Source organism: Bosea sp. F3-2, from assembly GCF_008253865.1.
GTDB lineage: Bacteria > Pseudomonadota > Alphaproteobacteria > Rhizobiales > Beijerinckiaceae > Allobosea.
Genome location: NZ_CP042331.1, coordinates 278,681 through 333,784 on the forward strand (window position 1 = coordinate 278,681; position 55,104 = coordinate 333,784).

53 protein-coding genes, 1 tRNA gene and 2 pseudogenes (2 of these 56 only partly in view) are annotated in these 55,104 nt (G+C 66.6%); 34 read left to right on the forward strand and 22 right to left on the reverse strand.

Going from position 1 to position 55,104, the window contains the following annotated elements; genetic code table 11:
- The 7 genes from FQV39_RS01390 to FQV39_RS01420 all read left to right on the forward strand — a co-directional run.
- Positions 1-411, forward strand: partial view of a hypothetical protein gene (locus tag FQV39_RS01390; RefSeq protein ID WP_149128675.1) — the 3' portion only. It extends 93 nt beyond the left edge of the window; the window shows 411 of its 504 coding nt (coding positions 94-504); the start codon falls outside the window, past its left edge; the stop codon is at positions 409-411.
- A 78-nt stretch (positions 412-489) separates the two neighbouring features.
- Entirely contained in the window at positions 490-1,167 is a 678-nt protein-coding gene (locus FQV39_RS01395) for an HAD-IA family hydrolase (RefSeq protein ID WP_149128676.1), read from the forward strand.
- Between the two features lie 435 nt (positions 1,168-1,602).
- Positions 1,603-2,052, forward strand: a complete 450-nt coding sequence (locus FQV39_RS01400; protein ID WP_149128677.1) for a hypothetical protein — start codon at positions 1,603-1,605, stop codon at positions 2,050-2,052.
- A 119-nt stretch (positions 2,053-2,171) separates the two neighbouring features.
- Entirely contained in the window at positions 2,172-4,172 is a 2,001-nt protein-coding gene (locus FQV39_RS01405) for an acetyl-CoA carboxylase biotin carboxylase subunit (RefSeq protein ID WP_149128678.1), read from the forward strand.
- A 12-nt stretch (positions 4,173-4,184) separates the two neighbouring features.
- Positions 4,185-4,805, forward strand: coding sequence for a glutathione S-transferase family protein (locus FQV39_RS01410; RefSeq protein WP_149128679.1), 621 nt, complete (start codon positions 4,185-4,187; stop codon positions 4,803-4,805).
- A gap of 47 nt (positions 4,806-4,852) precedes the next feature.
- A complete protein-coding gene (locus tag FQV39_RS01415; protein ID WP_149128680.1) occupies positions 4,853-5,356 on the forward strand; it encodes a lysozyme inhibitor LprI family protein in 504 nt (167 codons plus the stop codon).
- A gap of 125 nt (positions 5,357-5,481) precedes the next feature.
- Complete coding sequence (locus tag FQV39_RS01420) at positions 5,482-6,270, forward strand: YdcF family protein (protein ID WP_149128681.1); 789 nt, start codon at positions 5,482-5,484, stop codon at positions 6,268-6,270.
- A 192-nt stretch (positions 6,271-6,462) separates the two neighbouring features.
- Here the strand turns inward: FQV39_RS01420 and FQV39_RS01425 are convergent, their stop codons facing one another.
- Together FQV39_RS01425 and FQV39_RS01430 are read right to left on the reverse strand one after the other, a co-directional pair.
- The gene (locus tag FQV39_RS01425) at positions 6,463-6,750 is read right to left on the reverse strand and encodes a DUF3253 domain-containing protein (protein WP_149128682.1); all 288 of its coding nucleotides are present in this window, start codon (positions 6,748-6,750) and stop codon (positions 6,463-6,465) included.
- Positions 6,747-7,439, reverse strand: a complete 693-nt coding sequence (locus FQV39_RS01430; protein WP_149128683.1) for a DUF599 domain-containing protein — start codon at positions 7,437-7,439, stop codon at positions 6,747-6,749. Before FQV39_RS01430 ends, FQV39_RS01425 begins: the two co-directional genes overlap by 4 nt.
- 134 nt (positions 7,440-7,573) lie before the next feature.
- On the opposite strand from FQV39_RS01430, the gene FQV39_RS01435 reads away from it, so the two are divergent.
- Positions 7,574-7,987: a rhodanese-like domain-containing protein gene (locus FQV39_RS01435; protein ID WP_149128684.1), complete on the forward strand. Its 414-nt coding sequence runs from the start codon at positions 7,574-7,576 to the stop codon at positions 7,985-7,987.
- 10 nt (positions 7,988-7,997) lie between these two features.
- On the forward strand, positions 7,998-8,171 hold the full coding sequence (locus FQV39_RS32995) for a hypothetical protein (RefSeq protein ID WP_187640136.1): 174 nt from the start codon (positions 7,998-8,000) through the stop codon (positions 8,169-8,171).
- Between the two features lie 78 nt (positions 8,172-8,249).
- On the opposite strand, the gene FQV39_RS01440 is transcribed toward FQV39_RS32995, so the two are convergent.
- Positions 8,250-8,876 carry a LysE family translocator gene (locus tag FQV39_RS01440; protein WP_149133592.1) on the reverse strand — a complete coding sequence of 209 codons (627 nt, stop codon included), beginning with the start codon at positions 8,874-8,876 and terminating at the stop codon, positions 8,250-8,252.
- A 393-nt stretch (positions 8,877-9,269) separates the two neighbouring features.
- Here FQV39_RS01440 and FQV39_RS01445 point away from each other — a divergent pair, with 393 nt between their 5' ends.
- Complete coding sequence (locus FQV39_RS01445; protein WP_149128685.1) at positions 9,270-11,063, forward strand: ABC transporter ATP-binding protein; 1,794 nt, start codon at positions 9,270-9,272, stop codon at positions 11,061-11,063.
- A gap of 113 nt (positions 11,064-11,176) precedes the next feature.
- On the opposite strand, the gene FQV39_RS01450 is transcribed toward FQV39_RS01445, so the two are convergent.
- Together FQV39_RS01450 and FQV39_RS01455 are read right to left on the reverse strand one after the other, a co-directional pair.
- On the reverse strand, positions 11,177-11,695 hold the full coding sequence (locus FQV39_RS01450) for a gamma-glutamylcyclotransferase family protein (RefSeq protein ID WP_149128686.1): 519 nt from the start codon (positions 11,693-11,695) through the stop codon (positions 11,177-11,179).
- Between the two features lie 143 nt (positions 11,696-11,838).
- Positions 11,839-13,011 (reverse strand): isovaleryl-CoA dehydrogenase, encoded by a 1,173-nt coding sequence (locus FQV39_RS01455; RefSeq protein ID WP_149128687.1) that lies wholly within the window; start codon positions 13,009-13,011, stop codon positions 11,839-11,841.
- Between the two features lie 207 nt (positions 13,012-13,218).
- Between FQV39_RS01455 and FQV39_RS01460 the strand changes: the two genes are divergently transcribed.
- From FQV39_RS01460 to FQV39_RS01470, 3 genes are all read left to right on the forward strand, one after another.
- Entirely contained in the window at positions 13,219-13,485 is a 267-nt protein-coding gene (locus FQV39_RS01460; protein WP_149128688.1) for a metal-sensing transcriptional repressor, read from the forward strand.
- 27 nt (positions 13,486-13,512) lie between these two features.
- Positions 13,513-14,505: a CDF family Co(II)/Ni(II) efflux transporter DmeF gene (gene dmeF, locus FQV39_RS01465; RefSeq protein WP_149128689.1), complete on the forward strand. Its 993-nt coding sequence runs from the start codon at positions 13,513-13,515 to the stop codon at positions 14,503-14,505.
- Between the two features lie 103 nt (positions 14,506-14,608).
- Positions 14,609-16,222, forward strand: coding sequence for a M14 family metallopeptidase (locus tag FQV39_RS01470; protein WP_187640137.1), 1,614 nt, complete (start codon positions 14,609-14,611; stop codon positions 16,220-16,222).
- Between the two features lie 123 nt (positions 16,223-16,345).
- On the opposite strand, the gene FQV39_RS01475 is transcribed toward FQV39_RS01470, so the two are convergent.
- The 5 genes and pseudogenes from FQV39_RS01475 to FQV39_RS01495 form a co-directional block, all read right to left on the reverse strand.
- A complete protein-coding gene (locus tag FQV39_RS01475; protein WP_149128691.1) occupies positions 16,346-17,338 on the reverse strand; it encodes a CorA family divalent cation transporter in 993 nt (330 codons plus the stop codon).
- A 93-nt stretch (positions 17,339-17,431) separates the two neighbouring features.
- On the reverse strand, positions 17,432-18,373 hold the full coding sequence (locus FQV39_RS01480) for a glycoside hydrolase family 25 protein (RefSeq protein WP_248313200.1): 942 nt from the start codon (positions 18,371-18,373) through the stop codon (positions 17,432-17,434).
- Between the two features lie 342 nt (positions 18,374-18,715).
- A pseudogene (locus tag FQV39_RS01485) lies at positions 18,716-19,489 on the reverse strand (glycoside hydrolase family 25 protein); the annotation flags it as partial.
- A gap of 218 nt (positions 19,490-19,707) precedes the next feature.
- Positions 19,708-19,792 (reverse strand) — tRNA-Leu (locus tag FQV39_RS01490).
- Positions 19,793-19,918: 126 nt separating this feature from the next.
- The gene (locus FQV39_RS01495; RefSeq protein WP_149128694.1) at positions 19,919-20,188 is read right to left on the reverse strand and encodes a FliM/FliN family flagellar motor switch protein; all 270 of its coding nucleotides are present in this window, start codon (positions 20,186-20,188) and stop codon (positions 19,919-19,921) included.
- Positions 20,189-20,324: 136 nt separating this feature from the next.
- Here FQV39_RS01495 and lipB point away from each other — a divergent pair, with 136 nt between their 5' ends.
- The 3 genes from lipB to FQV39_RS01510 all read left to right on the forward strand — a co-directional run bounded on the left by lipB (position 20,325) and on the right by FQV39_RS01510 (position 23,336).
- Positions 20,325-21,029 (forward strand): lipoyl(octanoyl) transferase LipB, encoded by a 705-nt coding sequence (gene lipB / locus FQV39_RS01500; RefSeq protein WP_149128695.1) that lies wholly within the window; start codon positions 20,325-20,327, stop codon positions 21,027-21,029.
- A 250-nt stretch (positions 21,030-21,279) separates the two neighbouring features.
- Positions 21,280-22,887 carry a carboxyl transferase domain-containing protein gene (locus FQV39_RS01505; RefSeq protein WP_149128696.1) on the forward strand — a complete coding sequence of 536 codons (1,608 nt, stop codon included), beginning with the start codon at positions 21,280-21,282 and terminating at the stop codon, positions 22,885-22,887.
- Between the two features lie 56 nt (positions 22,888-22,943).
- Positions 22,944-23,336: a GFA family protein gene (locus FQV39_RS01510; protein WP_149128697.1), complete on the forward strand. Its 393-nt coding sequence runs from the start codon at positions 22,944-22,946 to the stop codon at positions 23,334-23,336.
- 42 nt (positions 23,337-23,378) lie between these two features.
- Here the strand turns inward: FQV39_RS01510 and FQV39_RS01515 are convergent, their stop codons facing one another.
- A complete protein-coding gene (locus FQV39_RS01515; protein ID WP_149128698.1) occupies positions 23,379-24,464 on the reverse strand; it encodes a Kelch repeat-containing protein in 1,086 nt (361 codons plus the stop codon).
- Positions 24,465-24,617: 153 nt separating this feature from the next.
- On the opposite strand from FQV39_RS01515, the gene FQV39_RS01520 reads away from it, so the two are divergent.
- From FQV39_RS01520 to FQV39_RS01530, 3 genes are all read left to right on the forward strand, one after another.
- Positions 24,618-25,379: an SDR family oxidoreductase gene (locus FQV39_RS01520; protein WP_149128699.1), complete on the forward strand. Its 762-nt coding sequence runs from the start codon at positions 24,618-24,620 to the stop codon at positions 25,377-25,379.
- Positions 25,380-25,571: 192 nt separating this feature from the next.
- Positions 25,572-26,219 carry a cation efflux transmembrane domain-containing protein gene (locus FQV39_RS01525; RefSeq protein ID WP_248313201.1) on the forward strand — a complete coding sequence of 216 codons (648 nt, stop codon included), beginning with the start codon at positions 25,572-25,574 and terminating at the stop codon, positions 26,217-26,219.
- A gap of 133 nt (positions 26,220-26,352) precedes the next feature.
- The gene (locus tag FQV39_RS01530) at positions 26,353-28,338 is read left to right on the forward strand and encodes an acetyl-CoA carboxylase biotin carboxylase subunit (protein WP_149128701.1); all 1,986 of its coding nucleotides are present in this window, start codon (positions 26,353-26,355) and stop codon (positions 28,336-28,338) included.
- A 191-nt stretch (positions 28,339-28,529) separates the two neighbouring features.
- On the opposite strand, the gene FQV39_RS01535 is transcribed toward FQV39_RS01530, so the two are convergent.
- On the reverse strand, positions 28,530-28,775 hold the full coding sequence (locus tag FQV39_RS01535) for an aminoglycoside phosphotransferase family protein (protein WP_149128702.1): 246 nt from the start codon (positions 28,773-28,775) through the stop codon (positions 28,530-28,532).
- Positions 28,772-29,539: an SDR family NAD(P)-dependent oxidoreductase gene (locus FQV39_RS01540; RefSeq protein ID WP_149128703.1), complete on the reverse strand. Its 768-nt coding sequence runs from the start codon at positions 29,537-29,539 to the stop codon at positions 28,772-28,774. Before FQV39_RS01540 ends, FQV39_RS01535 begins: the two co-directional genes overlap by 4 nt.
- A gap of 644 nt (positions 29,540-30,183) precedes the next feature.
- On the opposite strand from FQV39_RS01540, the gene FQV39_RS01545 reads away from it, so the two are divergent.
- Entirely contained in the window at positions 30,184-30,621 is a 438-nt protein-coding gene (locus tag FQV39_RS01545; protein ID WP_149128704.1) for a DUF1489 family protein, read from the forward strand.
- Between the two features lie 143 nt (positions 30,622-30,764).
- Here the strand turns inward: FQV39_RS01545 and FQV39_RS01550 are convergent, their stop codons facing one another.
- Positions 30,765-31,445 carry a DUF2270 domain-containing protein gene (locus tag FQV39_RS01550; RefSeq protein ID WP_149128705.1) on the reverse strand — a complete coding sequence of 227 codons (681 nt, stop codon included), beginning with the start codon at positions 31,443-31,445 and terminating at the stop codon, positions 30,765-30,767.
- A 269-nt stretch (positions 31,446-31,714) separates the two neighbouring features.
- Here FQV39_RS01550 and FQV39_RS01555 point away from each other — a divergent pair, with 269 nt between their 5' ends.
- Complete coding sequence (locus FQV39_RS01555) at positions 31,715-31,957, forward strand: type II toxin-antitoxin system ParD family antitoxin (protein WP_149128706.1); 243 nt, start codon at positions 31,715-31,717, stop codon at positions 31,955-31,957.
- Entirely contained in the window at positions 31,950-32,243 is a 294-nt protein-coding gene (locus tag FQV39_RS01560; RefSeq protein WP_149128707.1) for a type II toxin-antitoxin system RelE/ParE family toxin, read from the forward strand. Before FQV39_RS01555 ends, FQV39_RS01560 begins: the two co-directional genes overlap by 8 nt.
- A 26-nt stretch (positions 32,244-32,269) precedes the next feature.
- Here FQV39_RS01560 and panC read toward each other — a convergent pair whose 3' ends face one another.
- Complete coding sequence (panC, locus tag FQV39_RS01565) at positions 32,270-33,118, reverse strand: pantoate--beta-alanine ligase (protein ID WP_282570147.1); 849 nt, start codon at positions 33,116-33,118, stop codon at positions 32,270-32,272.
- A gap of 94 nt (positions 33,119-33,212) precedes the next feature.
- Here panC and FQV39_RS01570 point away from each other — a divergent pair, with 94 nt between their 5' ends.
- The gene (locus tag FQV39_RS01570) at positions 33,213-33,953 is read left to right on the forward strand and encodes a VWA domain-containing protein (RefSeq protein ID WP_248313202.1); all 741 of its coding nucleotides are present in this window, start codon (positions 33,213-33,215) and stop codon (positions 33,951-33,953) included.
- Positions 33,950-34,669: a DnaJ domain-containing protein gene (locus FQV39_RS01575; protein WP_149128708.1), complete on the forward strand. Its 720-nt coding sequence runs from the start codon at positions 33,950-33,952 to the stop codon at positions 34,667-34,669. Before FQV39_RS01570 ends, FQV39_RS01575 begins: the two co-directional genes overlap by 4 nt.
- Positions 34,670-34,725: 56 nt before the next feature.
- Here FQV39_RS01575 and FQV39_RS01580 read toward each other — a convergent pair whose 3' ends face one another.
- Positions 34,726-36,393, reverse strand: coding sequence for an SPOR domain-containing protein (locus FQV39_RS01580; RefSeq protein WP_149128709.1), 1,668 nt, complete (start codon positions 36,391-36,393; stop codon positions 34,726-34,728).
- A gap of 293 nt (positions 36,394-36,686) precedes the next feature.
- Here FQV39_RS01580 and FQV39_RS01585 point away from each other — a divergent pair, with 293 nt between their 5' ends.
- Positions 36,687-37,034 carry a phasin family protein gene (locus tag FQV39_RS01585; RefSeq protein WP_149128710.1) on the forward strand — a complete coding sequence of 116 codons (348 nt, stop codon included), beginning with the start codon at positions 36,687-36,689 and terminating at the stop codon, positions 37,032-37,034.
- A 392-nt stretch (positions 37,035-37,426) separates the two neighbouring features.
- Here the strand turns inward: FQV39_RS01585 and FQV39_RS01590 are convergent, their stop codons facing one another.
- Positions 37,427-38,443 carry an IS110 family RNA-guided transposase gene (locus FQV39_RS01590; RefSeq protein ID WP_149128711.1) on the reverse strand — a complete coding sequence of 339 codons (1,017 nt, stop codon included), beginning with the start codon at positions 38,441-38,443 and terminating at the stop codon, positions 37,427-37,429.
- Between the two features lie 185 nt (positions 38,444-38,628).
- A pseudogene (locus FQV39_RS01595) lies at positions 38,629-39,908 on the reverse strand (IS1182 family transposase); the annotation flags it as partial.
- 116 nt (positions 39,909-40,024) lie between these two features.
- On the opposite strand from FQV39_RS01595, the gene FQV39_RS01600 reads away from it, so the two are divergent.
- Both FQV39_RS01600 and FQV39_RS01605 read left to right on the forward strand, forming a co-directional pair.
- Positions 40,025-41,884: an adenylate/guanylate cyclase domain-containing protein gene (locus tag FQV39_RS01600; RefSeq protein ID WP_248313203.1), complete on the forward strand. Its 1,860-nt coding sequence runs from the start codon at positions 40,025-40,027 to the stop codon at positions 41,882-41,884.
- 181 nt (positions 41,885-42,065) lie between these two features.
- Complete coding sequence (locus FQV39_RS01605) at positions 42,066-43,595, forward strand: UxaA family hydrolase (protein ID WP_149128712.1); 1,530 nt, start codon at positions 42,066-42,068, stop codon at positions 43,593-43,595.
- A gap of 17 nt (positions 43,596-43,612) precedes the next feature.
- Here the strand turns inward: FQV39_RS01605 and FQV39_RS01610 are convergent, their stop codons facing one another.
- Complete coding sequence (locus FQV39_RS01610; protein WP_149128713.1) at positions 43,613-44,587, reverse strand: VOC family protein; 975 nt, start codon at positions 44,585-44,587, stop codon at positions 43,613-43,615.
- 245 nt (positions 44,588-44,832) lie between these two features.
- On the opposite strand from FQV39_RS01610, the gene FQV39_RS01615 reads away from it, so the two are divergent.
- Positions 44,833-45,225 (forward strand): hypothetical protein, encoded by a 393-nt coding sequence (locus FQV39_RS01615; protein WP_149128714.1) that lies wholly within the window; start codon positions 44,833-44,835, stop codon positions 45,223-45,225.
- A gap of 144 nt (positions 45,226-45,369) precedes the next feature.
- On the opposite strand, the gene FQV39_RS01620 is transcribed toward FQV39_RS01615, so the two are convergent.
- Complete coding sequence (locus tag FQV39_RS01620) at positions 45,370-46,554, reverse strand: aminotransferase (protein WP_149128715.1); 1,185 nt, start codon at positions 46,552-46,554, stop codon at positions 45,370-45,372.
- 106 nt (positions 46,555-46,660) lie between these two features.
- Here FQV39_RS01620 and FQV39_RS01625 point away from each other — a divergent pair, with 106 nt between their 5' ends.
- Complete coding sequence (locus FQV39_RS01625; RefSeq protein ID WP_149133596.1) at positions 46,661-47,416, forward strand: SIR2 family NAD-dependent protein deacylase; 756 nt, start codon at positions 46,661-46,663, stop codon at positions 47,414-47,416.
- A gap of 108 nt (positions 47,417-47,524) precedes the next feature.
- Here the strand turns inward: FQV39_RS01625 and FQV39_RS01630 are convergent, their stop codons facing one another.
- Positions 47,525-48,154 (reverse strand): LysE family translocator, encoded by a 630-nt coding sequence (locus FQV39_RS01630; protein WP_149128716.1) that lies wholly within the window; start codon positions 48,152-48,154, stop codon positions 47,525-47,527.
- A 181-nt stretch (positions 48,155-48,335) separates the two neighbouring features.
- On the opposite strand from FQV39_RS01630, the gene FQV39_RS01635 reads away from it, so the two are divergent.
- Positions 48,336-48,950, forward strand: coding sequence for a cold-shock protein (locus FQV39_RS01635; RefSeq protein WP_149128717.1), 615 nt, complete (start codon positions 48,336-48,338; stop codon positions 48,948-48,950).
- Between the two features lie 379 nt (positions 48,951-49,329).
- Complete coding sequence (locus tag FQV39_RS01640) at positions 49,330-50,217, forward strand: HD-GYP domain-containing protein (RefSeq protein WP_149128718.1); 888 nt, start codon at positions 49,330-49,332, stop codon at positions 50,215-50,217.
- Here the strand turns inward: FQV39_RS01640 and FQV39_RS01645 are convergent.
- Positions 50,214-50,564 carry a HesB/IscA family protein gene (locus FQV39_RS01645; RefSeq protein WP_149128719.1) on the reverse strand — a complete coding sequence of 117 codons (351 nt, stop codon included), beginning with the start codon at positions 50,562-50,564 and terminating at the stop codon, positions 50,214-50,216. The genes FQV39_RS01640 and FQV39_RS01645 overlap by 4 nt on opposite strands.
- Before the next feature lie 86 nt (positions 50,565-50,650).
- Here FQV39_RS01645 and FQV39_RS01650 point away from each other — a divergent pair, with 86 nt between their 5' ends.
- The 3 genes from FQV39_RS01650 to FQV39_RS01660 all read left to right on the forward strand — a co-directional run.
- The gene (locus tag FQV39_RS01650) at positions 50,651-51,904 is read left to right on the forward strand and encodes a deoxyguanosinetriphosphate triphosphohydrolase (protein ID WP_149128720.1); all 1,254 of its coding nucleotides are present in this window, start codon (positions 50,651-50,653) and stop codon (positions 51,902-51,904) included.
- Positions 51,905-52,193: 289 nt separating this feature from the next.
- Complete coding sequence (gene argS, locus FQV39_RS01655) at positions 52,194-53,960, forward strand: arginine--tRNA ligase (protein ID WP_149133597.1); 1,767 nt, start codon at positions 52,194-52,196, stop codon at positions 53,958-53,960.
- A gap of 97 nt (positions 53,961-54,057) precedes the next feature.
- Positions 54,058-55,104, forward strand: the 5' portion of a protein-coding gene (locus tag FQV39_RS01660) for an SPOR domain-containing protein (protein WP_187640138.1). The gene runs 555 nt beyond the window's last position; the window shows 1,047 of its 1,602 coding nt (coding positions 1-1,047); it begins with the start codon at positions 54,058-54,060; the stop codon falls past the right edge of the window.

Below are 55,104 nucleotides of genomic sequence, written 5' to 3' on the forward strand. Positions count from 1 at the left end.
GCCGTCACTGCTGTCGCGGCTGCAGATCAGCCGATACCGCAAGCCGAACGCGCCAAGGCGCGGCAGGATTGCCTGTCCGAGAATGTCGCGCTCTCGGGTGACGATCTGCGCGCCGCCATGCGCCTGTGCATGCAGGCCAAGTTTCCCGGCGTGCGGCTCTATGCGCAGGACGGTGTGACACGCGATGGCAAACCCACGGCAGTCGCGGCGCGGGCCGCCTGCAAGGAGGAGGTCGACGGCCGCAATCTGCAGGGATCAGAGCGGGTCGCGGCGCTGACGGCCTGCTTCAACGCCAAGCGGCCCGATCTCGCCCAGCGTTCCGAATGCCGTAAGGAGGCGCGGGCCAAGGGGTTGGACGGAACCGAACTGCGCAAGGCGGTGGATGCCTGCGCGCGGGAGGCGAAGGGCTGAGCCGGGAGTGGCTTGGTGGGACAATGCCATGACGGTGCTGCAATGGCTTGCGATGCAAGGTTGCGCTAAAGCGCCGTCATGGACCTCATCATCTTCGATCTCGACGGCACGCTGATCAATTCCGAGGCGATCATCCTCGGTGCGCAGTACGAGGCGTTCAGGCGCTGCGGCCGGGTGCATCCGGGGCGCGAGGCCGGGCTCGGCATCGTCGGACTGACGCTGGACATCGCGATGGCGCGGCTCGCCGGGCTGGCCGAGCCGGACGATGTGCTCACCGAGACCTATCGCCAGGTCTTCGGCGCGATGCGCCTGCAGGCCGAGACGGATCCCTCGCTGGATGAGCCGCTGTTCCCGGGCGTGGCCGAGACGCTAGCGGAATTGAAGCGCCACACCGGGCTGAAACTGGGCATCGCTACGGGCAAGTCGCGCAAGGGGGCCGAGTTCATCGTCGCCCGGCATGGCTGGGACGGTCTGTTCGACACGGTGCAGTCGGCTGACGACGCGCCTTCGAAGCCGCATCCCGGGATGATCCAGCGTGCGATGGCGGAAACTGGCGCGGCGCCCGAGCGCACGGCGATGGTTGGAGACAGCTCCTTCGACATCGAGATGGCGGTGGCGGCTGGTGTCGTGCCCGTCGCCGTATCCTGGGGCTTCCAGCCGGTCGACAATCTCGTCGCGCTCGGCGCCCGACATGTGCTGCGCGAATTCCCGGAGCTGCCGGGAGCTCTGGGATTGCCGAGAGCCGTGCCGGCTTAGGCAGGCTGATCTTTCACGGAAACGCGCTGTCATTCCGGACAAGCCGCGATAGCGGCGCCGATCCGGAACCCATCATAGGGTCCTGCGCTCTACGATGGATTCCGGGTCAAGCCCGGAATGACGATGCGGCTCCGCATAAAATCGCTATGCGCTAGAGCCGAGGGGGCTTTTCCGGGCTGTTTGGAATCGCGTGCCTGACATCTGACCGCCGCGATCGGGCAGCGCCATTGCAGGCAAAGCTGCAGGCTGGAGGTCGGTCTTCCGAGCGGCGGCGGCGCCCGCAGTAACATCCTCGCAACCAAGCTGACTCAGTTCCGTTTAACCTGAATAACCGTTCAGATTTGCGCGTTAACCACCTGATGCAAGGGGCGGGTGCATGGTGTTCCCACAACAGGGACGTACCGGCACACAACAACGCCGGACAGGGGTTTAAACATGATGGATCATGAGCTTCGTGAATTCGTCGATCGCGTGATGGATCGTCGCGCGATCGACGATGAAGACGTCAAGATGCTTCAGCGTGACATCTTGAACGACATCGTCATCACGCGCGACATCATCGATGTGCTGGTGGCGCTCGACCGGGCCGTGGCGCAAAGCTGCAAGGCCTATGCGGATTACCTTGTGGCCCTGGTCGTCGACTTCGCCGTCTGGGAGAACCGCCCGACCGGCGTGATCGACCGCGACAAGGCGTACTGGCTGGTGACGACGCTCTCGGCCGGCGAGGGCCCGACCGCGACGGCTCAGCGTATCGCCAGCGAGATCGTCCGCGAGGCCGAGCATTGCGACGAGGCGCTGCTCGCCTTCGCCTTCGCCAAGGGCGCGGCGAAAGAGGTTGCCCGGGCTGCCGCCGGCAGCATGCCGCGAGCCCTGCTCGCGAACTGATCTGCGCATCCGCGCACACCGATCTGCGGGCTGCCGACTTTCGCATTGGTGGACGGCGGTTGCGGCGTCCCATACACCCCAGCTATGCAGTTTCGTCTGAAGTCGGGGGTGGCCCACGCATGTTCTCGAAGATCCTGATCGCGAACCGCGGCGAGATCGCCTGCCGTGTCATCAAGACGGCGCGGCGCATGGGCATCAAGACGGTCGCCGTCTATTCGGATGCCGACCGTGACGCGCTGCATGTCGAGATGGCCGACGAAGCCGTGCATATCGGCGCGGCGCCCGCCGCCCAGTCCTATCTGCTGATCGACAGGATCATCGACGCCTGTAAGCAGACCGGCGCCGAAGCCGTGCATCCCGGCTACGGCTTCCTCTCCGAGCGCGAGGCCTTCGCTCAGGCGCTCAAGGATAACGGCATCGTCTTCATCGGCCCTAATCCCGGCGCCATCGCCGCGATGGGCGACAAGATCGAATCGAAGAAAGCGGCGGCTGCCGCCAAGGTCTCGACCGTTCCCGGCTTCCTCGGCATCATCGAGAACCCGGAGCATGCGGTTAAGATCGCCGACGAGATCGGCTATCCCGTGATGATCAAGGCCTCGGCCGGCGGCGGCGGCAAGGGCATGCGCATCGCCCATTCGGCCGCCGAGGTGGCGGAGGGTTTTGCCCGCGCCAAGTCGGAGGCTGCGTCTTCCTTCGGAGACGACCGCGTTTTCGTCGAGAAGTTCATCGTCGATCCCCGCCATATCGAGATCCAGGTGCTGGGCGACAAGCACGGCAACGTCATCTATCTCGGCGAGCGCGAATGCTCGATCCAGCGCCGCAACCAGAAGGTGCTCGAGGAGGCGCCGTCGCCGCTGCTCGATGAAGCGACCCGCCGCAAGATGGGCGAGCAGGCGGTCGCGCTGGCCAAGGCCGTGCATTACGACTCGGCGGGAACGGTCGAGTTCGTCGCCGGCCAGGACAAGTCGTTTTACTTCCTCGAGATGAATACCCGCCTCCAGGTCGAGCATCCGGTGACGGAGATGGTTACCGGCATCGACCTCGTCGAGCAGATGATCCGTGTCGCCTATGGCGAGAAGCTCGCGATCTCGCAGGCCGATGTGAAGCTCGACGGCTGGGCGGTCGAGAGCCGCGTCTATGCCGAGGATCCGACCCGCAACTTCCTGCCCTCGACCGGCCGGCTCGTCACCTATCGCCCGCCGGCGGAGGGCCCGGACGGCGAGGCGACGGTGCGCAACGACACGGGCGTCTTCGAAGGCGGCGAGATCTCGATCTATTACGACCCGATGATCGCCAAGCTCGTGACGCATGCGCCGACGCGCGAGGCGGCGATCAAGGCGCAGGCGCGCGCGCTCGACGCCTTCGCCATCGACGGCATCCGCCACAATATCCCCTTCGTCGCGGCGGTGATGCAGCATCCGCGCTGGATTTCCGGCAACCTCTCGACCGGCTTCATCGCTGAGGAGTTTCCCGAGGGTTTCTCGCTGCCGGTGCCGCAGGGCGAAACGGCGCAGCGCATGGCCGCGATCGCCATCGCCTGCGACCACAAGCTCAATCAGCGCAAGCGCAACGTCTCGGCCCAGATGGAAGGCTGGCGCCGGGTTTCCTTCGACCGGCAGCGCATCGTCCGGCTCGGGGCAGAACACTTCGAGGGCGAGGTGACGGAGCAGGGTGGGGCCGTCGTCATCGCCTTTCCGGGCCGCAGCGTCAGCGTCGTCAGCGACTGGGTCCCGGGCGAGCCGGTCTGGCACGGCACGCTCGACGGCGTGAAGGTCGCGGCGCAGGTGCGACCGATCCTCAACGGCGTCGCGCTCGGCCATGCCGGCGCCTATGCCAATGCCCATGTCTATACGCAGCGCGAAGCCGAACTCGCGGCGCTGATGCCGGAGAAGCTCGCGGCCGATACCGGCAAGTTCCTGCTTTGCCCGATGCCGGGCCTGGTCAAGGCGATCTCGGTTGCCGTCGGGCAGGAGGTCAAGGCGGGCGAACCGCTCGCCATGGTCGAGGCGATGAAGATGGAAAACGTGCTGCGCGCCGAGAAGGACGTCACCATCGCCAAGATCCTGGCGAAGGAAGGCGACTCGCTCGCCGTCGATGCCGTCATCATGGAATTCGCCTGAGAGAGACGGGACATGCTGAAGATCTGGGGGCGGTTGAGCTCGATCAATGTCCAGAAGGCCGTGTGGGCGGCCGGCGAGGTCGGGCAGGCCTTCGAGCGCATCGATGTGGGCGGGCCCTTCGGCGGGCTCGACACGCCGGAATATCGCGCGATGAACCCCAACGGGCAGATCCCGGTCCTGGAGGACGGCGATTTCCGCCTGTGGGAGTCGAACAGCATCGTGCGCTATCTGGCGGCGCGCTACGGCGCTGCGGATCTTTGGGAATCGGACGTTGCGCGGCGTGCGGAGGCCGAGCGCTGGATGGACTGGATGCTGTCCGAGCTTCAGCCCGCGCTGGCGCCCGTGCTCTGGGGCGTGGTGCGCAAGGTGCCGGGCTATACCGATCCCAAGGTCATTGCTGACGGCATGAAGCGGGCCGAGGCGCTGATGACGATCCTTGAGGCGCAGCTGGCGGACAAGCCGTTCCTCTCGGGCGAGCGCTTCGGCGTTGCCGATATCACCGTCGGTTGTGGCGCACATCGCTGGTTCAACATGCCTGTCGACCGGGTCGAGCGGCAGGGAGTGCAGCGCTGGTACGAGGCGCTCTTTGCGCGGCCGGCAGCTCAGGCGGCGCTGCCGTTGCCGATCACGTGAGGCGCCGCGGTGCTTGATACGGGCCGCATCCCTGTCATGATGCCCGCATGAACGCTTTGCGCGCGGCTCTGCTCCTGTGTTCGCTTGGCGCGGCCACCTCGGCCGTGGCGCAGGGCTCGCCGAGCCTGCGTGGCGACCTGTTGTCCCTGGCTGGCTGCCTGCGCGACAGCGGCGCGTCGCCTTCGGCCTGCATCGGCACTGTGGCCATCGCCTGTGTCGGTGCCGCCAGCAACAATCCGCGCGGCGCCGAAGCAGCCTGCGCACGGCGCGAAGAGGCGGCATGGCGCGAGCGCCTGACCCTCGCTTTGCAGGTGACCGGCCGCTCGCTCGATGCCGGCCAGCGCAGCCGTCTCGCTGCCGTGCAGCTCGCCTGGGAAAGCTATGTCTCGCAGAAATGCGCGCTCTATGGCGCGAGCCAACGCGAGGAACTGCAAGCTGGGCGGCAGGCGGGCTGCGAGCTGCGCGAGGTCGCCGAGCGCGCTATCGAGCTTGCCAAAGGGCTCTCGCAGGCGGGGCGCCAGCCGCAATCCCCGCCACAGATCATCCGCTAGGCCGGTCGCCTGTCGCGTTTGTGACAATCTGGTGGATGGTCGCAATCCGAAAGCGCTGGAGTGCCGCGTCCGCCTGCGACTATACGGGCAAGGACGATGGTTGTCCGTGAAGCCGTGAGCCAGCAATGTTCTTCATCCTGTCCAAGCTGGTCTGGTTCGTCTTCTCGCCGGTCAATTTCGTCATCCTGCTCGCGGGCCTCTCAGCTCTGCTCGCCTTCACGCGCTTTGCCCGGCCGGCGCGCTGGCTTGGGCTGCTGTCGGTGGTCGTGCTTGGGCTGATGGCTTTCAGCCCGCTATCGCGCGCAGTCATACGGCCGCTCGAGGACCGCTTTCCGCAGCAGGATGCGGCCAAGGGGCCGGTGACCGGCATCGTCGTACTCGGCGGTGCGATCGGCGTGGCGCGCGGCGATCTGGTGTTGAATTCTGCCGCGGGGCGCATGACCAGGGCGGTGGAACTCGCGCGGCTTCATCCCGAGGCGAAGGTGGTTTTCGCCGGCGGCGCGGCCAATGTGATCTCGGAGGTGACGGACACCGAAGCCGACGGCGCCCGGCTGTTGTTCGAGGGGCTCGGGCTCGATCCGAAGCGGCTCATCCTTGAGGACAAGTCGCGCAACACGCGCGAGAATGCTCTCTTCACCCGCCGTCTTGTCGATCCGAAACCAGGCGAACGCTGGCTTCTGGTGACCTCAGCCTGGCATATGCCGCGTTCGATGGGGGTTTTCCGGAAGGCAGGCTTTCCGGTCGAGGCCTTTCCAGTCGATTTCTGGACCAGGGGCAGGCCGGACGACTTCATCCGGCCCTTTGGCCGGGCGCCCTATGCGCTGGAGGTTGCCGATAACGGCTTCAAGGAATGGGTCGGGCTCATCGCTTATCGGCTGACTGGCTATACCGACACGCTCTTCCCGGCGCCGTGAGCTCAGCTGCTGCCGCTGGCAAGAGAGCCACGCCGTCATTCCGGGGCAGGCCGCAGGCCTGAGCCCGGAACCCATGAACACGATGGGAAGCCGTATAAAGCGCTTCTGTCGGAGCGACTCGACAAGCCAGGCCGGTGTTCATGGGTTTTGGGCTCATGGCTTCGCCATGCCCCGGAATGACGGTGTGTTGCTTCAGCTCGTCTCTCTTCGTGATGCGCCGTCGCCGGGCAGAGACAGCCTGTAGACGCCGCGGAAATCGTCGGGATCGACCGGCCGGCCCTTGCGGGTGATGACGAGCTGGCCTTCCTTCATCAGCTTCACCGCCGCGCGGCGCACCGGCTGCATCAGCGGGCCCCAATCGTCCGGGTGATCGCTGCCGAGCGCGCGGGCGACGTCCATCGGCGAGACCGTCCGGCCGGGCTCCTGCCGCGCCAGCAGCGTGAGGATCGCGTTCTCGATCGCCTCTGGCTCGATGGTCATTGCTGGCTCGGATAGTTGAAGACGCGTGCGGCGTCGGAGGCGAACTGGCGGCGGTACATTGCGACCAGCACGGCGCCGGTGAAGGCGAGGAAGGTGACCGGCCCGAGGAACCAGCCGAGATAGGCGAGGGCGAAGAAGAAGGCGCGCTGGCCGCGATTGAAGTGGCGGCCGGCGGCGATGTTCATCTCGATCGCCTCATGCACCGCATGAGCCTTCGCGATCTCGTTGCGCGCGTCCTTTGGCGGCAAGGCGCCGAGCAGGATGACGCAGTAGTTGAACAGCCGGTAGCTCCAGGCGAACTTGAAGAAGGCGTAGCCGAAGATGCCGGCGAGCCCGATCACCTTCATTTCCCAGACCGCGCGCTGGGTGACCGGCACGAAGGGCAGGTCGGAAAAGATCGCGACGACACGCTCGGTCGATTGCAGCAGGGCCAGCGTGCCGCCGATCGCGATCAGCGAGGTCGAGGCGAAGAAGGCCGTGCCGTTCTGCAGACCGTTCATCACCTGGGTGTCTACGATGCGATTCTCGCGCGCCATCGATTCGTTGATCCAGCGGGCGCGGCGCAGGTTCATCCGCATGTTCAGCGTCTTGGCCGCGTGCGGGCCGAGTTCGACGGCGTAATGGTAGCCCACCCAGGAGGCGGCGAAGAACGCCAGGGCGATCACGTCCAGATTGCTGAAACCGAGCATGCCGTCGCTCTGCCACCTCATCCACCGAATAGGCAAGCAGCTTGTGCCGGGGCCGCGTCGCCGACAAGCGGCACGGCATTGACGCTGCCGCAGCGAGCCGCCACGGTGCGCGCGGAATTCGGAGGGGTGCAGCGATGCCGCAGGCCATCACCAAGGGCTACAAGGCCCTGGTTTCAGAAGCCGAGAGCCAGATCGAGACGCTGTCGGTCGAGGCGGCGCAGGCGCTCCACGGCCGCGACGACGTGGTTTTCGTCGATCTGCGCGATCCGCGCGAACTGGAGCGGGAAGGGCGCATGCCCGGCGCCTTCCATTGCCCGCGCGGCATGCTCGAATTCTGGATCGACCCGGAAAGCCCCTATGCCAAGCCGGTCTTTCAGGAGGATAAGCGCTTCGTCTTCTTCTGCGGTGGCGGCTGGCGTTCGGCGCTGGCGGCGAAGACGGCGCAGGAAATGGGGCTGAAGCCGGTTGCCCATGTCGCCGGCGGCTTCACTGCCTGGAAGAAGACGGGTGCGCCGGTCGAGACCTCCGCCATCGATCGGAAGGCCTGAGTCCCAAGCCTTGTCCCATATCGTCATCGTCCTGCTGGTCGCGGCTTTCATCTTCCGCAAGCCGCTCGGCAAGCTGCTCGCGCGACAATTCCCGAATCGCGCCAAGCGCCAGCAGGTGCTGGGCACGATCATCGCCGCTTTCGTGCTGGTGATCGGCCTGAGGCTGCTGGCGCTGTTCTGGTGAGGGCGTGACGGAAGCGTCGCGGGGAACCCTTCTTCCGCAAGGGGAGAAGGGTTCCCCGCGCCCTTCCTTGCCCGCCGGTCAGCGGTCCTGGAGCGCCAGGCGGACGCCTAAGGCGCAGTAGATGCTGCCGACCACCTTGCCCTGCCATTTCAGCACCGTCGGGTTGCGGCGCAGGAAGCTGCCGAGCCCGCCTGCGCCCACGGCAAAGACGACGGTGCTGAACAGGCCGAGCAATACGAAAATCACCCCCAGGGTCGCCAGCTGCAGCATGGCGGATCCGTTCCCGGGCCGGACGAACTGGGGCAGGAAGGCGAGGAAGAACAGGGCCGTCTTGGGGTTGAGCAACTCGGTCAGCACCGCCTGTCGAAAGGCCTTTCCGGCGCTGATCGGCAGGGCGCTTGCTGCCAGCTCGGTTGGGGCCTTCTCGAGCAGCGCGCGGACGCCGAGATAAACCAGATAGGCTGCGCCGACGTATTTGATCAGGCTGAACAGCATGGCCGAGGTGGCGATGATCGCCGAAATGCCGATGATCGCCATGAGGGTGTGAATCAGATCGCCGGTGGCGATGCCTGCACCCGTCGCGATGCCGGCCTTCGTGCCTGAACTCGTTGCCCGCGCGACCGTCAGCAAGGTGGCCGGACCGGGAATGAAAACGAAACCCAGCACGATGGCGGTGTATGCGATAAGAGTGGTGAGATCGACCATGGCGTGCTCCTTCGCCTCCTCACGGCAGGAAAGCATGCGATCGGGGCGATGAGCAAACGCGCCGTCTGTTTGGTCTAAGCCGCTTTGCCAACTGGTCTGTGTCCCGACGGCATCACATCCCATGATTGCACCGGGACGGCTTGCGCATCGGAAAAGGATGCGGCATCTTCCCGGTCTGGCTCCAACTCAAGAAAGGGAGGGCTGAATGGTAATCGTCACCACCGCTGTCACTCCCATGCGACCGCCTCGACACTAGGTCGGTTTCGCACGAGGCCCGCCAACTGGCGGTCTCCTGAGCCTTTTCCAAACGATTTTCTTTCATTGCCGGAGCCGGCGCGCGTCGTCGTCTCTGCCTGATCCGGAGTCGGTGCCGCCTCGGTGCCGAATGACGCTATGTCTCTTGATACTCAAACCGGGCGGCGGGAGCCGTTCCGGGCCGTTCTCGGCTTCACTTTCCGTCATTGGGCGCGTCAGCCCGGGCAGGTCGCCTGGGTCGCCGGCGTCACCATCGCCGCGACGCTCGCCGAGCTGTTCACGCCGGTCTATGCCGGCCGCCTCGTCGATGCGGTGGCGAGCAGCGTCGGCGGCGCGGAAGCGGCGCTGTGGGCGCTCGGGGCCATGATGGTGCTCGCCGCCATCATGGTGCTCGGGCGGCATTTCGCCTTCGTCGGCCTGACCACCATGACGCTGCGCACGATGAGCGACGTGGCGCTGGAGGCGTTCGCACGCTTGCAGCGTTTCTCGACCGACTGGCACGCCAACAACTTCGCTGGCTCGACGGTGCGCAAGATCACGCGCGGCATGTGGGCGCTCGACCTGCTGACCGACACGATCCTGATCGCGCTACTGCCCTCGCTCGTCATCCTGCTCGGCATGACGGTGGTGCTGGCCTGGCATTGGCCGGCGATGGGGCTCGTCGTGGCATTGGGGGCGCTGGCCTATATCGGGCTGACGCTCGCGCTGTCGCTGCGCTTCGTCGCACCGGCCGCACGGCTGGGCAATGCCTGGGACACCCGCCTCGGCGGCGCGCTGGCCGACGCCATCACCTGCAACCCGGTGGTGAAGGCCTATGGCGCCGAGGCGCGCGAGGATCTGCGCCTTGCGACCGTGGTGTCGAAGTGGAGCCTCAGGACGAGCCGCGCCTGGCTGCGCGGCACCTGGTCGGGCACCGGCCAGAACGTGGTTCTGCTGGTGCTGCGCGCGGCGGTGATCGGACTCGTGATCTGGCTGTGGGCGAACGGGCAGGCGAGCCCGGGCGACGTCGCCTTCGTGCTGACCGCCTATGCGGTGGTGCATGGCTATCTGCGCGATGTCGGCCAGCACGTCCATAACCTGCAGCGCTCGGTCAACGACATGGAGGAGCTCGTCTGGATGCACGATCTTCCCTATGGCGTGCCGGACCGGAAGGGCGCGGTGGCGATGGGCGTGACCGCAGGCGAGATCGCCTTCGAGAACGTGACCTTCCATTATGGCGGCCATCACGATCCGCTCTATCGCGACTTCTCGCTGACCATCCGCGGCGGCGAGAAGGTGGGCCTCGTCGGTCGCTCGGGCTCTGGCAAGACGACCTTCGTCAAGTTGGTGCAGCGGCTCTACGACGTCACCTCCGGCCGCATCGCGATCGACGGGCAGGACATCGCCGGCGTCACCCAGGCGTCGCTGCGCCAGCAGATCGCGATCGTGCAGCAGGAGCCGGTGCTGTTCCACCGTTCGCTGGCGGAGAACATCGCCTATGGCCGGCCGGGCGCCAGCCAGGCGCAGATCGAGCAGGCGGCGAAGCTCGCCAACGCGCATGAGTTCATCATGCGCCTGCCCAAGGGCTACGCCACGCTCGTCGGCGAACGCGGCATCAAGCTCTCGGGCGGCGAGCGTCAGCGCGTCGCGCTGGCCCGCGCCTTCCTGGCCGATGCGCCGATCCTGATCCTGGACGAGGCGACCTCGAGCCTCGACTCGGAATCGGAGGCGCTGATCCAGCAGGCGATCGAGCGCCTGATGGAAGGCCGCACCACGATCGTGGTCGCGCACCGTCTCTCGACGGTGCGGGCCATGGACCGCATCCTGGTCTTTGATCGCGGCCGCGTGGTCGAGGAAGGCCCGCACGAGGCCCTGCTGACCCGCGAGGGCGGCGCCTATCGCGCGCTCTTCGAGAAGCAGGTCAGCGAGCTGGCGAAGGGGCTGGCGGCGTAATGAAGGGCGTCATTCTCGGGCTGCGCTCAGCGCGGACCCGAGAATCTCGTGCCGCGGAGGGCGCCTCTGCGTCATGAGATGCTCGGGTCAAGCCCGAGCATGACGTCGCGGTTCTATTTCGGCGCGAGTGCGCGCGGCCTGACTCCCTTCACCGGGCCGGGTGGCAGCGGTTCGCCCGCATCCTGATTCAACGGCTTCAGATCCAGATTCGGTTTGGTCAGAAAGCGATTCAGGCTCGTGACGTAAGTCTCTGGCAGGCCGAAATGTTTTGCGCCGGCGATGACCGTCTCCATATAGCCGGGCTTGGGTTTCCCCGGATCGGCGGAGCGGCCGATATAGATCAGCGCGCGCTTGGCGCCGCCCGGCACGATCACCGGCTGGCTGATCTTGACATAGAGGCCGCTGGCGATGTCCTCGAATTTGTCGAGCCCCCGCATGTCGCCGAGCGAGCAGTCCCAGAGCACGCCATGGACCTCGTCGCGCGGATCGCGGATCGCCGAGGCGTAGCCGTCGCGGGTGACGATGAAGCGGTGACGCGGCAAGCGGGCGGGGCCGAGCGCGCGCGAGTTCGGGCAGCGTGCGGCCATTCCGGCCGGGTCCATGTTGAGGCCGTAGGCGAAATAGAGGGGCATCGGGGCCTCACGTCATTCTCGGGCGGAGCGCAGCGCAGACCCGAGAATCTCTCGCCGCATGAGGCGCGTTCCTCATGCCAAAGCCATCTCGTCCCGAGATGCCCGGGTCAAGCCCGGGCATGACGAGCAGCGATCGCCGCTCGTCACTTCGTCTTGTTGAACAGTTCCCGGCCGATCAGCATTCGCCTGATCTCGCTGGTGCCGGCGCCGATCTCGTAGAGCTTGGCGTCGCGCAGCAGGCGGCCGGTCGGGTAGTCGTTGATGTAGCCGTTGCCGCCGAGGAGCTGGATGGCGTCGAGCGCGACCTGCGTCGCCTTCTCGGCTGCGATCAGGATCGCGCCAGCGGCATCCTCGCGGGTGGTCTCGCCACGGTCGCAGGCCTTGGCGACGGAGTAGACATAGGCGCGGCAGGAATTCATCGCGACATACATGTCGGCGACCTTGCCCTGGACGAGCTGGAACTCGCCGATCGACTGCCCGAACTGCTTGCGCTCATGGACATAGGGCATGACCACGTCGAGCGCCGCCTGCATGATGCCGATCGGGCCCGCCGAGAGCACGACGCGCTCGTAGTCGAGGCCGCTCATCAGCACGTTGACGCCGCGGCCGACCTGGCCGAGCACGTTCTCCTCCGGCACCTCGCAATCCTGAAAGACGAGCTCGCAGGTGTCCGAGCCGCGCATGCCGAGCTTGTCGAGCTTCTGATGGGTCGAGAAGCCCTTCATGCCCTTCTCGATCAGGAAGGCGGTGATGCCGCGCGACCCGGCTTCCGGATCGGTCTTGGCGTAGACCACCAGCGTCTCGGCGATCGGACCGTTGGTGATCCACATCTTGTTGCCGTTGAGGATGTAGCGGTCACCCTTCTTCTCGGCACGGGTGCGCATCGAAACCACGTCCGAGCCCGAGCCGGGCTCGGACATGGCGAGCGCGCCGACATGCTCGCCGGAGATCAGCCCGGGCAGGTATTTGCGCTTCTGCGCCTCGTTGCCGTTGCGGCGGATCTGGTTGACGCAGAGGTTGGAATGGGCGCCGTAGGAAAGGCCGACCGAGGCCGAGGCGCGTGAAACCTCCTCGACCGCGACGCAATGCTCAAGATAGCCGAGCCCGGCGCCGCCATACTCCTCCTCGACTGTGATGCCGTGCAGGCCGAGCGCACCCATCTCCGGCCAGAGATCGCGCGGGAACTGGTTGGTGCGGTCGATCTCCTCGGCGCGCGGGGCGATCTTCTCCTGCGCGAAGGCATGAACGGTGTCGCGGATGGCGTCGGCGGTCTCGCCGAGGTCGAAGTTGAAGGGGCGCGGCGCGTTGGCAAGCATGGCGGAACCTCCCGGAAGATCGTTGGGAGCGGGGCTCCCTTTGCCCCTGTTATAGCCGTCCGGGGCCGGGGCGTCAGTGTGCAGCCGCGCCCGGCGCGGTTTGGCGTCGATGCCTTAGCCCGGGCTGCCGTTGACATCGCCGGCATACCATTTCGGCTGCGGAGGCGGGATGTTGCATATCCTATCCAGGGGGATAGGATATGGTGCATGAGTCATGCAATGGATCCCGACATCATCAACCGCCTGCGCCGCGCGCAGGGCCATCTCGGCACCGTTGTCGGAATGGTCGAGGCGGGCAGGGTGGTTCCCGAGGTGGTGCAGCAGCTCCAGGCCGTCGAGAAGGCTCTGGAGAAGGTCAAGTCGCTGCTGATCTTCGACCATATCGAGCATCACCTCTTCGACCACGCCCAGGCCGCGACGCCCGAGGCGCGCAAGTCGATCGAGGAGCTCAAGGCCCTCACCAAATATCTCTGAACGCCGCGGAGCGCAGCGATGCCGCACATGAACAGCTTTCCTGCCCAGCACGAACACGTCTTTCTCGGCAGTGCGCATGATCGCCACGAGCGGCGCACCTGGCTCGTCGTCGGCCTGACGGCCGTCACCATGGTCGCCGAGATCGTGGCCGGCACGGTCTTCGGCTCGATGGCCCTCGTCGCTGATGGCTGGCACATGTCGACCCATGCCGCGGCGCTCGGCATCGCAGCCTTCGCCTATCGCTTCGCGCGGCAGCATGCACGCGACCGCCGCTTCAGCTTTGGAACGGGCAAGCTCGGCGATCTCGCCGCCTTTGCCAGCGCGCTATTGCTGATGTTCATCGCGCTCGCGGTCGCCTGGGAGTCGGCGCTGCGGCTCTACACGCCGATCGCGATCGACTTCACCCAGGCGACGGCGGTTGCCGTGCTGGGGCTTCTGGTCAATCTCGTGAGTGCCTGGTTGCTGAGCGACGGGCACGACCATGATCACGGGCATAGCCATGGCGGCGCAGGCCATCGGAATCATGGCCATGATCACCACAGCCATGATCACCACGATCACGGTCACCACCATGCCCATGGCGGTCACGGCGCGGACACCAATCTGCGCGCCGCCTACATGCATGTGCTCGCGGATGCCTTCACCTCGATCCTGGCGATCACGGCGCTGCTCGGCGGCCGCTTCTATGGCTGGGTCTGGCTCGATCCGGTGATGGGCATCGTCGGTGCCTGCGTCATCGCGCATTGGTCGGTCGGTCTGCTGCGCACTTCCGGCGCCGTGCTGCTCGACACCGTGCCGGACGAGGCGCTGGCGAAGCGCATCGGCGAGAGGCTCGCTGCCGAGGGGGCCGAGATCGCCGACCTCCATCTCTGGCAGGTCGGCCCGGGTCACCGCAGCGCGATCGTCTCGATCGTCACTGGCCAGCCCAAGCCGCCCGCGGCCTACAAGGCGCTGCTCGCCGATCTGCCGACGCTCTCGCATGTCACCGTAGAGGTGAACACGCACCCCGCCGCGGCGTGAAGGCAGCGGTCTTCGCATCTGTGCGGAGACCGCCCGCGGACGTTGCGGGGCACTCGGCTCGAAGCCTAGGATGGCTGCGGATGCACCGGGCCGGGAGGGCTCCATGAGCGGTCGGATTATCCTCGCGGCCTGTCTGGTCGTCGCGTTGGGCGGCATGGCCCAGGCGCAGTTCAAGCCGGAATCCGCCTATCGCGAGAGCGAGGCGGTGGCGGAGCGCTATCCCGATCCGCCTGTCACTTACACCACGCCGGCCTTCGCGCCGGGCAAGGCTGATTTCACCAGCCAGAGCGAAATGATGGCGTTCCTGACGGATCTCGCTGTCCGCGCGCCGCAGATGACGCTGTCGATCGTGGCGAAGAGCCAGGAGGGGCGCGACATGCCCGCCCTGGTGTTCACGCGCCACAGCATCGACGCGGTTGGCAAGGGCCAGCGGCCGGTGGTGATGCTGATCGGCCAGCAGCACGGCAACGAGCCGGCCGGCGGCGAAGCCATGCTGGTGCTGGCTGAGCGGCTGGGCACTGGCGATCTCGCGCCGCTGCTCGACGCGATCGATGTCGTGATCGTGCCGCGCGGCAATCCGGATGGAGCTGACCGCTTTCGCCGCGCCCTGACCGACGGGATCGATCCCAACCGCGACCACACGCAGCTGCGCACCCCCGAGATCCGGGCGATCGCCGAGCTGTTCACGCGCTATCGCCCGGACATCCTGCTGGATTGCCACGAATTCACGGTCGCCGGGCGCTGGGTCGAGAAGACCGGTGGGCTGGTCCGGATCGACGGGATGATCCAGGCCGCGACGGTGCCGAACCTCGCGCCGTCGCTGAAGCAGATCCAGGACGAGGTCGTGCTGCCGGCACTCCGCTCGGCCTTCGATACGGCCGGTGTCACCTATGACTGGTATCACACGACCGACGGCGCCAACCCGGCCTCGCCGGTGGCAATGGGCAGCATCGGCGCCGATACCGGGCGCAACGTCGCCGGATTGCGCAATGCGGTCAGCCTTTTGCTGGAGACGCGCGGTGTCGGGCTTGGCCGGGCGCATCTGGCGCGGCGGGTCCATTCCCATGTCGTTGCCGCCGCGGCGATGCTCAGGCTCGCCGCCCAGCGACCCGGCGAGATCCTGGCGGCGACGCGCCGGGCAGAGGCCGAGGTCGTGGCGATCAAGCCGGGCACGCCGTTCATTGTCACGGCGCGGCAGCGGCCGGAGCAGCGCAAGCTGATCTTCATCGATCCGGCAACGGGACAGGATCGCGTGGTCGAGGTGAAATGGCTCTCCTCCCTCGACATGGACACCACGCTGACGCGCCCGCGACCCGCTGGCTATGTCCTGCCTGGGAAGGCTAGCGATGCGATCGAAGCGCTGCGCCGGCTCGGCCTTACGACGCAGACAATCGCCAAGGCGGCAACGGTGGCGGGCGAGCGCTACCGGGTCGTCAAGGTCGAACTCGGCGCCAAGGAGGACGGGCGTGGCGACGATACCGGCGCCGGGCAGATCGTGAAGGGCAGCTATGCCCTCGAACAGGCTTCGATCCAGCTCGAGCCCGGCGATGTCTATATCGGCCTCGATCAGCCACTGGCGGCGCTGTTGCCGGTGATGCTGGAGCCGGAAAGCCAGGCCGGGCTCGCGGCGAATCGTGTTCTGCCCGTGGTGGAAGGCGGGATGCTCGACGTGGTCCGCATCACGGAGCGGCCAGCCGCGGCTCTCGCAGGGCCATGACCTAGAGCCGGATCCGATCAGGTTGAATCAACCTGATCGGTGAAGCCGTCTCTAAGCTATTGATAGAGAACGCGTGATCCGACCAGATTGCGTTGCAATCCGGTCGGCGCGTGCTCTCGAGGTTCAGTCGCCGATCACGCCGCGGCGGCGCAGCAGGATCAGCGTGAACAGCGCGGCGCTGATGCAGGACAGAGTCACGAAGGCCGCGCCGAAATCCGACTCGACCCAGGGCAACCCCTTCACATTGATGCCGAACAGGCCGGTGATGAAGGTTGCCGGTAGGAACAGCGCCGTCAGCAGCGAGAGGACATAAAGCTGTCGGTTGGTGCGGCTGGCCGAGCGGGCGGCGATTTCGTCCTGCAGCAGCCGGGCGCGATCCTGCACGGACTGGACATCATGGTGCAGGCCATCGATGCGCTGGAGCAGCCGCATGGCCGCAGCCTTGACCGCATCGGGGGCGCTACGGCCGGACTGCGTCTCGGCGAAGCGGCGGAACAGCACATGCAACCCGCTGAGCTGCCGGTGCAGGCGGACGGCTGTCCGGCGCACCGCGCCGACGCGCTGCGGCCCGTCATGCAGCCGATCAAGCAGGATGTGATCCTCGACGCTGTCGGTCTCGTCGACGAGACGGACGACGGCATCGGTGATGTCGTCGATGATGTATTCGATGATCTGCTCGAACAGCCCGGCAGGGCTCGCGGCCGGCTCGCCGCGATCGAGCGCTTCCGCTGTCATGCGGATCGAGTGCAGCGCCTCGCGGCGGCCTGTCAGCAGGAACCTGTCGCCGATGATCCAGCGCAGCGCCCCGACATCCTCCGATTTGTCGGCGATGTCGCGGATCAGGTCGTGCGAGACGCCCCAGGCGAGGTTGGCCGAATGGTCGAGCCGCTGGTGCTGCTCGTGTGAGAGGAACGCTTCCTGCGTTGCGTCCGGCAGGGGCTGTTCACCGATCCAGCTCTGCGCCCGCGTGTGGACGAGGTCGAGATGCAGCCAGACGAAGCCTTCGGCTGGAGTGAGTTCCGGCAAGGTGTCGCGCGGAACCCGGTTCGGCAGCCCCTCCTCATCGAAGCGATAGGCCCAGATGATACCGGACTGGGATTGGACGTCGCTCGGCATGCCCTGCTTCCGCTGCCGCCGCGAAGTGCTGGGCGGCGCGGCGCCTAAGGGCGCTGCGCATGTGACAACGGCGTGACGGCCGCTGTCTGTGGCTTACTCGTTGCGGTTGGCGGCGGTGCGCGCAGGCGGGATGCGCCCTGGAGGCGCGAAGCGAAGCTGCGTACCGCCCGCGGCTCCCGGCGCGCGGGCGCCGGCCGGTGTCGGCAGCGCCCTCTGTTCGGCAATCTTCGGCTCGCCGCCGTGCCATTTGCGCGATCCGATGTCGAAGCGGCCTTGGCGCCAGGCTTCGAACTCGCGCTCGCTGCCGAAGAAGGCGTTGCGATCGACATCGCCGGAGATGCCGGGCACGCGCCCGGTGGTGGTGAACTGCCAGAATTCCCAGCGATCCCGGGCATAGCGCTTGGCCAGCGGCGCGGCGGTCGAGCGCAGCCAGAACGGGTAATCCTTGAGTTCGCCCTCCAGCACATCCTCGTGGAAATTGATATCGGTGTAGATGATCGGCTTCTTGCCGGTGTGCTCACGCAAGCCCTTCAGCATCTCGGTGATCTTGGCGAGCGCCAGCTCGCGCGAGATCTTGCGGGTGCATTGCGAGTCGTTCTGCCATTCGACGTCGAGGACGGGGGGCAGCGCATCAGGGTCGCGCGGGATGTGCTTCTTGATCCAGCGCACCTGATCCTTCGCGGAGCGGCACCACCAGACGAAGTGATAGGCGCTGCGCGGGATTCCGTGCTTTTTCGCCTCCGACCAGTTGCGCTTGAAGTTCGGATCGAGGTGGTCGCCGCCCTCTGTCGCCTTGATGAAGGCGAAGCGGGTCCCGGCGTCCTTGACCCTCGCCCAGTCGATCTCGCCCTGCCAGCGCGAGACGTCGATGCCCTGGATGGTCTTGCGCCGCGCGTCGCGGACGCCGTGATGCGGGGCGCTGTCGCCCTTCTTCGGATAGAGCGCCAGTGCCGGCTCGACAAAGCAGGTCAGAAGCACCGCAAGGGCAAGGGCTCCGAGGCCGGTCCGTCTGCTGGTCAGCTTGCCCGCTGGCATGTGTCTCTCCCGCATCACAGGTCCAGATGGCGGGAGCGTGGTTAAGCAGCGGTTAGAATTGCCGCGCAGTCTAACGAAGAGTTTCAGCCTTGGTTAATCGCGGGGCCGGCGGGCCGCTTAGTCGTCGAGGTCGGACGCCTGAACCGTCCTGGCGGCCACGCGGTTCGGCTGGAAGGCGGAGGCGACGGAGGGAACGCTGCCCGGGATGCGCGCGACCGGCACGTCGCTTGGCTCTTCCGGTGCCGGGCCGGAAGCAGGAGCCGGTGAGGGAGGTTGCTGGGGAGCAGGGGCCGCCGCCAGTTGCGGACCCGCCTCCCGCTTGTCCCAAGTGCGCGTGCCGATGTCGTATTCGCCGCGCAGCCAGCTGGCGAAATGGCTTTCCGAGCCGAAGAAGGCGTTGCGATCGACATCGCCCTTGATGCCGGGGACGCGGCCGGTGGTCGTGAACTGCCAGAAGGCCCAGTTGCGGTTGCTGTAGCGCACTTCCGGCAGGGCCGCCGTCGAGCGGATCCAGTAGGGATACTCGTTGAAATGCCCTTCCAGGACCTCGCGGTGGAAGGTGATGTCCGTATAGATCACCGGCTTCTTGCCGGTGAGCTGCTCCAGCTCCCTCAACATGAGCTGGATCTTCTCGCGCGCCAGCTCGGGGGCGATCTTCTGCGGGCAGGTGCGGGAGTGGCCGTTCCACTCGACGTCGAGCACCGGCGGCAGCGCATCGGCGTCGTTGGGGATCTGCTGCTTGAACCAGACCGCCTGCTCGTGCGCCGGACGGCACCAGTAGACGAAATGGTAGGCGCCACGCGGGATGCCGGCGCGACGCGCGCCTTCCCAGTTGCGCTGGAAGGCAGGATCGACATGGTCGCCGCCCTCGGTCGCCTTCATGTAGACGAAACGGGTGCCGGCCGCCTTGACCGAAGCCCAGTCGATCTCGCCCTGCCAGCGCGAGATGTCGATGCCGTGGACCGGATAGCTATGGGCCGCAGCAACGCCGGGGTGAGGGCGCGCATCGCCCTTCGACGGATAGTTGTCGAGCGCCACGCAGCCGCCGAGGACCGCGAAAGCGGCGGCAGCCAGAAAGGGCAGGAGGCGGGAGCATTGCATGCGGCGGGAGTTCATCTCGCGGAGAATTGCGGAGAATGCTTGACGGGCGGTTTACGTTACCAAAGTTCTGCCGCCTGTCAGCCCAATCCGTGGCAGCTCCGTGATTCGGCCGTGCGACCTATCCGATTCGTCGTTGCTGCAGAGCGTGAAGGTTTCCTCGCAACGCTTTGCGATGTAGCCGGAAACACGAAAGGCGACCCGAGGGTCGCCTTTCGCTGGACATCGTCCGAATATGGTGCGGTCGAGAGGACTCGAACCTCCACGGGTCTCCCCGCTACCACCTCAAGGTAGTGCGTCTACCAGTTCCGCCACGACCGCAGCTCGGTTCCGGTTGCGGGCGGTGCATCCGGTGAGCGGCGCCGATCTAGCAAATCGAATCCGTCGCCACAAGAGTGTCATTGTGGAAAAACGAACGATATCGAATTTTCCCCAGAATGAGCCGGTTCAGGCGGCCTCGGCGACGCTCTGCAGTGTGTAGATCGTCGGACGCTTCAGCATCTGGGTGATCTCGACGGAGATCCTCGCGCCGCTGACCACGACGATTCCCTTGGCGAAGGGGTGGTTGTTGGCGAGAATCTGGACTTCGTCGGTCTCGCTGGCGTTGAGCTCGATGATGGCGCCGCGGCCGAGTCGCAGCAGCTTGTAGATCGGCATCTGGGTCTGCCCCAGCACCACGGTGAGCTCGACAGGAACGAGATCGAGATCGGCCTTCAAGTCCTGCCTCCGGAGCCCTACTTCAGAATTGGACCAGCGAAACTTGCCTGCCTGCCGGTTTTCGGCGCATCAGGCTTGCCGATGGCCGCGCCGGACCTCGCCGGCCGGGAAAGATTGAACGGAACATGGTTAAGCCATGGTGAAGATGCGTGAGGAACTGGCCGTCTCCTTCCTGCCGGAGGCGGTCTCCGAGCCAGTCGAATGGGTCGTGGCCGAAGGGCTGACGGGCTATGACGAGGCGGTCGCCGAGATGGAGCTGCGCGCGGGCCTGATTGCCGACGGCAAGGCGCGCGAGCGCGTCTGGCTGGTCGAGCACCCGCCGCTCTATACGGCCGGCACTTCGGCGCGCGACGAGGATCTGATTGCGCCGGAGCGCTTCCCGGTCTTTCGGTCGGGGCGGGGCGGGCAGTTCACCTATCACGGCCCCGGCCAGCGCGTGGCCTATGTCATGCTCGACCTGAAACGGCGTCAGCCGGATCTGCGCCGCTTCGTCGCCGCGCTCGAAGGCTGGCTGATCGGTGCGCTCGACGATTTCAACATTCGCGGCGAGCGGCGCGAGGACAGGGTCGGCGTCTGGGTGCGCCGGCCCGAGAAGGGCACTGGGACCGAGGACAAGATCGCCGCGATCGGCATCCGCGTGCGCCGCTGGGTTTCGTTCCACGGCATTTCGTTCAACGTCGATCCCGATCTCTCGCATTTCGACGGCATCGTGCCCTGCGGCGTCAGCCAGCATGGCGTGACCTCGCTCGTCGATCTCGGTCTGCCGGTGACGATGCCGGAGGCCGATTCGGTGCTGCGCGAAGCCTTCGAGCGCGTGTTCGGGCCGACGGTTTTGGCCTGATTGGCCGTCCGGTGAGGCCCCGCTCTCCCGTCATTGCGAGGAGCGAAGCGACGAAGCAATCCAGGGGGACTGGGTTGAACGCTTCAGCCCAGTCCCCCTGGATTGCTTCGCTGCGCTCGCAATGACGGGAGAGCGGGGCCTCGCCCCGTGCATCGATGCGGATTTGCGCGGGGGCGTCCGTGCCGGTTGGCGTTTTCGATAGGGCACGCCATAACCTCGAGCCAAGGATTGTCGTCGAGGGAGCGCGCCCGTGCCTGTCATCGAGAGCAAGGTCGATCTGAATTCGGCCGAAACGCGCGCCAATGCCGAAGCCTGGGCAACTCTGCGCGATGAACTGCAGGAACGGCGCGCAACCGCCGCGCTCGGCGGCAACGCCAAATCGCGCGAGCGCCACACGGCACGCGGCAAGCTGCTGCCCCGCGAGCGCGTGCTGCGCCTGACCGATCCGGGCTCGGCCTTCCTTGAGATCGGTTCGCTCGCCGCCTTCGGCATGTATGAGGGCGATGTCCATGGCGCCGGCATGATCGCCGGCATCGGGCGCGTGGCGGGTCGGGAATGCATGATCGTCTGCAACGATGCGACGATCAAAGGCGGTACCTACTATCCGATGACGGTGAAGAAGCATCTGCGCGCCCAGGAGATCGCGCGCGAGAACCGTCTGCCCTGCATCTATCTCGTCGATTCCGGCGGCGCGAACCTGCCGCACCAGACCGAGGTCTTCCCCGACCGCGAGCATTTCGGCCGCATCTTCTACAATCAGGCGACGCTCTCGGCCGAGGGCATCCCGCAGGTCGCGGTGGTGATGGGATCCTGCACCGCGGGCGGCGCCTATGTGCCGGCGATGTCGGACGAGACGGTCATCGTCAGGAAGCAAGGCACGATCTTCCTCGGCGGCCCGCCGCTGGTGAAGGCCGCGACCGGCGAGGTCGTCTCGGCCGAGGATCTCGGCGGCGCCGATGTCCATGCAAGGCTCTCGGGCGTTGCGGATCACTATGCCGGCGACGACACCCATGCGCTCGCCATCGCCCGGCGCATCGCCGGCAACCTCAACAGCGTGAAGCGGCCGGACATCGACATCGCCGAGCCGGTCGAGCCGCTCTATGACCCGACCGAGCTCGAAGCGGTCGTCCCGACCGATCTCAAGAAGCAGTACGACATTCGCGAGGTCATCGCGCGCCTCGTCGACGGCTCGGAGTTCGACGAATTCAAGAAGCTCTACGGCACGACGCTGGTGACCGGCTTCGCCCGCATCCACGGCATCCCGGTCGGCATCATCGCCAATAACGGCATCCTGTTCTCGGAAAGTGCACTGAAGGGCGCGCATTTCATCGAATTGTGCTGCCAGCGGCGCATCCCGCTGCTCTTCCTGCAGAACATCACCGGCTTCATGGTCGGCCGCGATGTCGAGACGCGCGGTATCGCCAAGGACGGTGCCAAGCTCGTCACCGCCGTCGCCTCCGCGCGGGTACCGAAGATCACGGTGCTGGTCGGCGGCTCCTTCGGCGCCGGCAATTACGGCATGTGCGGGCGAGCCTATTCGCCGCGCTTCCTCTTCACCTGGCCGAATTCGCGCATCTCGGTGATGGGTGGCGAGCAGGCGGCGAGCGTGCTCGCCACCGTGCGCCGCGACAATATCGAGGCCGAGGGCAAGAGCTGGCCGGCAGCGGATGAGGAGGCGTTCAAGGCGCCGATCCGCAACCGCTACGAAGAAGAAGGATCGCCCTACTTTGCGACGGCCCGGCTCTGGGACGACGGCATCATCCTGCCCTCCGAGACCCGCCGCGTGCTGGCGCTGGCCTTCTCTGCCACACTCAATGCCGAGGTGCCCGAGACCAGGTTTGGCGTGTTCCGGATGTGAGGAGCGGAGAAATCCGCTTCCGGCAGCCGGGTCGCCCGATTTCCAGGAGGCGCAGCATGGACCGATTCACCGGTGGTTGCCGATGCGGAAACGTTCGCATCGTGGCCTCGGGGCGGCCCTACCGGGTCGGTCTTTGTCACTGCCTCGATTGCCGCAAGCAGCACGGGGCTCTATTCCACGCTTCCGCGGTGTTCCCTCAGGACGCCGTGACGATCGATGGCGAGACCCGCGATTATGCCGGGCGGTTCTTCTGTCCCCGCTGCGGCTCGCAGGTTTTCGCCCGCAGTGCCGACGAAATCGAGGTGAATCTGGGGTCCCTGGACGCTCCCGACCAGCTGATGCCGACCTACGAGCTCTGGACCGTCCGTCGCGAGTCCTGGCTGCCGCCGTTCCCGCTCAAGAGGCGATACGAGCGCGATCGCGATGCCACGAGCCGCTCCGAGGAATAAGGTTCGCGTAGCGTGGCGACCAGGACGTCCGCGTTGCGCGCCTCAGCCCAGCGTAAATGCCTCGTGCACCGCGCTCTGCACGCCGCCGCCCATGATCGGGCCGCCGCCGGCGACGTGAATCGCATCGCCGACCAGTGCTGCGCCGAGGCCGTGGCGGGGCGTCGGCATCGGCGCGTACTGCTCCCAACCATCGGCCGCCGGATCATAGGCCTCCATCTGACCGAAGACGCGGTTGGTGCCTTCCCCACCCATCGCGAAGACCTTGCCGCGATAGAGCACAGCGCCATGGCCTGAGCGGGCGGTGGGCAGGGGTGCGCGCATCGCCCATTTATCCGTCGCCGGATCATAGGCGTGGTGCAGATTCGAGTTGGTGTGGAAGGAATCGACGCGCCCGCCGATGACATGGATCAGATTGCCGATGGCGAGCGTGCCGGTGTGGTCGCGCGCCGTTGGCATGGGCATGCGCTTGTCCCAGCGATCAGCCTTGGGCTCATAGGTCAGGTGCCAGTCGATCGATTTCTTGGTGTCGAAGGTGTCGCCGATGGCGCCGCCGATGACGTGGAGGCGGCCGTTCAGCCCGACGACCCCGGCCGAGCCGACCGCATTGGGCAGGGAGGCGATCTCGGCCCAGCGATCGGCCTTGGGGTCGTAGACGAAGCAGCGCGGATGCGGCTTGCGGTTCTGCTCGAGGAAGCCGCCGATGGCGTAGAGCTTGCCATCGAGGAAGGCGACGCCGACATGGTTGGCGCCGAGCGGCAGCGGCGCCGCATCGCTCCAGCGGTCGGCCGTGGCTTCGTAGACATGATGATAGGGTCGGTCGACGCGCTGCTCGGCATAGCCGCCGACGACGTGCATCTTGCCCTCGAAGGCCGTGGCCCAGGCCATCTCGGAGCGCGGCAGCGGCAGCGGCGCCTGCGGGCTCCAGCGGCCGGGCGAGGCCGCTTTCGGCGCCGGCGAGTCGAAGACGTTCTGCGTGGCGGCGAGCTCGGGCTTATCGATCAGCCCCGGCTGGCTCAGCCGCTCATATTGCGGGCCATGGTGCTCATGGCCCGGCTGCTGGGCGAGCGCCGGGCCGGCGAATGTGGCGGCGCCGGCAGCAAGCAGGTGGCGGCGGTTCAGGCTGGTCATCGCGTCGTCCTCCCGACTACAACGATAAGGCAGAGCTGGCGGGCGGCAAGCGCATGAAGGCCGGGCGGCCGCACAGTTCCCCCGAGCGGTTCCAGCCGCTATGGTCGTGCGCCATCTCAAACGATTTAAACCGCAGGAAACGCGAGGAAACGCATGTCAGGGCATAACAAGGTCGCGATCATCACCGGAGCCGGCTCGGGCGTAGGGCGGTCGGTCGCCATCGCCTTCCTGAAGGACGGCTACCGTACCGTGCTGGCCGGGCGTCGCGTGGATGCGCTGGAGGAGACGATCGCACTCTCCGGCGTCGACAAGAGCCGCGCGCTCGCGGTTTCGACCGACGTGACCGACAAGGCCTCGGTCGAGAACCTGTTCGCAAAGGCCAAGGCGGCCTTCGGCCGGGTCGACGTGCTGTTCAACAATGCCGGCGTCAACGCGCCGGGCGGCGTGCTGCTGGAAGACCTTTCGCTGGAGGACTGGCAGAAGGTCGTCGACACCAACCTGACCGGGCCTTTCCTCTGCACCCAGGCTGCCTTCAAGGCGATGAAGGAGCAGGAGCCGCGCGGCGGGCGCATCATCAACAACGGCTCGATCTCGGCGCAGGTGCCGCGGCCGAACTCGGTGGCCTATACCGCGACCAAGCATGCGATCTCGGGCCTGACCAAGACCGCCTCGCTCGACGGGCGCAAATACGACATCGCCGTCGGCCAGGTCGATATCGGCAACGCGCTGACCGACATGGCGCAGAAAATGACGACCGGCGTGCCGCAGGCGGATGGCTCGATCAAGGTCGAGCCGGTGATGGATGTCGATCACGTCGCCTCGACCGTGCTGCATATGGCCGGCCTGCCGCTGGATGCGAACATCCTCTTCGTCACGGTGATGGCGACCAAGGCCCCGCTCGTCGGGCGCGGGTGAAGTCTCACCGAACCAACAGCCGTCATTCCGGACGCAGCCCTCGGGTCCGATCTTTGATCGGCCCAAGGGTAAACTCCGCGGAGAGCCGGAATCCATCGTAGAGTGATTGCCTTACGATGGATTCCGGATCGGCGCGGCTTCGCCGCTTGTCCGGAATGGCGGGGTTTTGGAATGGCTGAGGCGTGGCAAGACGTGGATGGTCGGGACAAGCCCGATCATGACGGGGGAGGCGGAGCGACGGCCCCGAACCCCGCCGTTGCCCGCGCCTATACGCTGACGATCTGGGGCATTGCGCTCGGTATCCTGATCCAGGCGGCGGTGACCGTCGTCTGGGCCCTCGCCATCGGCAACGCCCAGCTCTTCAAGGACGCCGTCGACTGGGTCTACGACGTCGCGCTTTACGGCATCGCCGCGCTGGTCTTCGGCCGCGATGCGCGGGCCGAGCGGCTGGCGGCCATCGCGATCGGCGCGATCATGGCCGTGGCCGGCTTCCACTCGCTCTACGACCTCTGGGACAAGATTGTCCGCCCGCGCCCGATCGAGATCTGGACGCTGGGCTTCGCAGCGGCGAGCGCCATTATCATCGCGCTGCTGGTCATCGCCGCGCTCTGGCGCTTCCGGCGCGAAGGCAATCCGGTGATCAAGGCGACCTGGCTGTCGAGCCGCAACGATGCGATCTCGACGACAGGTTTTGCGCTGGTCGGGCTCGTGGCGCGCGTCGCGCCAGTGCGCTGGCCGGAATATCTGTTCGACCTCTTCGTCGCCGGGCTCGCCTTCCAGGCGACATGGGCGATCTGGCGCTCGCTCAGAGCCGGATCTGATCAAGTTTCTTTAACTTGATCGGTCAATCCGTCTCTCATGCCAATGCGGGGCGCGGATTCGGAAGCGGCCCAAACCAGTTTGCACAACAAGGCGCAGACAGGAGCGGCGAGCGGGCTATAAAGGCGAAAAGCCTTTCAAGGATGCCGCCGCCATGACGATCGCCGCCAAGCTGCCCTCCATCCTGATCGCCAATCGCGGCGAGATCGCCTGCCGGGTCATCCGCACTGCGAAGCGGCTCGGCCTGCGCACCATCTCCGTCTATTCGGATGCCGATGCCGAGGCGCTGTTCGTGCAGATGGCTGATGAGGCCTACCATATCGGCCCGGCCCCGGCCCGCGAGAGCTATCTCGACGCTGCCAAGATCCTCGCCGTGGCGAAGGAGGCAGGCGCCGCCTGCATCCATCCTGGCTATGGCTTCCTCTCCGAGAATGCCGAGTTCGCCGATGCCTGCGCGGCGGCGGGCATCGTCTTCGTCGGCCCGCCGGCCTCCGCCATCCGGGCGATGGGGCTGAAGGACGCTGCCAAGGCGCTGGTCGAGAAGGCCGATGTGCCGGTGGTGCCGGGCTATCACGGTGCCGAGCAGGATTCCGGCTTCCTCGCCGGGGAGGCGGAGCGGATCGGCTACCCCGTGCTGATCAAGGCGGTCGCCGGCGGCGGCGGCAAGGGCATGAAGAAGGTCGACAGGCCTGAGGATTTCACCGATGCCCTGACCAGCGCCCAGCGCGAGGCCTCGAGCGCCTTCGGCGATGCCCGCGTGCTGGTCGAGAAATACGTGCTCTCGCCACGCCACGTCGAAATCCAGGTCTTTGGCGACAGCCACGGCAATGTCGTCCACCTCTACGAGCGCGACTGCTCGCTGCAGCGTCGCCACCAGAAGGTGATCGAGGAGGCGCCGGCGCCGGGGATGACGCCGGAAGTCCGCGCCGCCATGGGCAAGGCGGCGACGGAGGCGGCGAAGGCCGTCGGCTATGTCGGGGCCGGGACTGTCGAGTTCATCGCCGATGGCCGCGACGGCCTGCGCGCCGACCGCTTCTATTTCATGGAGATGAATACGCGCCTGCAGGTCGAGCATCCGGTGACGGAGGCGATCACCGGGCTCGATCTCGTCGAGCTGCAGCTCAAGGTCGCGGCGGGCGAGCCGCTCGGCTTCACGCAGGCCGATGTCGCGGCGAAGGGCCATGCCGTCGAGGCGCGGCTCTATGCCGAGGATCCTGAAAAGGGTTTCCTGCCCTCGACCGGCAAGCTCTGGGCGCTGCAATTCGCGGACGGCGAGGGCATCCGCATCGACACCGGTGTCGAGGCCGGCGATACGGTGACGCCGTTCTACGACCCGATGATCGCCAAGGTGATCGCCCATGGTGCGACGCGTGACGAGGCGCTCGACCGGCTGGGCGCAGCGCTGGGCGAGACCATCGTCGCCGGCCCGCGCACCAATCTCGCTTTCCTCAAGAAGCTGACCGAGGCCGAGGGCTTCCGGACCGGGCCGTTCGATACCGGCTTCATCGACCGCAACATCAGCGCGCTCGGCGCCGAGCCGCAGCCGCTCGATGCGGCGGCCGTGGCAGCGGCCGCCTTGCAGCTCGAGGAAGAGCGGCAGGCGGCCGGCATGGTCGAGGCCGCCGGCCGGGCGGAGGGCGAGTCCCGCTCGCCCTGGCTCGACCCCGACGCCTTCTCGCTGATGCCGCGCCAGCCGCTCGGCCTGCCGCTGCTGGTCGATGGCGAGCGCATCGAGGCGCGGATCGAGTGGCATGGCGAGGATGCGCGCGTCAGCCTGCCCGGCCATGAGATCGGCGAGGGCGAGCATGAGATCGCGCTGGCCGAAGGCGAGGGCGGCACCTGGTTCGCGCTGCATCGCGGCCGGCAGACAGCCGTGTCGCTGTTCGACCCTTTCAAGGTCGATCTCGATGCGGCTGCGGGCTCCGGCGGTGTGATCAAGGCGCCGATGCACGGCAAGCTCGTCGCCCTCTTCGTCGCGCCCGGCGAGGCCGTGACCAAGGGCCAGCGTCTCGCCATCGTCGAGGCGATGAAGATGGAGCATGTGCTGACCGCTCCGCGCGACGGCACGGTCAGCGAGGTCTCGGGCGAGCCCGGCGCGCAGGTCGCCGAAGGCGCGAAGGTGGTGGTGATCGGCGAATAGTCGAATCGATGGAATTGCTTGTGGGTGCTTGCTGAAGTGCTGATTCAGTTTTGGGGTGACCGCGCGGGTGAGCCGCCTCGTCATCCCGGACAAGCGGCGAAGCCGCGCTGATCCGGGATCCATCGTCGGACTCCGGAGCTCTGTGATGGATCCCGGATCTGCGCTTCGCTTCGTCCGGGATGACGGCGTGGTTACGAACGAAAAAGACCATTCTCGCTGCGGGCGAGAAGGCTGGCGGCGCCGTTACCATTCCAATATTCCAGCGGCAGGTAGCCGCGTCGCTTGTCCTCGGCCTCGGGCAGCTTGCGCATCGCGGGCGCACTGCCCTGAAGGACGGGCAGCAGGCGGCTGGCATGCGTCGCGAGCGGTGCTCCGTCCGGGACAAGCTGCCAGCGCGCGAGCCAGGGCTCGAAGGACTTGAGCGATATCTCGTTCATCCCCGGCCGATGATCGGGAATTGCTCTGCCTCGTAGATCTGGCCGGAGACTGGAGCGCTGTCGTCGGAGAGCCAGAAGGCGGTATGTGCTGCGATCTCTTCCGGCTGCATGATGCGGCCGGTCGGGGCATGGCGGAGCGGGACATGGTTTTGCCAGCCGGGGAGCTGGCCCTCGCGCTGCTGCGTCGCGTCCTCGTTCGCGGTCCAGGTCCAGCCGACATTGAGCTGGTTGGCGCGGATGCGCTCCGGGCCGAGCGTATTGGCGAGGTTGCGCGTCATCGTCATCAGCGCGCCCTTCGACATCGAATAGACGGTCAGGTTCGATAGCCCGCAATAGGCGTTGATCGAGCCAACGGTGACGATGGCGCCTGGCGACTTCTGAGCCCGGAAAGCGCGGATCGCCGCCTCCGCGCAGAGCAGCGGCGCCCGGGTGTTGATCGCGAACATGTGGTCGAAGAAGCTGGCCGTGGTCTCGCCGAGGATGCCGCGCGGATAGATGCCGGCATTGTTGACGAGCCCGTCGATGCGGCCGAAGGCGCCGACCGCGGCATCGACGATGGCCTGCGCCGCGGTGGGCTCGGCGAGGTCGCCGGTCGTGCCGCTGGCGGCGGCGCCGAGCCGCGCGACCGCCGCATCGACCTCGGCCGGGTCGCGGCCATGGATCAGCACCTTCGCGCCTTCGGCAATGAGGCGCTCGGCCATGGCATAGCCGATGCCGGTGGAGGAGCCGGTAACGAGGATGGCCTTGCCTGCGAGTCCGCGCATGATGATCGTCCGTAGCCTGTCGAGGGAAAGAGCATGACGGTGAAGCGTATCGTGGCGAACATGCTAACCGCCGAACCGGACCGGGCAAAACCCTTCCATGGCGGCATTTTTGATATGCACCCCGTCATGGACTACGGCTGAAGCTGGACGCTGTTGATTTTGCGCGGAACCACGGCGTCATCCCGGGCTTGACCCGGGATCCATGCCAGAGCGCTTCCGAGAAATCGTCAGGCATGGATCCCGGCTCTCCGGCCGGGATGACCCGCGGTTCCATGAAAACGCAGCATGCATCTAGGCGGTGTGGACGGTTGTCGAGATGGATCCGCCGGAACCGTCGCCGTCATTCCGGGGCGGCCCCTTGGGGCCGAGCCCGGAACCCATGAACACGACGCTCCAGATAGGGCCGGACCGGTTCGGAGCACTGCTCTTCCTGCTGAGACAGTGTTCATGGGTTCCGGGCTCAGGCCTTCGGCCTGCCCCGGAATGACGGCGGTGCCACAACAAGGCCAGCTTGGCCAAATGTCCACGGGACATTAGGCCTGTGCGGCATGCGGCGTTTCTTCCTGCGCGATCCGCGCGGGCGGCCTGTGGAGAAGGGCCGGGGAGGCTGGCAGCCCGGCTCTCCGGGGCTTATTTTAGCGGACATGTCCCTTCACCTGCTCAAGCTCTGCGTCGGCGCGGAATCGATCGCCGACCTCGAGGAATGGATCGCCGAACGTCAGGCGCAGCGGCGTGCCCGCGGCGAGCCGGCTGAACAATTGCACACCACACGCATGGTGCCGAAGAAGATCGAGGAGATCCTCGATGGCGGCTCGCTCTACTGGGTGATCAAGGGCCAGATCTCGGCGCGCCAGCGCCTGACCGACATCCGACCCTTTACCGATGCCGAGGGCATCGGCCGCTGCCATCTCGTCATGGAGCCGGTGGTGGTTCCGGTCGAGCCGCGCCCGTTCCGCCCCTTCCAGGGCTGGCGCTATCTCCAGGCCAAGGACGCGCCGCGCGACCTTGCCGACCACGGCGGCGATCTCGGCGAGATGCCGGAGGAGCTGCGGCGGGAGCTCGCGGGGCTGGGGCTGCTGTAGGGCGGACGCCGGGCATCGCCGGGCGGGGCCAGCTCTTAAAGCATTTTCGAGCGAAGTGGATTCCGGTTCGCGTTAAGAAAATGCGATGAGAATTTCCGCGATTCGGAGAAACGCGGAAATTCTCTAGGACATCTCGTGGGAACTCATCCCATGCTGCTGGAGCTTGGCGCCCGTCCGAGCCTGGCCCGATCGCTCCACTCGCTCCACAGCGCGATACCGAGCCAGACGCTGATATAGATCACCCCTGCTGCCGCGACGATCTCTCCTGGGATCGGTCCGACATCGGCCCGGCGCCACAATTGATCCAATGTGGTGAGCGGGGCCGGGTGCACGATCAGCTTGCCGATATAGGACACGGTCTGGATCAGCAGGATCCAGAGATAGTTGCGCCGAATACGGCGGCCGACCGCGGTCATGAAGCTGGTGTGGTAATGCGGGTGCAGATAGTCCTCGGCGAGCACCTTGCGCCAGTCTCCTTCCCCATGGGGGGCGCCGCTTCTGAGCAGCGGGGCGAAAAGGTGCCTTTCGAGCCAGCGCGCCCGGGCCCGCCACACATTGAAATAGCGATAGCGGCGCGCTTCGAGCATGAGAAAGAACAGGATCAGGATCCCGACCAGAACCAGCGGCAGCGGCGAAGCGCTCGGTGACGAGAAGGTGATGGAAAGGGCCACGCCCAGGGTCACGACTGCCCAGTTGGTGGTGGTGTCCAGCCGGGTGCGCCAGACCGTGCTGCGGTAGATTTCGCCGCGATAGAGATGCGAGAGCGCCCCAAGCTCAGCGCCAGTGAGTTCCCGACGCTGCTGGGCCGTTTCAGCTTCGGCCATGGCGCCCTCCCCACAGTCGATCCGGCCGCAGCGGGATCGGTTGCATTCTATCCCATCGAGTGCTGCATTTCGCGACTCTCTTCCGAGCGACGGGCATGCCCGCACCGGGGGAGGTTGGGTGGGAGCAGTAAGGCTCGGCGCTACCCTGGAGGAAAGGCGAGCCCTGCTTTCCGGCCCCTCACGCGAGCTGGCAGGGCTGGGGTTGCTGTAACCGCAGATTGCCGGAGATACCCAATTTTGGTACTATTTGGTATCGGAGGGTTTCGCGAATGGCCAAGAATACGTCGATCTCGCTCGGAGATCATTTCAGCACCTTCGTCGGCCAACAGGTCAAAAGCGGTCGCTACGGCTCGGCGAGCGATGTCGTGCGTGCGGGGCTGCGGCTGCTTGAGGAGCATGAGGCGCGCGTCCAGACGCTGCGAGACGCTTTGGTAGCCGGAGAAGAATCGGGCGAGCCCGCACCGTTCGACAACGACGCCTTCCTGAGACGAATGCGCGAACGGCATGGTTGAAGGGCACTATCGGCTTTCGCCGCTCGCCCTTGCCGATCTTGAGGTGATCTGGTCCTGGGCGGCCCGGCGCTGGTCAGTCGAACAGGCCGAAAGCTATCACGCCGCTCTCGTTGCTGCCTTCGAGGGGCTGGCACGTGGTGCCAAGAAGGGGCGGCCGGTCGATATTCGCACCGGCTACTGCAAGTACGCGGTCGGCGCGCACCTTGTCTCTTATCGTCAGTCATCCGCCGGGATCGACGTCATCCGCATTCTGCACCAGCGGATGGATGTCGATCGGCATCTCTGAGCGCGTCAGGCTGCAGTCCCCCGGGGTCACACTGGGATATTGTCGATCAGCCGCGTGCCGCCGAGCCTTGCCGCGATCAGCAGCCTGACCGGCCCGTCCGCCAGCCCGGTGATCGGCGCCAGCGTCTCGGCGTGGCGCGCTTCGAGATAGTCGAGCTCGAAGCCGGCGGTGATGATCTCGTTCTGGGCGGCGGCGACAGCCTGGAACAGCGGATCCTCGTTGCGGATGCGCGCGGCGAGGTCCTGCATCACGCGGTGGAGGATCGGCGCCAGCGCGCGGTGCTCGGGAGAGAGGTAGCGGTTGCGCGAGGACATGGCGAGGCCGTCCACCTCTCGGATCGTTGCCAGCGGCACGACGTGGATGCCGAGGTCGAGATCACCAGCCATGCGGGTGACGACCTTGAGCTGCTGATAGTCCTTTTCACCGAAGACAGCGCAATCGGCGCGGGACTGGGTGAAAAGCTTGCAGCAAACCGTCGCCACGCCCTCGAAATGCGTCGGGCGGAAGCGGTCTTCCAGCCCGACAGCGGCCGGACCAAGCAACAGCACCCGGGTGGCGAAGCCCGCCGGATACATCTCCTCGACCGAGGGGAAGAAGACGGCATCCGCGCCGGCAGCGACGAGCTTGGCGCAGTCGTCGTCGAAGGTGCGCGGATACTTCTTGAAATCCTCGTGCGGCGCGAACTGGGTCGGGTTGACGAAGATCGAGACGATGACGCGCCTCGCATGACGCTGGCCTTCCGTGACCAGGGCGATATGGCCTTCATGCAAAGCGCCCATGGTCGGCACCAATGCGACCTTCTCGCCGGCTGCGTGCCAGCCGGCCACGGCCTTGCGCATCGCGGCGACCGTTTCGAAAACCGTGATCCCAGCCAATCTCGCATCCTCCGTTTGCCGGACGGGTAGCAAATGTGACTGCGATGGCCAATATCAGAACCAACGGGAACGATTCCGTTGGATCGATGGGTTGATGAGCGACAAGAACGATCGCGCTGTCGGCAAGGCCGCCGCGACCACGCCGACAGGGCATTCGCAGCCAGGGGAAATCGACCGCTTCCTTGGAGCGGCGAAGCGGCTGGCGCCGCTGGCGGCAGGCCAGGCCGGACGGCTGGTTTTCGCGCTCGACGCCACGATGAGTCGCCAGCCGACCTGGGATCTGGCCTGTTCGCTGCAGGCGCGGATGTTCGAGGTCACCGGGCAGAGCGGGGGGCTCGCGGTCCAGCTCGTCTATTTCCGCGGCATCGGCGAATGCCGCGCCTCGGGCTGGATCGGCGAACCCGAGCGGCTGACCGGGCTGATGAGCCGGATTGCCTGCGAGGGTGGGCAGACGCAGATCGCCCGCGTGCTGCGCCATGTGCGCGACGAGGCTGCGAGCGTACCGCTGCGCGCTTTCGTCTTTGTCGGCGACGCCATGGAGGAGGATGTCGATACGCTGGCGGCCTTGGCGGGGGAGCTCGGCCTGCGCGGCATCCGCGGCTTCGTCTTCCAGGAGGGATTTGACCCTGCCGCGAGCGCGGCCTTCGCGACGATCGCGCGGCTGACGGGCGGGGCGCATGCGCGCTTCGACGTGACGGCTCCTGCCTCGCTGCTGGAGCTGCTGCGGGGGGCGGCGGCTTATGCCGCCGGCGGGCGCGAGGCGATGCTGCGGCTCGCCGGATCGAGCCCGGCGGTGAAGGGCCTGCTCGCGGCCATGGACGGAGGGCGCAAGTGAGCCTGCTCTACGGCGTTGCCGTCCTGATCCTGATCTGGTGGCTGGCGAAGCTCTTCGCCGGGACCAATCCGAAGGTGCTGGCGCGGCTGATGAAGACGGTCGGCGGCGTCGCCTCGCTCGGCGTCGCCGGACTCCTGATGGTGCGCGGCCGCCTGGACATGGCGATCTTCCTCGGTGGCATCGGCGCCTGGCTCCTCGGCTGGAGCGCGACCGGGCCGGGCGGTATCCGCTTTCCCTGGGCCGATCGCTCCGGGCCGGCGCCGGGCGCGACCTCGAAGGTCGGTTCGACGCTGCTGGAGATGGAGCTCGACCATGACAGCGGCGCGATGAGCGGCAGCGTCAAGGCGGGCGCCTTTGCCGGCCGGCCGCTCGACAGCCTGACGATGAGCGAGCTCAGCGCGCTGATGCGCGAATGCCTGGCGCGCGATCCCGATGGGGCGCGTCTGCTAGAGGCATATCTCGACCGCCGGTCGCCCGGCTGGCGTGAAGACGCTCAGCGTGATGGCGACACGCGGCAAGGCGGCACGCCGGGCACGGGCGCGATGACGCAGCAGGAGGCCTACGAGATCCTGGGGCTTCAACCGGGGGCGAGCGAGGAGGCGGTCCGCGAAGCCCACCGGGCTTTGATGAAGCGCATCCACCCGGACGCCGGGGGCACCAGCGGCCTTGCCGCTCGCGTCAACCAGGCCAAGGACGTCCTTGTGAAGCAGCGATAGCGCGGGGTTCGGGGAGTGCGTCTGCGACATGGCGTGAACTCCTTTCCCTGAACCGATCAGCTACGGGTGGCGAAGCAGGAGAAGCCGCCGCGCTTCAGCTGCGCGCAGGCATTCTGCGCGTCCTTCGGATCGTCGAAGCCGGCGAAGCGGGCGCGGAAGAGGGTGGAACCGCCCTTCTCGACCTTTTCGGTGAAGGCCGAGGCGCTGGCGAGCGAGCCGGAGGCCTTGGCACGGGCGCGGGCCAGGATTTCCTTGGCCTTGCCCTCGTCATCGGTGGCACCGAGCTGGATCACCCACTTGCCGGAGGCCACGACCGCGGCCTGATGGGACATGGCGGGAACGGGCTCAGGAGCCTGCGCCTTCGCCGGGGCGGCTTCCGCCTTGCGGGCGACGCTGGCGGCAGGCGCCTCGGCCTTGGCCTCGGCGACCTTCACCGGCTCGGCGACGGGTTCCGGCGCCTTGGCGATCGAGGAGGTGACGTCGACATTCGCCGGCGGGCGCAGAACCTTGGCGTCGGCCGGCTGGGCGCCGATCGACCAGCGCATGGCGGACGGCGTCGTGGTGGCCGTCACCGGGCGCATGCCGGAGACCTGGATCTGTTGGCCGGCGACGGCGACCGGGCGCGGAGGGGCGATCGGGGTCGTCGTCGGCATCGGGGCATAGGCGCGGGCGGCGGCCGGAAGCGGCTGCTGCTCTTCGACCTGCTGGGGCTGCTGGCGCGGGCGCGGAACCGGGATCGGTGCCGGCTCGGCGGCGGCCTGCTGGGCGGCGCGCGGGCGTTCCTCGAAGCGCGGACGCTCCTCGGGCTCGGGCGCTTCGGCGACCATCACGGAGGAACGGCCGCTGGTCGCGGCGCGCGGCAGATTGGCCAGCACGAGATCGGTCATGATCTTGTCGCGCGAGGCGCCGGAGCGGCCGCCGAGCACGACCGAGACGACGTGCCGGCCTTCCGACTTGGCCGAGGTCATCAGGTTGAAGCCGGAGGCGCGGGTGTAGCCGGTCTTGATGCCGTCGACGCCCTCGACCTTGCCGAGCAGGCGGTTATGGCCACGGATGGTGCGGCTGCCGTACTGGAAGGCCCGCGTCGAGAAGAGCGGGTAGTATTTCGGGAAGCGCTCCTGGATGGCGCGGGCGAGGATGGTGAGGTCGCGCGCGGTCGTCAGGTTCGGTGGGGAATGCGGCAGGCCATGCGGGTTGTAGAACCGCGTCGAGCTCATGCCGAGCGAGCGCGCCCTACGCGTCATCTGCTCGGCGAAAGCCTCTTCGGAGCCGGCGATGTTCTCGGCGACGACGACGGAGGAGTCGTTGGCCGAGAGCGTGATCATGCTCTTGATCGCGTCCTCGACCGCGATGGTCGAGCCGGCGCGCAGGCCGAGCTTGGTCGGCGGCTGCGAGGCCGCGTAGGACGAGACCTTGAGCTCGGAATCCATCGAGAAGCGGCCGCGCTCCATCTGCTCGAACAGCATGTAGAGCGTCATGACCTTGGTGAGGGACGCCGGGATGCGCGCGGCATCCTCGTTGACCGCGTGCAGCGTGCGGCCAGTCCTGGCATCGACGACCACCGCGGCATAGGGCGGCGTGTAGCCGCCGCCTGCCGCATGATGCCGGCGCTTGCGCGCCTCGGCGGGGGAGGAGGCCATCGTGGCCGCGACTGCGGCGATGCCGATCAGCCCGACAACGGCCCGCAGACGCGGCCGCTGAAACACAACGCAACCCAGAACCATGAACTCGCCTCGAACTCACTGTCGCTCCGTCCTGCGCTCATTTTTCGTGGCACGCAGGACACAGTGGAGGCAGGTTAGGAGGATGCGGTTACGGAGCCGTTAAAACTTGAACGGTTGCGATCGGAACGATCTGCGTTTGGTGCAATGCAGCGTCCTATTGACTTTCATGTTGCAATGCACAATATACAGGCAGTCCCCGGTGGTGATCACTTCATACGACCTTGGGGCGACACAACGGGCCGCTCTGGCCCATTCACTCTGAGGCGGCACCCAGGGTGCCAGGGAGACGACCCATGATCCAGCAGTTCGAGACCATCCAGAAGGCTTCCAAAGAGAACGTCGACGCCGCTCTGAAGGCTTTCGGCGTTACCTCCAAGGGCGTGCAGACGATTGCCGTCGAGGCGACCGACTACGCCAAGAAGTCGTTCGAGGCTGGCACCGCCACGCTCGAGAAGCTCGCTGGCGTGAAGACCTTCGACAAGGCTCTCGAGATCCAGGCCGACTACATCAAGACCTCCTTCGAGGGCGCTGTCGCCCAGCTCACCAAGATGGGCGAGCTCTACACCGCTCTCGCCAAGGACGCCTACAAGCCGTTCGAGGGCATCGTTTCCAAGGTCGTTCCGGCTGCGCCGAAGGCCTGATGCCGGCGGGCCGCCGAAAGGTGGCCTGATCCCAAGTGAGTTTGAGTTGCGTATGAAGCCCGGTCTCGCGACCGGGCTTTTGCGTTTGGGGCGAGCGACGAGCCCCAACTCGGCGAATGTCCGGGAGGGGTGGAGGCTGTCGTCTAATCGCAGCTCGAAGATCAAGCCTTTTTTGCGGACTGGGATGTCGCTTGCCGGGAGCACGGTCGTCTTCGCGGTCGACATGAAGTCGCCGCATGATGGGGCTTCGCGGGGCGAACCTTCCAATGTGTGGAGCGCAGGCGGCGAGCATGGCTCGACACTGCAACAGCCTCGGCGGAATGGTTCGGCCTACGTCCCGGCCGGGACGTCTCAGAGCGCCTTCAGGATTGGCGCAAACGAGCCTGGACGCGTCAGGCGGCGGTTCGGTTGAATGGCTCGCCGGACTTCAACATGGCGTGCATGATCACGGCCAGCTTGCGCGCGACTGCGACGGCCGCGCGCTTGAAGCCCAGCTTTTCACGCAGCTTCAAGCCCCAGCTACGTAGGGCGCTATCAGCCTGCGCCCGCGTCAGGATGACGGTTGCGGCCTCGTAGAGCAGGCCTCGGATATGGGCATCGCCGCGCCTCGAGATGTGGCCGTCATAATCGACCTCTCCGGATTGGTAGCGCCGGGTCGTCAGGCCAAGCCATGCTCCCACGGAGCGGGATTTGGAGAAGTTGGCCGGATCTTCGATGGCGGTGGCGAAGGAGGTTGCCGTGACCGCGCCCACCCCGGGGATCGACATGAGAAGCTGACAGGCCTGGCTTTGTCGTGCGGCGCTCAGGAGCTGGCGCCCGAGCTCGGCTGCCCGCAGGCGTAGGCCGCGCCACGCTTCCAGAATCGGGAGGATGACGCGCGCAAGCTCCTCCTTGCCGGCGAGCAGCCGCCGAACATGCTCCTCGAACTTGCCGCCCTTGCTTGATGGGACCAGCAGCCCGAATGTCTTCATCAGACCACGGATCTGGTTTGAGAGCTCGGTGCTGATCCGGACCAGCTTGGTGCGCGCTGCGACCAAGGTCCGCATCAGCATGCTGTCATAGCCCTTCACCCGGACCTCGCGAAAGAAGCCGACCTCGGCCAGATGCGCCAGGCCGTCGGCATCGTTCGCATCTGTTTTGTTTGGAGCCATGTCGAGCGCCGCCTTGGCATGCCGCGCGTCGATGCAGATCGCCGGAAGGCCTTCTGCCGTCAGCGCATGGTAAAACCACACCGACAACGGACCGGTCTCGAATACGACCCGCTCAACTTCGGGCGCCCGCTGACGGATCACCTCAGCGAGAAGTCTCGGATCCGACGGGCACTTGCCGCGCCAAATCCGCTTGCCTGCCCGCCGCACGGATACTGCCGTCTCTTTCAACGATACGTCGAGACCGATATACTCGCCCATGGTTGTTCTCCATTCGATGCTTGGGCCCGGCCGCAAGTCGAGAGCCCGTTCGTTCATCTTATCGGGGAACAACCACCCATTCGAACGGCCAGTAGAGGCCCGGAGGCGCCGCGCTCCCGCGATTACCCCATGTGTGGAAACGGCGTTCTGCGTGAAGTTTGGTGAGGCGCCGGCAGTCTTGAGGGTCAGGCTGTCATCGCTTTCATCAACGCCGGAGCGCCGAGGATGGCGATGACCCGCTTGAGATTATGGGCCAGGACATGGAGGCTGATCTCGGTTCCGACATTCGGCAGTCGGCGGGTGAGGAAGTGACTTCGGCCCATCCAGTCCTTGATGGTGCCGAAGACGTGCTCGACCGTGCGTCTTCGGATCCGCATGGCGTCGGGCATATGGTCGAGCCGGTGCTGCATGGCTTCGATCACCGCCTCATGCTCCCAGCGCTTGATGCGGCGCTGCTTGCCGGTGGTGCATTGGTCCTTGACGCGGCAGGCGCCGCAGCCGTCAGCCCAGTAGGTGTGGAGCGTCATCTCCTTCTCGACCGACGAGAAGCGCCATGTGAGCGTCTCGCCGGCAGGACATCGATAGGTGTCGCTCGCAGTATCGTAGGTGAAGTCCTGCTTGCCCCAGCGTCCGTCGGCCTTGGCCCCTGATGTCAGGGGCTTGGGGACGATGGCGTTGATGCCGATCTCGTCGCAGGCCAGCACCTCCGCGCCCGCGAAGTAGCCACGATCGGCCAGCACGGTCAGCGCCTCGGTTGCCGCGGCGTCTTTCGCCTGGCGTCCCATATTCGCCAGTTGGCTTCGGTCGTGGCCGACATTGGTGACCTCGTGAGCCACGATCAGATGATGTTTGGCGTCGACCGCCGCTTGAACGTTATAGCCGACGAGGCCGGTGCCCTTGCCGTTGGTGGCCATGGCGCGGGCGTCGGGGTCGGTCAGCGAGATTTGACGATCGGGCGCCACCGCGACGACGCGGTCCATCGCCTGAAGCTCCCGCATCTGCTGGCGCAGGCGATCGAGCCGCTCCTTGAGGCGGACGGTGCGCATCTGCGCCAGCTCACCTGCCGATCGACCGTATCGAGCATCGACAGATAGCGCGCGATGCTTGCCTCCACCTGCTCCATCCGGCGGCGGATCGCGCCGGGCGTGAAGTTCCTGTCGCGCGTGTTGACGGCCTTGAACCGACTCCCGTCCACGGCAACCGTGCCGCCCGCCAAGAGGCCAAGCTGGCGGCACAACACGACGAACTGCGCGCAGGCGGCCCGGATCGCATCCCCATTGTCGCGGCGAAAGTCGGCGATCGTCTTGAAGTCGGGGGCCAGTTTGCCCGTCAGCCACATCACCTCGACGTTGCGGCCGGCCTCGCGCTCCAGCCGGCGGCTCGACTGAACCTGGTTGAGGTAGCCGTAGAGGTACAGCTTGAGCAGCGTCGCAGCATGGTATCCAGGCCGCCCCGTCGCGGCCGGGCCGGCTCTGCGTTGGGTGGGAGCGGTCATGCGGTTGGAACCATGGAAAGGCGCAGACCGATCTCTCCGACCTCCTATCGTCTTCCCTCACGGATCTCGCTCCTCGGAGGGGCTCCTTGTTGTTGCGCCGGTTCGGGTATCAAGGCACAATTTCATCAGGCCTGTGGCACGACGTGCCGACGGGTCGTGCTGGAGACGAGCGCATGAGCGAAGAGTCGCGCACCGCGCGGCGGCTCGCAGCTATCCTTGCCGCGGATGTGACGGGATATTCGCGCCTCATGGGCGCCGATGAGGAAGGCACGCTGGCCGCGCTCAAGGGCCATCGCAAGGAGCTCATCGATCCCCTGATCGCTCAGCACCAGGGCCGCATCGTCAAGACGACCGGGGACGGCCTTCTCATCGAGTTCGCATCCATCGTCGATGCGGTGCGGTTTGCAGTGGTGATGCAGCAGGGGATGAAGGATCGCAACGCGAACCTCGACGCCGACCATTGCGTCCGCTTTCGCGTGGGCATCAATGTCGGCGACGTGATCGTCGAAGACGGCGACATCTTCGGAGACGGCGTGAATGTCGCGGCGCGGCTCCAGGCGCTCGCCGAGCCCGGCGAGATATGCGTCAGCGCCACGGTGCGCGAACATGTCGGTGAGAAACTTCCTATCGGGTTCACCGACCTGGGCGAGCACAGCGTCAAGAACATCGCGCGGCCGGTCCATGTCTATCAGATCGAGACGCGCTTCGAGCCCAGGACCGCCTCCCCAGGCAAGCCGGAACCTGCAATGCTCGCGCTTCCCGATCGCCCTTCTATCGCCGTGCTGCCATTCGCCAACATGAGCGGTGATGCCGAGCAGGACTATTTCTGCGACGGCATGGTCGAGGACATCATTACCGGCCTTTCGCGCCTCAAGTGGCTGTTCGTCATCGCGCGCAATTCGAGCTTCGTCTACAAGGGCAGATCGGTGGACGTGAAGCAGGTGGGGCGCGATCTGGGTGTGCGCTATGTCCTCGAGGGCAGCGCACGCAAGGCGGCGAACCGCGTCCGCGTCACCGGTCAGGTGGTCGAAGCCGAGAGCGGTCGGCACGTCTGGGCAGAGCGCTACGACCGGACGCTGGATGACATCTTCGCACTCCAGGACGAACTCACGACAAGTGTGGTCGCCGCCATCGAGCCAAGCCTGCGCCAGGCGGAGGTCGAGCGCGTCAAGCGAAAGCGGCCCGATAATCTCGATGCCTACGACCTGCTGCTCCGCGCCATCCCCGACGTCTATCCGGCCATGCCGGCTCGCGCCGCGAAGGCGCTGCCGCTGCTCGAAAGCGCGCTCAGCCTTGAGCCGGACTACGCCGCCGCGGACGGCTTCGCGGCATGGTGCCACGAAATCCTGTTCGTGCGCGGCGGCGCGCACGAAGAGAACCGGCTCGGCGCTGCCCGCCACGCCTACGCCGCCATCGCCAATGGACGCGACGACGCCACCGCGCTGGCTCTCGGAGGCTTCGCCATCGGCCTCGTCGCCCACGACCGCGCAGCCGCGTGTCGGGCCTTCGAGGCGGCGCTGGCGTTGAGCCCGTCATGCTCGCTCGCCTATGGCTTCGGAAGCGTGGTGATGGCTACGGGCGGCGATGCGGATCGGGGCATTGAATGGGGCGAGCATGCGCTCCGCCTGAGCCCGTTCGACCCGATGAGCTACGGTCCGCTATTCGCCATCACGTTCGGCCATTTCCAGCGCGCTGAGTACGAGGCGGCCGCGGAGGCGGCGCGCAGGTGTTTCCAGGCCAATCCCAACTGGAGCTATGCGCACATGCTGCTGGCGGCGACGCATGCGAGACTCGGGCAGGGCGCTGCCGCCCATGAGGCCGCCGCACGCGTGCTAGAGCTTGAGCCGGGCTATACGATCGGCGGGATGCGCGCCGCCATAGGCCTCCACCCGTCCATCGCCGAGCCGCTGTCCGAGGCGCTGCGTCAAGCCGGGCTGCCGGCATAGAGGAGCGCTAGCGGTCCGCTGCGGGGTCGGAAGCGGACTACCATCGCCTCCGCTTCTCGGCCTCGCCCAGCATTGGCTTGCGGCCGTTGCGGCTTTTGAACCGATTGAAAATGCGGCTCGTTCGGCGCATGTCTAGGAAGGACGCGCTGCCGTCGCGGCGCTTGAGGTTTCGGTTCTCGCCATGCTCGACAAATCAGTGCCGCCCCGCACGCTCAAGCTCAACGCCGCCGACAACGTCGTCGTCGCAGTCGATCCAGTTGACGCCGGCGTGACGGCGGCCGGTGTCGAGGCGCTGAAGCGGATTCCGCGCGGGCACAAGATGGCGATCGCGCCGATCGCCAAGGACCAGCCGATCCGCAAATTCGGCCAGATCATCGGCTTCGCCACGACCGACATTCCGCCGGGCGAATGGGTGCATGAGCACAATACCGGCTTCCACGCCTTCGATCGCGACTACGCCTATGCGGCCGAGGCGAAGCCGGAATTCGTGCTGCCGGTCGAGCAGCAGGCGACCTTCGAGGGCTTCCGCCGCGCCAACGGCAAGGCCGGCACGCGCAACTATGTCGGCATCCTCACCTCGGTGAACTGCTCGGCCTCGGCCGCGCGCTTCATGGCCGAGGAGGTCAAGCGCTCCGGGCTGCTCGACGACTATCCGAATGTCGACGGCGTGATCGCGCTCACCCACGGCACCGGCTGCGGCATCGACTACAACGGCGAGAGCTTCGAGGTGCTGAAGCGCACCACCTGGGGCTATGCCTGCAACCCGAACATGGCGGCGGTTCTGGTCGTCGGCCTCGGCTGCGAGGGCTTCCAGATCAGCCGCATGAAGGAGGCCTATGGCATCACCGAAAGCGACGTCTTCCGCACGCTGACGATCCAGGAGACGGGCGGCACGAAGAAGGCGGTCGCGGCCGGCATCGAGGCGCTGAAGACGATGCTGCCGATCGCCAACAAGGCGGTACGCGAGACGGTGCCGGCTTCCGAGCTGATGCTGGCCCTGCAGTGCGGCGGCTCTGACGGTTACTCCGGCATCACTGCCAACCCGGCGCTGGGCGCCGCCGTCGACATCCTCGTCGAGCATGGCGGCACGGCGATCCTCTCCGAGACGCCGGAGATTTATGGCGCCGAGCATCTGCTGACGCGCCGCGCCGCGACGCGCGAGGTCGGCGAGAAGCTCGTCGGCATCATCAAATGGTGGGAGGATTACACCGAGCGCGCCCGGATGAGCATGAACAACAATCCCTCGCCGGGAAACAAGGCGGGCGGGCTCACCACCATCCTGGAGAAGTCGCTGGGTGCGGCGGCCAAGGGCGGCACCAAGACGCTCTCGGCGGTCTATCACTATGCCGAGCCGGTGACGGAGAAGGGCTTCGTCTACATGGACACGCCCGGCTACGACCCCGTCGCGGCGACGGGACAGGTGGCCGGCGGCGCCAATATCCTCGCCTTCACCACCGGCCGCGGCTCGGCCTATGGCTGCAAGCCGACGCCTTCGATGAAGCTCGCGACCAACACGCCGATCTACGAGAAGATGATCGACGACATGGACATCAATTGCGGCGACGTGCTCGACGGTGTCTCTCTGGAGCAGAAGGGCCGCGAGATCTTCGAGAAGCTGCTCAAGGTCGCCTCGGGCGAGAAGACCAAGTCCGAACAGCTCGGCTATGGCGACGCCGAGTTCGTACCCTGGCAGATCGGCGCGACGATGTGAGGCCGGGCAGGGCTCGCTCAGCCCTGCAACAGCCTGACACGCGTACCCCAGGGGTCGAGGCTCTCGAACCCGCCGGACAGCGGCGTCGCCGCGATGCCAGCCGCCGTGAGGCGGTCGGCCTGAGCGGTCATCAGCTCCGGCTTTTCCGTCATCAGCGAGAACCAGGCGAGGCCGGTGCTGCCGTCGTCGCGCCGCCCGGCGCCGGCGCTGTTCCAGGTGTTCAGCGCCAGATGATGGTGGTAGCCGCCCGAGGACAGGAAACTGGCCGAGTCGCGCCGGCTCGTCGGCGCCAGGCCAAGCAGATCGCGATAGAAGCGGTCGCCTGTCTCGACATCACCAACGCGCAGGTGGACGTGCCCGATGCGCAGCCCCTCCGGCGCCTTGGCATAGTCGCTTGCGCGCGTGTCGGTCAGCGACAGGATGTCGTCGACGTCGAGCCGGTGCGTGCCCATCACGACGCGGCCGCTTTCCCAGCGCCAGCCTTCGGCAGGGCGGTCGGCATAGACCTCGATGCCGTTGCCTTCGGGATCGTTGAGGTAGACGGCCTCGCTGACGCTATGGTCGGCGAAGCCCGTCAGCGGCGTGCGGTTGCGCGCGACATGGACGAGCCAGCGCGCCAGATCCCGCCGGCTCGGCATCAGGAAGGCGATATGGAAGAGCCCGGCGGCGGTCGGCGGCTCGAGCGCCGCATTCGGGCGCGGCTCCAGCGTGAGCAGGGCGCCTTCGCCGGTACCGAGCGTGACGGAGGCCGCTCCGCGCGCCAGCACGGATAGGCCGATGACGTCGCGGTAGTAGCTGGTCACCCGCTCGACGTCGCGCACCTTGAGCGCGGCGGCGCCCACCCGGATCGGCGTTCTGCTGGCGAAGCCCGGCCCCGCTGCCGGCGCTGAGACCGGGCCGCCCTCGGCCCGGGCGGCGAAGGAGGCCGCGGCCGCGAGCGAGGAGGCTCCGGCGAGCTGAAGCAAGGTGCGGCGAGTGAGGGCGCTGTTCATAGTTCGAGGGGCATCGGCGGTGATTGCGTGGAGCTTGCTTCATGGTCACGAAATCCCGCGCGGCGCATCTCACAAGCGCGTGGGCGGGTTTTCCGGGCAAGCCTCTGGAGGGAAGCTTTCGCGACGGGGCTGCTGCGATGTCTCTCCACACCTTGAACCGGATCTGTCCTGGCAGCGACCAAGCACCGGGCCGGCGCTGCCGCCGTCTGGCGGGCTCGGCTTCTTTGTCATCGGTTGGGGACATCATGAAGACCGTGTTTCTCGTCACGATCCCGCGCGTCCTGCTCGGGCTGCTTTTCCTCGTCAGCGCCGTCGACGGCTTCTGGTGGCTGGCGACCGGGACCAATCTCATTCACCCGCCGACGAGCGAACGCGGGCTCGCCTTCGAGACGGCGCTTCAGAACTCGGGCTTCATCTGGCCGATGGTCAAGGTGGTGAACCTTACCGGGGCGCTGAGCCTGCTGTTCAACCGCGCGCCCGCCTTCGGTCTGGCGTTGCTTGCGCCGATCATGGCCGTGATCGTGTTCTTCCACCTCGTGCTGAACCCGCAGGGCATCCCCGTCGCGCTCATCATGGCGGTGCTCGGAGTGCTGCTGGTCGTCGCCTATCGCGACCGCTACCGGGCGCTGTTCCGTTGACGGCCTTCTCGCTCCGGATTCCGCGTCATTCCGGGCGAAGCGAAGCGGAGACCCGGAATCCATCATAGAGCGCAGTGCCCTCCGATGGATCCCGGATCGGCGCCGCGAACGCGGCTTGTCCGGGATGACGGAGGGCGGAGCAGGCTAGACCGAAAAGCCCTTGAGCCTGTCGCCGAGCAGGCCGATCCGCTCGGCTGCGACATTGGCGATGGCGATGCGCAGATGGTTCTCCTGCACGGGGCCGAAATAGGGGCCGGGCAGGGCGAGCACGCCGCGCTCCTCGACCAGCCGGCGTACGACATCGGCTGCCGGCGTGCCTTCGAAGGGGTGGGCGACATAGGCGAAATAGGCGCCTGCCGAGAGCACGCGCCAATCGTTCAGCGGCGCCATCGCCTGCCGGAACAGGGCGGCGCGGTCATTGATCTCGGCGCGGTTGCGCTCGCGCCAGTCGCGAATGCCGTCGATGCCCCAGGTGACGGCGGCCTGCCCGGCGCGAACCGGGCTGATCTGGACGCAGTCGAGCACCTTGCCGATCTGGGCAAGGACGGCTTCGCCGGCCGTGATCGCGCCGAGCCGCCAGCCCGGAACGGCATAGGCCTTGGAGAAGCTGTAGAGACCGATCACGGAATCCCGCCAGCTGCTTGCGGCGAAGACCTCATGCGGCTTCGCAACTGCTGCGGGCAGGAAGTCCCGGTAGGTTTCGTCGAGCACCAGCCAGATGCCGCGCCGGGCGCAGAGTTCGGCGAAGGCCGCGATCGTCTCGGGCGGATAGACCGCGCCGGTCGGGTTGTTGGGCGTCACCAGCACGATCGCGCGGGTGCGGCCGTCGATCAGCGCCTCGGCCGTGGCGGCGTCCGGCACAAAACCGGCTTCTGGCGCGCAGGGCAGCGGGCGCGCCTCGACGCCGAGCATGGTCAGCGTCATCTCGTGATTGAAATACCAGGGCGTCGGCAGCAGTACATTGTCGCCGGCGCGGGCAAGCGCCATCATCGTGACGACATAGGCCTGGTTGCAGCCCGCGGTGATGGCAACCTCGCCGGGAGCGAAGGGCGCGCCGTAGATCCGTGAAATCTCCGCCGCATAGGCCCCGCGCAGCGTGGCGTCGCCGGTGATGCTGCCATAGCGCGTGGCGGCGGGGTCGGCGGCCGCTTCGGCAAGCTTGTCGAGCAGCGCCTGAGGTGGCGGCGAGCCGGGCACCGCCTGCGACAGGTCGACCAACGGGCCGAAACGCCCGTCATAGGCGCGTGCCCAGCCCTGCGCCTCGGGGATTGGCGGGCTGCCGGTGTCGATGAGATCGGGATTGAGCGAGGCGGGCACGGTCGTCGGCATGATCCGACTGGTTTGCGGCGTGCGCCTCGTTCCGTCAATCGCCTTGGAAGCGTCGCAAAGCGCGGTCCATATCTGGAAGGCTTCCATTCAAGCGAGCGGGCGGGCCATGCAGGACGAGACCGAGGACGCGATCGCCGAGCTCCATGCCATGCTCGACCGGGCGGACAGCATTCTCAGCTTCACCGGCGCGGGAATTTCGACGGAGTCGGGCGTGCCGGATTTCCGCTCGCCCGGCTCGCCCTGGATGGTCAACAAGCCGATTCCCTTCGAGGCCTTCGTGCAGAGCCGCGAAGCGCGGATCGAGGCCTGGCGCCGCAAGTTCGCGATGGACGACCATTATCGCGAGGCCCGGCCGAATATCGGCCACCGGGCGCTGGCGCGGCTGGTGGCGGATCGGCGCTCGCCCGCCATCGTGACGCAGAATATCGACGGGCTGCACCAGGCCTCCGGCGTACCGGCCGGTCAGGTGATCGAGCTGCACGGCAACGGCACCTACGCGACCTGCCTCAACTGCGGCTGGCGCCATGAACTCGCGGCGATCCGCCCCGCCTTCGAGGCGAGCGGCGAGCCGCCGAGTTGCATGATGTGCACGGGGCCGGTGAAGTCGGCGACGATCTCCTTCGGCCAGGCGATGCCGCAGGGGGCGATGATGCGGGCACAGGCGCTGACGCTGGAATGCGATCTGTTCCTGGTCGTCGGGTCGTCGCTGGTCGTCTATCCGGCGGCGACCTTGCCCGTGATCGCGAAGCGACAGGGCGCCAAGCTCGTCATCCTCAACCGCGAGCCGACGGAGCTCGACCCGATCGCCGATCTCGTCATCCGCGCTGAGAGCGGCGTGGCGTTGGGGCCCTTGCTGAATTGAGGGGCGCTAGATCGCCGCGCGTCCTATCGGACGCGAAGTGGCGATCTATCCTTTTGTTTAAGCATCGGATTTCTCTGAAAAGTGGATTCCACTTTTCGGTCCGATGCTCTAGTCACGCGTCGCGAGCGCCAACCTGACCGCCAAGCCGCCGAACACGGCACCCATCAACCTTTGTGGGAGGCGCGCCAGGGAAGGACGACGCGCCAGGGCATGGCCGATGCGGCTCGCGGCAAGGATGACGATGCCGTTCGTCACGAAGCCCATGACGTTGAGGATTGTCGCAAGGACGATGACCTGCAGCACGATGGAGCCCGCTTCCGGCTTTAGAAACTGCGGCAGCAGCGCAAGCATGAAGAGCGCCATTTTCGGGTTGAGCAGATTGGTCCAGAGCCCCTGCAGGAAGATGCGCCGCAAGGATACCGCCGGCACATGGCCCGGCGCGAAGAGCGGTGCCTGCGAGCGCAGAGTCATCCAGGCGAGGTAGGCGAGATAGGCCGCACCGAGCCAGCGCAGCACATCGTAGGCCGTCGGTACCATGACGAAGAGCTGGGACAGGCCGAACGCCGCGGCGAAGGCCTGCAGATAGCTGCCCACCGCAATGCCAGCATAGGTGAGGAAACCGGCTACGCGCCCCTGGCTGAGGCTGCGTGAAGCGATCAGCAGCATATCCGGCCCAGGTGTGGCAGTGAGGACCGCCGCCGCAGCGGTGAAGAGCGCGAGCGTGGACAGGTCGATCATGTTGCCTCCGCCGATATGTCGGTGGCGCACCCCTAGCACGCGGCTTGCGATTCGATCAGCGCGGCCTGTGCAGCTGCGCGATGCGATGATGTGGACGATATGTTGCAGGCTGTAGCCCGAAGCCCCAGCAGTGGTATCTTGGTGACACGAATCAAGTGTTGTGCGTGGGGGTGAGCGGCACATGTCCGACGAATTCGGTGAGAGCGGGCGGCCACCGATGGGTCCCATCCAGTCACTCAACCGCGTCATGCGGCTCGATGGGCCGAGCGGTCACGCTTCCGAGGTTCCGGTCGAGATCGCCGGCTACGTCAAATGGTTCGATGTCTCGAAAGGCTACGGCTTCGTCGTTCCCGAGACGGGCGGTGCCGATATCCTCCTGCACGTCACCATTCTGAAGCGCGATGGTTTCAATACGATAGCCGAAGGTGCTCGCATTGTGCTCGAAGCGGTCGAGAAAGCCCGCGGGCGCCAGGCCGTGCGGGTGCTCTCGATCGATACCTCCTCCGGGCTCCACCCGTCCGAGATGCCGATGGCGCGCACCAACGTCGCGGTGACGCCGACCAGCGGGCTCGAGCGCATGGTGGTGAAGTGGTTCAACCGGCTGCGTGGCTTCGGCTTCGTCTCGAAGGGCGAAGGTGCCCCCGATGTCTTCGTGCATATGGAGACGCTGCGGCGCTATGGCCTTGTCGAGCTGATCCCGGGACAGGCCGTGCTGGTGCGCTACGGACCTGGACCCAAGGGCTTGATGGCGGCCGAGGTGCGGCTTGAGCAGGGCGGCGCTGCCGTTTCGCATTGACGAACTGCTAAGTATGACAGCGAAACCGAGCATGTCGCCAGCCTGTCGTCGGCGCCTTTCTTGGCTATCGGCCTAAGCCGACAGTTCGCTTTTACCCTTCCTCAATCGGCACGGTTATGATGAGGCCTTCTCGGGAGGCCTCCCCATCCTCGTTCTCGTCAGCGATCACGACGGCCGGTGCCATTCGCTGCAGCGCACGCTCTCGCTCTGGGGGGCTTGTTCGGCGTGCGGCCCGAGCGAGGTTGGCTCTGCCACGGACCGCGGACGGCTGCTCGTCGTCGATCTCGACCTGTCGAGTCGGGGTGCCATCGAGACGGTGCGTGCCGTGCTGGCGCCCTATCGGCTCGCGGGAACGCCCTGCCTTTTTCTGCTGAGAGACATGTCGCCGCGCTGCCAGACACAGGCTCATGCGCTCGGTGCGCGCGAGGTCCTGTCCGTGGAGGCGCCGCGGTCCCTTCTGCTGGACAAGGTTGGCGCCATGCTCGGCTCGTTCGCTCCGACGGTCGCCGGCGCCGGGCTTCAGCGCCGTTTCATCGCGGCTTCGGCCGCGCTCGGTGATCTGCTCGACGCGGCCGCGAGCGGTGGGCATCTGCCGGTTGCGGCGATCAACGACAGTGTCGAGGCTCTCAACCGGGCCGCAGAGGGCGGCGACCTCGACGCGTGGCTCGATCTCGTCTGGCAGCACGACGATGCCACCTATCAGCATTGCCTGCTGGTTTCGGGGCTGACGGCCGCCTTTGCGCACCGCCTCGGCTTCGGCGCGGCCGACCGGCGGCTTATCACCAGCGCAGCCGTGCTTCATGACATCGGAAAGGCGCGGATTCCGCTCGATATCCTGCGCAAGGCCGGCGAGCTGACGGCGGAAGAGCGCAGGATCATGCGGGAGCATCCGCGGATCGGTCACGACATGCTCGTGGCCCAAGGCGGCTTCGCGCCGATGGTTCTCGCTTCGGTGCTTTCACACCACGAGTATCTCGACGGATCCGGCTATCCGCAGGCACTGATCGGGGGCCAGATTCCGGATCCGGTTCGGATGATCACGATCTGCGACATCTATGCCGCCTTGATCGAGCAACGCTCCTACAAGCCGCCGATGCCGCCGGAGGAAGCCTATGCCGTGCTGATCGGGATGGCGGGCAAGCTCGATCTCGATCTGGTGCGGGTTTTCGGCGAGGTGATCGTCGCCGCATCGGCCGCCCGGCTCGGGCGGCATGTCGAGACGCGGGCGGTGCCTGCGCGTCGATACGGGGGCGCCGGCGAAGCCTAGACCGCGAAAGAGGTTCCGCAGCCGCAGGAACTCGTCGCGTTCGGGTTGGTGATGCGGAAGGACTGGCCGATCAGGTCGTCGACGAAGTCGATGGTGCAACCTTCGAGCAGGTCGAGCGAGGTCTCGTCGATCAGCACCCTGGCGCCGTCGCGCTCGATGACGAGGTCGTCCGCTGCCTTCTCGCGGTCGATATCGAAGACGTATTGGAAGCCCGAGCAGCCGCCGCCGGCCACGCTGACGCGCAGCATCGAGCCCGGCGGCTCGTTCGCCATCACCGAGAGAATTCGTTTCGCAGCGTTTGCAGTCACCGCGATTCCACGCGGATTGACCGCAAGATCGGTCGACATGGTCAGATGCTCCTTGCACCCTGGTTCCCCGGAAAGGTAATGGCCCGGCAGCGCCTCTACAAGCACGGGGCGGCGACGGGGCAGCCATGCCGCATCCACAGAACCCGCCTTCCGGCTTTTCCTTCGCGCCCGGCATCGAGCCGGGAGAGCGCTGGCGCGCACCCTATGCCTGCCGCTCCAGTACGAGCCGGGGGCGCCTGATCGGCGAGCCTGCCTCGGCGACGCGTGGCGAGTTCCAGCGCGACCGCGACCGGATCATCCATTCGACCGCCTTCCGCCGGCTGAAGCACAAGACGCAGGTCTTCGTCTCGCACGAAGGCGATCACTATCGGACCCGGCTGACCCATACGATCGAGGTGGCGCAGATCGCCCGCGCCGTGGCTCGTGCGCTCGGTCTCGACGAGGATCTGGCCGAGGCGCTGGCGCTGGCGCATGACCTCGGCCACACGCCCTTCGGCCATACCGGCGAGGACGCGCTGGAAGAGTGCATGGCCGGTTTCGGCGGCTTCGATCACAACGCCCAGACGCTCAGGATCGTGACGCGGCTGGAGCGGCGCTATGCCGATTTCGACGGGCTCAATCTGAGCTGGGAGACGCTGGAGGGGCTGGTCAAGCACAACGGCCCGCTGCTCGACCACACAGGCAGGCCGACGGCGCGCTACGCGAAAAATGGTATCCCGGCGGCCATCGTCGAATACCAGCAGCGCCAGGATCTCTGGCTCGACAGCTATGCCTCGGCAGAGGCGCAGGCTGCGGCGCTCGCCGACGACATCGCCTACAACGCCCATGACATCGATGACGGCCTGCGGGCCGGGTTGTTCGGCCATGCCAAACTCAGGGCTGTGCCGTTCCTGGCGGAACTGCTGGACGAGATCGAGCGGCTGCATCCCGGGCTGGAGAAGCCGCGCCTGACAAATGAGCTCGTCCGCCGGGTGATCACCCGATTCGTCGAAGACGTGATCCGGGAGGCGCAGGCGCGGTTGACGGTGCTGGCGCCTGCCGATGCCGATGCGATCCGCCGCGCGGATGAGCCGGTCGTCGCCTTCTCGCCTGCGATCGAGGCCGCCGACCGCGACATCAAGGGATTCCTCTACCCCAACATGTACCGGCACCCGCGCATCGCGCCGATCCGGGCGCAGGCGGCGCAGGTGGTTCGCGACCTGTTCGCGCGCTTCAGCGCCGATCCGGCTGCGATGCCGGAGGAATGGGCGGCGGGCTGCGACGGGCTCGACGATCACCGCCGGATGCGCCGCATTGCCGACTACATCGCCGGTATGACCGACTGGTACGCGCTCGACGAGCATCGTCGCCTGTTTGACGTCACCCCCTCGCTGCGATAGGGCCGGGCGCCCGTACGAAAACGTTCGAGCCTGGATGAGCCCTCATCCTGAGGAGCAGCCGCAGGCTGCGCCTCGAAGGATGCACCAGATGGTTCCGGAGCCTCCTGGACCATCCTTCGAGAAACAAGCCTCGCTTGCTCCTCAGGATGAGGGCTTAGAGCATCGGACCGAAAAGTGGGATCCACTTTTCGGACAAATCCGATGCTCAGACAAACAGCTAGATCGCCACTTCGCGTCCGACAGGACGCGCGGCGATCTAGTGGCTTTCAACGGACAAGATGTGACCACGATGAACCTGTTCGAGATCTTTTCCGCCCGCCTTCATGCCGCGCTTTCGGCGCTTGCCGATCGCGGCGCGCTTCCTGCGGGCTTGGGTCTCGGGCGCGTCGTGGTCGAGCCGACCAAGGATCCGGCCCATGGCGATCTCGCCACCAACGCCGCAATGGTGCTGGCCAAGGAGGCCGGCACCAATCCGCGCGCGCTGGCTGCGCTGCTGGTCGAGGAGCTGTCGAAGGATCCGGAGATCGCCACGGCGGAGATCGCCGGCCCCGGCTTCATCAACCTGACGCTGCAGCCGGCCGTGTTCACTGCCGTGCTCAAGGCGGCGATCGAGGCGGGACTGGACTATGGCCGCGGCAAGCCGAAACCGGAGCCCAAGGTCAATGTCGAATATGTTTCGGCCAACCCGACCGGGCCGATGCATGTCGGCCATGGCCGCGGCGCCGTCTTCGGTGATGCGCTGGCGAGCCTGCTTGCCTTCGCCGGGCACAACGTCACCCGCGAATACTACATCAACGATGCCGGCGCGCAGGTCGATGTGCTCGCCCGCTCAGCCTTCCTGCGCTATCGCGAGGCGCTGGGCGAGGATATCGGCGCGATTCCGGAAGGGCTCTATCCGGGCGACTATCTGAAGTCGGTCGGCGAGGCGCTGGCGAAGGCGCATGGCTCGGCCCTCAGGGACCAGCCCGAGGCCGAATGGCTGCCGCTCGTCCGCCAGGCGGCGATCGACGGCATGATGGCGATGATCCGCGACGATCTCGCCGCGCTCGGTGTCGTTCACGAGATCTTCTTCTCCGAGCGCTCGCTGCAGAAGGTCGACGGCAATAAGGATGCTGTCGCCGAGACCATCGCGGATCTGCGTTCGCGCGATCTCGTCTATGAGGGCAGCTTGCCGCCGCCGAAGGGCCAGAAGGACGAGGATTGGGAGGATCGCGAGCAGACTCTCTTCCGCGCCACGCAGTTCGGCGACGACGTCGACCGGCCGCTGCTGAAATCGGACGGCAGCTACACCTATTTCGCCAACGACATCGCCTATCACCGCTCCAAATTCGTCCGCGGCTTCCCGGAGATGATCGACGTCTGGGGCGCCGACCATGGCGGCTATGTCAAGCGCATGCAGGCGGCGGTGAAGGCCGTCACGAACGGACAGGGCTCGCTCGACGTCAAGCTCTGCCAACTCGTGCGCCTGCTGCGCAACGGCGAGCAGGTGCGGATGTCGAAGCGCTCCGGCGATTTCGTCACGCTGCGCGAGGTCATCGACGAGGTCGGCCGCGATGCGGTGCGCTTCATGATGATTTTCCGCAAGAACGACGCGACGCTGGATTTCGACCTTGCCAAGGTGGTCGAGCAGTCGAAGGACAATCCGGTCTTCTACGTCCAGTACGCGCATGCGCGCTGTGCCTCGGTCTTCCGGCAGGCGCGCGAGGCCTTTCCGGACCTCGATCTGTCGCCGGCGGCGCTGGCGCAGGCCGACCTTTCGATCCTGACCGACGAGGCCGAGGTCGGGGTCGTCAAGGCAATCGCGGCCTATCCGCGAATCATCGAAGGCGCGGCGGCAGCCCACGAGCCGCATCGTGTGGCATTTTTTGTCCACGAACTGGCGAGCGCTTTCCATTCTTTGTGGAACAAGGGCAAAGACTCGCCGCAATTACGGTTCGTTAATCAAACTGATCGAAAGTCGACCTTGGCGAGATTGGCGTTCGTGCACGCGGTGCGCGGCGTCCTTGCTTCCGGTCTGGCTGTCGCTGGAGTTGCGGCGCCGGAAGAGATGCGCTGACGGTCGCTTTCCGGCGGCGCGCACGAGGTCAGGTTGACCGCGCAGGATATCGCCTTTTCCATAGGAGGAGGCGGCTTGTGCTGCAATGGATCGTACCATGAGTGAGCCCGCTAGGAATCGTTTCGCGCTCGATCTTGAAGATCTCGAGCGCCAGCTTCGCGGGGCGGGGCAGGCGCCGCGCACCGGCCATGCGCCTGATCCGCTGGCGGAGCTGACCCGCATCGTCGGGCAGGACGACCCGTTGAAGGATATCTTCGCCGAGCGCCGTGCGCCGGCCCCGCGCCCAGCGGCCCGCCAGGAGCCGAGCTTCGAGGTGGTGCCGCCGGCTCCCGCGCCGGCCGTGCCCGTGCAGGCTGCGCCACCGGCGGAACTGCGTGGTGCGCTCGATGAATTCGAGGCGCTGCTGCGACAGACCGAGCCGAGGCGGCAGGCGCCGGCTCCCGTCGCGCCGGCCATGCCACAGCAGGTTCGTGCCGAACCTCAGCACGACGATTACGACCTGCCCGAGCCTCTGCCTTACAACCAGCCTGCGCCGATGCGGGGCGGCGTGCCGGCCCGCGATCTCGATGAGGAGGCCGGTGCCCAGGCGATGCCGGCGGCCTATGCCGAGGAGCCCGCGCAATACGCCTATGCGCAGCCCCAGCATTCCTATGCACAGGCCCAGCACGGTGCTCCGGTCCACGAATATGCTGAAGACGATCTGCCGGATCTGGAGCCGCGCCGCTCGCGCAAGGGCCTCTGGGCGGCTGCAGCGGTCATTGCCGTCGGCCTCATCGGCGTCGGCGCGACCTTCGCTCTGCGCGGCGGTTCTGCGACCAAGGACGGCCAGCCGCCAGTGATTGCGGCCGATCGCGGCCCGGTCAAGGTCGAGCCCGCCAATCCGGGCGGCGCCGAGATCCCGAACCAGAACAAGCAGATCTACGAGCGCAGCGCCGAGGCTCCGCAGGGCCGGAGCAAGGTGGTCAACAACGAGGAGCAGCCGGTCGACGTGCAGCAGGCTGCCCGCTCGATGCCGCCCCGCGTCGTCATGCCGGGGCCTGGTGCCGGAACGGCCCTGGCTGCTGCGCCAAGCGCGCCGGAACGCAGTATCTCGCCGGCCGAGCCTGGCCTGACCCCGATGCCGCCGGTGCCGGGGCTCGGCGAG

What these genes read in the sequence shown, in the direction of transcription:
- FQV39_RS01395 (WP_149128676.1), top strand. Translation starts at nt 490, where the DNA reads ATGGACCTCATCATCTTCGATCTCGACGGCACGCTGATCAATTCCGAG.
- FQV39_RS01400 (WP_149128677.1), top strand. Translation starts at nt 1,603, where the DNA reads ATGATGGATCATGAGCTTCGTGAATTCGTCGATCGCGTGATGGATCGT.
- FQV39_RS01405 (WP_149128678.1), top strand. Translation starts at nt 2,172, where the DNA reads ATGTTCTCGAAGATCCTGATCGCGAACCGCGGCGAGATCGCCTGCCGT.
- FQV39_RS01410 (WP_149128679.1), top strand. Translation starts at nt 4,185, where the DNA reads ATGCTGAAGATCTGGGGGCGGTTGAGCTCGATCAATGTCCAGAAGGCC.
- FQV39_RS01415 (WP_149128680.1), top strand. Translation starts at nt 4,853, where the DNA reads ATGAACGCTTTGCGCGCGGCTCTGCTCCTGTGTTCGCTTGGCGCGGCC.
- FQV39_RS01420 (WP_149128681.1), top strand. Translation starts at nt 5,482, where the DNA reads ATGTTCTTCATCCTGTCCAAGCTGGTCTGGTTCGTCTTCTCGCCGGTC.
- FQV39_RS01425 (WP_149128682.1), bottom strand. Translation starts at nt 6,750, where the DNA reads ATGACCATCGAGCCAGAGGCGATCGAGAACGCGATCCTCACGCTGCTG.
- FQV39_RS01430 (WP_149128683.1), bottom strand. Translation starts at nt 7,439, where the DNA reads ATGCTCGGTTTCAGCAATCTGGACGTGATCGCCCTGGCGTTCTTCGCC.
- FQV39_RS01435 (WP_149128684.1), top strand. Translation starts at nt 7,574, where the DNA reads ATGCCGCAGGCCATCACCAAGGGCTACAAGGCCCTGGTTTCAGAAGCC.
- FQV39_RS01440 (WP_149133592.1), bottom strand. Translation starts at nt 8,876, where the DNA reads ATGGTCGATCTCACCACTCTTATCGCATACACCGCCATCGTGCTGGGT.
- FQV39_RS01445 (WP_149128685.1), top strand. Translation starts at nt 9,270, where the DNA reads ATGTCTCTTGATACTCAAACCGGGCGGCGGGAGCCGTTCCGGGCCGTT.
- FQV39_RS01450 (WP_149128686.1), bottom strand. Translation starts at nt 11,695, where the DNA reads ATGCCCCTCTATTTCGCCTACGGCCTCAACATGGACCCGGCCGGAATG.
- FQV39_RS01455 (WP_149128687.1), bottom strand. Translation starts at nt 13,011, where the DNA reads ATGCTTGCCAACGCGCCGCGCCCCTTCAACTTCGACCTCGGCGAGACC.
- FQV39_RS01460 (WP_149128688.1), top strand. Translation starts at nt 13,219, where the DNA reads ATGAGTCATGCAATGGATCCCGACATCATCAACCGCCTGCGCCGCGCG.
- dmeF (WP_149128689.1), top strand. Translation starts at nt 13,513, where the DNA reads ATGAACAGCTTTCCTGCCCAGCACGAACACGTCTTTCTCGGCAGTGCG.
- FQV39_RS01470 (WP_187640137.1), top strand. Translation starts at nt 14,609, where the DNA reads ATGAGCGGTCGGATTATCCTCGCGGCCTGTCTGGTCGTCGCGTTGGGC.
- FQV39_RS01475 (WP_149128691.1), bottom strand. Translation starts at nt 17,338, where the DNA reads ATGCCGAGCGACGTCCAATCCCAGTCCGGTATCATCTGGGCCTATCGC.
- FQV39_RS01480 (WP_248313200.1), bottom strand. Translation starts at nt 18,373, where the DNA reads ATGCCAGCGGGCAAGCTGACCAGCAGACGGACCGGCCTCGGAGCCCTT.
- lipB (WP_149128695.1), top strand. Translation starts at nt 20,325, where the DNA reads ATGGTGAAGATGCGTGAGGAACTGGCCGTCTCCTTCCTGCCGGAGGCG.
- FQV39_RS01510 (WP_149128697.1), top strand. Translation starts at nt 22,944, where the DNA reads ATGGACCGATTCACCGGTGGTTGCCGATGCGGAAACGTTCGCATCGTG.
- FQV39_RS01515 (WP_149128698.1), bottom strand. Translation starts at nt 24,464, where the DNA reads ATGACCAGCCTGAACCGCCGCCACCTGCTTGCTGCCGGCGCCGCCACA.
- FQV39_RS01520 (WP_149128699.1), top strand. Translation starts at nt 24,618, where the DNA reads ATGTCAGGGCATAACAAGGTCGCGATCATCACCGGAGCCGGCTCGGGC.
- FQV39_RS01530 (WP_149128701.1), top strand. Translation starts at nt 26,353, where the DNA reads ATGACGATCGCCGCCAAGCTGCCCTCCATCCTGATCGCCAATCGCGGC.
- FQV39_RS01535 (WP_149128702.1), bottom strand. Translation starts at nt 28,775, where the DNA reads ATGAACGAGATATCGCTCAAGTCCTTCGAGCCCTGGCTCGCGCGCTGG.
- FQV39_RS01540 (WP_149128703.1), bottom strand. Translation starts at nt 29,539, where the DNA reads ATGCGCGGACTCGCAGGCAAGGCCATCCTCGTTACCGGCTCCTCCACC.
- FQV39_RS01545 (WP_149128704.1), top strand. Translation starts at nt 30,184, where the DNA reads ATGTCCCTTCACCTGCTCAAGCTCTGCGTCGGCGCGGAATCGATCGCC.
- FQV39_RS01550 (WP_149128705.1), bottom strand. Translation starts at nt 31,445, where the DNA reads ATGGCCGAAGCTGAAACGGCCCAGCAGCGTCGGGAACTCACTGGCGCT.
- FQV39_RS01555 (WP_149128706.1), top strand. Translation starts at nt 31,715, where the DNA reads ATGGCCAAGAATACGTCGATCTCGCTCGGAGATCATTTCAGCACCTTC.
- FQV39_RS01560 (WP_149128707.1), top strand. Translation starts at nt 31,950, where the DNA reads ATGGTTGAAGGGCACTATCGGCTTTCGCCGCTCGCCCTTGCCGATCTT.
- FQV39_RS01570 (WP_248313202.1), top strand. Translation starts at nt 33,213, where the DNA reads ATGAGCGACAAGAACGATCGCGCTGTCGGCAAGGCCGCCGCGACCACG.
- FQV39_RS01580 (WP_149128709.1), bottom strand. Translation starts at nt 36,393, where the DNA reads ATGGTTCTGGGTTGCGTTGTGTTTCAGCGGCCGCGTCTGCGGGCCGTT.
- FQV39_RS01585 (WP_149128710.1), top strand. Translation starts at nt 36,687, where the DNA reads ATGATCCAGCAGTTCGAGACCATCCAGAAGGCTTCCAAAGAGAACGTC.
- FQV39_RS01590 (WP_149128711.1), bottom strand. Translation starts at nt 38,443, where the DNA reads ATGGGCGAGTATATCGGTCTCGACGTATCGTTGAAAGAGACGGCAGTA.
- FQV39_RS01605 (WP_149128712.1), top strand. Translation starts at nt 42,066, where the DNA reads ATGCTCGACAAATCAGTGCCGCCCCGCACGCTCAAGCTCAACGCCGCC.
- FQV39_RS01610 (WP_149128713.1), bottom strand. Translation starts at nt 44,587, where the DNA reads ATGAACAGCGCCCTCACTCGCCGCACCTTGCTTCAGCTCGCCGGAGCC.
- FQV39_RS01615 (WP_149128714.1), top strand. Translation starts at nt 44,833, where the DNA reads ATGAAGACCGTGTTTCTCGTCACGATCCCGCGCGTCCTGCTCGGGCTG.
- FQV39_RS01620 (WP_149128715.1), bottom strand. Translation starts at nt 46,554, where the DNA reads ATGCCGACGACCGTGCCCGCCTCGCTCAATCCCGATCTCATCGACACC.
- FQV39_RS01625 (WP_149133596.1), top strand. Translation starts at nt 46,661, where the DNA reads ATGCAGGACGAGACCGAGGACGCGATCGCCGAGCTCCATGCCATGCTC.
- FQV39_RS01630 (WP_149128716.1), bottom strand. Translation starts at nt 48,154, where the DNA reads ATGATCGACCTGTCCACGCTCGCGCTCTTCACCGCTGCGGCGGCGGTC.
- FQV39_RS01635 (WP_149128717.1), top strand. Translation starts at nt 48,336, where the DNA reads ATGTCCGACGAATTCGGTGAGAGCGGGCGGCCACCGATGGGTCCCATC.
- FQV39_RS01640 (WP_149128718.1), top strand. Translation starts at nt 49,330, where the DNA reads ATGTCGCCGCGCTGCCAGACACAGGCTCATGCGCTCGGTGCGCGCGAG.
- FQV39_RS01645 (WP_149128719.1), bottom strand. Translation starts at nt 50,564, where the DNA reads ATGTCGACCGATCTTGCGGTCAATCCGCGTGGAATCGCGGTGACTGCA.
- FQV39_RS01650 (WP_149128720.1), top strand. Translation starts at nt 50,651, where the DNA reads ATGCCGCATCCACAGAACCCGCCTTCCGGCTTTTCCTTCGCGCCCGGC.
- argS (WP_149133597.1), top strand. Translation starts at nt 52,194, where the DNA reads ATGAACCTGTTCGAGATCTTTTCCGCCCGCCTTCATGCCGCGCTTTCG.